At 60.2% G+C, this 55,228-nt stretch carries 57 protein-coding genes and 1 tRNA gene (2 of these 58 running past the window's edge); 31 read left to right on the top strand and 27 right to left on the bottom strand.

The window, feature by feature from the left end:
- Nucleotides 1-77, bottom strand: the 5' portion of a protein-coding gene (locus BUA94_RS08015; RefSeq protein WP_073011598.1) for a TetR/AcrR family transcriptional regulator. Its footprint begins 544 nt before the window's first position; 77 of the gene's 621 nt are visible here — the first part of the coding sequence; its start codon is at nt 75-77; its stop codon lies off the left edge, out of view.
- A gap of 161 nt (nt 78-238) precedes the next feature.
- Here BUA94_RS08015 and gatC point away from each other — a divergent pair, with 161 nt between their 5' ends.
- The 7 genes from gatC (at nt 239) to mdoH (ending at nt 7,868) form a co-directional block, all read left to right on the top strand.
- Complete coding sequence (gene gatC / locus BUA94_RS08010) at nt 239-526, top strand: Asp-tRNA(Asn)/Glu-tRNA(Gln) amidotransferase subunit GatC (RefSeq protein WP_073011595.1); 288 nt, start codon at nt 239-241, stop codon at nt 524-526.
- Between the two features lie 10 nt (nt 527-536).
- Complete coding sequence (locus tag BUA94_RS08005; protein ID WP_073011592.1) at nt 537-1,001, top strand: GNAT family N-acetyltransferase; 465 nt, start codon at nt 537-539, stop codon at nt 999-1,001.
- A gap of 13 nt (nt 1,002-1,014) precedes the next feature.
- Nucleotides 1,015-2,499, top strand: coding sequence for an Asp-tRNA(Asn)/Glu-tRNA(Gln) amidotransferase subunit GatA (gatA, locus tag BUA94_RS08000; protein WP_073011589.1), 1,485 nt, complete (start codon nt 1,015-1,017; stop codon nt 2,497-2,499).
- A gap of 22 nt (nt 2,500-2,521) precedes the next feature.
- Nucleotides 2,522-3,625: an NAD(P)/FAD-dependent oxidoreductase gene (locus BUA94_RS07995; protein WP_139251111.1), complete on the top strand. Its 1,104-nt coding sequence runs from the start codon at nt 2,522-2,524 to the stop codon at nt 3,623-3,625.
- Nucleotides 3,626-4,195: 570 nt separating this feature from the next.
- Entirely contained in the window at nt 4,196-5,695 is a 1,500-nt protein-coding gene (locus BUA94_RS07990; RefSeq protein ID WP_235860501.1) for an OpgD/OpgG family glucan biosynthesis protein, read from the top strand.
- Nucleotides 5,677-6,060 (top strand): hypothetical protein, encoded by a 384-nt coding sequence (locus tag BUA94_RS07985; protein WP_073011580.1) that lies wholly within the window; start codon nt 5,677-5,679, stop codon nt 6,058-6,060. Before BUA94_RS07990 ends, BUA94_RS07985 begins: the two co-directional genes overlap by 19 nt.
- Before the next feature lie 5 nt (nt 6,061-6,065).
- Nucleotides 6,066-7,868 (top strand): glucans biosynthesis glucosyltransferase MdoH, encoded by a 1,803-nt coding sequence (mdoH, locus tag BUA94_RS07980; RefSeq protein WP_073011577.1) that lies wholly within the window; start codon nt 6,066-6,068, stop codon nt 7,866-7,868.
- A 67-nt stretch (nt 7,869-7,935) separates the two neighbouring features.
- Here the strand turns inward: mdoH and BUA94_RS23565 are convergent, their stop codons facing one another.
- Entirely contained in the window at nt 7,936-8,082 is a 147-nt protein-coding gene (locus BUA94_RS23565; protein WP_175558018.1) for a hypothetical protein, read from the bottom strand.
- A 297-nt stretch (nt 8,083-8,379) separates the two neighbouring features.
- Here BUA94_RS23565 and BUA94_RS07975 point away from each other — a divergent pair, with 297 nt between their 5' ends.
- Nucleotides 8,380-8,673 carry a phosphatidylglycerophosphatase gene (locus BUA94_RS07975; RefSeq protein ID WP_073011574.1) on the top strand — a complete coding sequence of 98 codons (294 nt, stop codon included), beginning with the start codon at nt 8,380-8,382 and terminating at the stop codon, nt 8,671-8,673.
- A gap of 99 nt (nt 8,674-8,772) precedes the next feature.
- Here the strand turns inward: BUA94_RS07975 and BUA94_RS07970 are convergent, their stop codons facing one another.
- Nucleotides 8,773-9,030: a DUF6455 family protein gene (locus BUA94_RS07970; RefSeq protein ID WP_073011571.1), complete on the bottom strand. Its 258-nt coding sequence runs from the start codon at nt 9,028-9,030 to the stop codon at nt 8,773-8,775.
- 2,047 nt (nt 9,031-11,077) lie between these two features.
- On the opposite strand from BUA94_RS07970, the gene fliK reads away from it, so the two are divergent.
- The 3 genes from fliK (at nt 11,078) to gatB (ending at nt 14,327) form a co-directional block, all read left to right on the top strand.
- Nucleotides 11,078-12,235: a flagellar hook-length control protein FliK gene (gene fliK, locus BUA94_RS23280; protein ID WP_073011563.1), complete on the top strand. Its 1,158-nt coding sequence runs from the start codon at nt 11,078-11,080 to the stop codon at nt 12,233-12,235.
- Between the two features lie 10 nt (nt 12,236-12,245).
- Entirely contained in the window at nt 12,246-12,533 is a 288-nt protein-coding gene (locus BUA94_RS07950; protein ID WP_073011561.1) for an EscU/YscU/HrcU family type III secretion system export apparatus switch protein, read from the top strand.
- A gap of 312 nt (nt 12,534-12,845) precedes the next feature.
- Nucleotides 12,846-14,327, top strand: a complete 1,482-nt coding sequence (gene gatB, locus BUA94_RS07945; protein ID WP_073011558.1) for an Asp-tRNA(Asn)/Glu-tRNA(Gln) amidotransferase subunit GatB — start codon at nt 12,846-12,848, stop codon at nt 14,325-14,327.
- Between the two features lie 524 nt (nt 14,328-14,851).
- On the opposite strand, the gene map is transcribed toward gatB, so the two are convergent.
- Both map and BUA94_RS07935 read right to left on the bottom strand, forming a co-directional pair.
- The gene (gene map, locus BUA94_RS07940; RefSeq protein ID WP_073011556.1) at nt 14,852-15,619 is read right to left on the bottom strand and encodes a type I methionyl aminopeptidase; all 768 of its coding nucleotides are present in this window, start codon (nt 15,617-15,619) and stop codon (nt 14,852-14,854) included.
- A 1-nt stretch (nt 15,620) separates the two neighbouring features.
- Nucleotides 15,621-15,827, bottom strand: coding sequence for a ParD-like family protein (locus BUA94_RS07935; protein WP_073011553.1), 207 nt, complete (start codon nt 15,825-15,827; stop codon nt 15,621-15,623).
- 200 nt (nt 15,828-16,027) lie between these two features.
- Between BUA94_RS07935 and BUA94_RS07930 the strand changes: the two genes are divergently transcribed.
- Nucleotides 16,028-16,489, top strand: coding sequence for a GNAT family N-acetyltransferase (locus BUA94_RS07930; RefSeq protein ID WP_073011550.1), 462 nt, complete (start codon nt 16,028-16,030; stop codon nt 16,487-16,489).
- Between the two features lie 130 nt (nt 16,490-16,619).
- Nucleotides 16,620-17,333 carry a glutathione S-transferase N-terminal domain-containing protein gene (locus BUA94_RS07925; protein ID WP_073011547.1) on the top strand — a complete coding sequence of 238 codons (714 nt, stop codon included), beginning with the start codon at nt 16,620-16,622 and terminating at the stop codon, nt 17,331-17,333.
- 316 nt (nt 17,334-17,649) lie between these two features.
- On the opposite strand, the gene BUA94_RS07920 is transcribed toward BUA94_RS07925, so the two are convergent.
- Together BUA94_RS07920 and BUA94_RS07915 are read right to left on the bottom strand one after the other, a co-directional pair.
- Nucleotides 17,650-18,081: a DUF2147 domain-containing protein gene (locus tag BUA94_RS07920; RefSeq protein WP_073013736.1), complete on the bottom strand. Its 432-nt coding sequence runs from the start codon at nt 18,079-18,081 to the stop codon at nt 17,650-17,652.
- A 185-nt stretch (nt 18,082-18,266) separates the two neighbouring features.
- Nucleotides 18,267-18,689 carry a DUF2147 domain-containing protein gene (locus BUA94_RS07915; protein WP_073011544.1) on the bottom strand — a complete coding sequence of 141 codons (423 nt, stop codon included), beginning with the start codon at nt 18,687-18,689 and terminating at the stop codon, nt 18,267-18,269.
- Between the two features lie 421 nt (nt 18,690-19,110).
- Between BUA94_RS07915 and BUA94_RS07910 the strand changes: the two genes are divergently transcribed.
- Both BUA94_RS07910 and BUA94_RS07905 read left to right on the top strand, forming a co-directional pair.
- Entirely contained in the window at nt 19,111-19,380 is a 270-nt protein-coding gene (locus tag BUA94_RS07910; protein WP_208980024.1) for a sel1 repeat family protein, read from the top strand.
- Nucleotides 19,381-19,944: 564 nt separating this feature from the next.
- The gene (locus tag BUA94_RS07905; protein WP_073011541.1) at nt 19,945-20,658 is read left to right on the top strand and encodes a hypothetical protein; all 714 of its coding nucleotides are present in this window, start codon (nt 19,945-19,947) and stop codon (nt 20,656-20,658) included.
- Here the strand turns inward: BUA94_RS07905 and BUA94_RS07900 are convergent.
- The 3 genes from BUA94_RS07900 to BUA94_RS07890 are packed head-to-tail and all read right to left on the bottom strand — an operon-like array spanning nt 20,579 to nt 21,545.
- Nucleotides 20,579-21,088: a hypothetical protein gene (locus tag BUA94_RS07900; RefSeq protein ID WP_073011538.1), complete on the bottom strand. Its 510-nt coding sequence runs from the start codon at nt 21,086-21,088 to the stop codon at nt 20,579-20,581. The two genes, BUA94_RS07905 and BUA94_RS07900, sit on opposite strands and share 80 nt — an antisense overlap.
- Nucleotides 21,088-21,300: a hypothetical protein gene (locus tag BUA94_RS07895; protein WP_073011536.1), complete on the bottom strand. Its 213-nt coding sequence runs from the start codon at nt 21,298-21,300 to the stop codon at nt 21,088-21,090. Before BUA94_RS07895 ends, BUA94_RS07900 begins: the two co-directional genes overlap by 1 nt.
- Nucleotides 21,297-21,545: a hypothetical protein gene (locus tag BUA94_RS07890; protein ID WP_139251062.1), complete on the bottom strand. Its 249-nt coding sequence runs from the start codon at nt 21,543-21,545 to the stop codon at nt 21,297-21,299. The genes BUA94_RS07895 and BUA94_RS07890 overlap by 4 nt, the downstream gene beginning before the upstream one ends.
- 599 nt (nt 21,546-22,144) lie before the next feature.
- Between BUA94_RS07890 and BUA94_RS07880 the strand changes: the two genes are divergently transcribed.
- The 3 genes from BUA94_RS07880 (at nt 22,145) to BUA94_RS07870 (ending at nt 24,094) form a co-directional block, all read left to right on the top strand.
- Nucleotides 22,145-22,234 (top strand) — tRNA-Ser (locus tag BUA94_RS07880).
- Nucleotides 22,235-22,518: 284 nt separating this feature from the next.
- On the top strand, nt 22,519-23,355 hold the full coding sequence (locus tag BUA94_RS07875) for a protein NO VEIN domain-containing protein (RefSeq protein WP_073011528.1): 837 nt from the start codon (nt 22,519-22,521) through the stop codon (nt 23,353-23,355).
- Between the two features lie 241 nt (nt 23,356-23,596).
- Nucleotides 23,597-24,094 (top strand): DUF8051 family protein, encoded by a 498-nt coding sequence (locus BUA94_RS07870; protein WP_084082001.1) that lies wholly within the window; start codon nt 23,597-23,599, stop codon nt 24,092-24,094.
- A 33-nt stretch (nt 24,095-24,127) separates the two neighbouring features.
- Here BUA94_RS07870 and BUA94_RS07865 read toward each other — a convergent pair whose 3' ends face one another.
- The 3 genes from BUA94_RS07865 to tkt are packed head-to-tail and all read right to left on the bottom strand — an operon-like array spanning nt 24,128 to nt 28,330.
- Nucleotides 24,128-25,390, bottom strand: coding sequence for a glycerate kinase type-2 family protein (locus BUA94_RS07865; RefSeq protein WP_073011526.1), 1,263 nt, complete (start codon nt 25,388-25,390; stop codon nt 24,128-24,130).
- 4 nt (nt 25,391-25,394) lie between these two features.
- The gene (locus BUA94_RS07860) at nt 25,395-26,360 is read right to left on the bottom strand and encodes a D-2-hydroxyacid dehydrogenase (protein WP_073011524.1); all 966 of its coding nucleotides are present in this window, start codon (nt 26,358-26,360) and stop codon (nt 25,395-25,397) included.
- A gap of 2 nt (nt 26,361-26,362) precedes the next feature.
- Complete coding sequence (gene tkt / locus BUA94_RS07855) at nt 26,363-28,330, bottom strand: transketolase (protein ID WP_073011522.1); 1,968 nt, start codon at nt 28,328-28,330, stop codon at nt 26,363-26,365.
- A gap of 130 nt (nt 28,331-28,460) precedes the next feature.
- Here tkt and BUA94_RS07850 point away from each other — a divergent pair, with 130 nt between their 5' ends.
- The 7 genes from BUA94_RS07850 (at nt 28,461) to BUA94_RS07820 (ending at nt 35,103) form a co-directional block, all read left to right on the top strand.
- Entirely contained in the window at nt 28,461-29,351 is an 891-nt protein-coding gene (locus BUA94_RS07850) for a LysR substrate-binding domain-containing protein (protein ID WP_073011520.1), read from the top strand.
- 182 nt (nt 29,352-29,533) lie between these two features.
- The gene (locus tag BUA94_RS07845) at nt 29,534-30,388 is read left to right on the top strand and encodes a transketolase (protein WP_073011518.1); all 855 of its coding nucleotides are present in this window, start codon (nt 29,534-29,536) and stop codon (nt 30,386-30,388) included.
- Nucleotides 30,385-31,422, top strand: coding sequence for a transketolase family protein (locus BUA94_RS07840; protein ID WP_073011517.1), 1,038 nt, complete (start codon nt 30,385-30,387; stop codon nt 31,420-31,422). The genes BUA94_RS07845 and BUA94_RS07840 overlap by 4 nt, the downstream gene beginning before the upstream one ends.
- A 44-nt stretch (nt 31,423-31,466) precedes the next feature.
- Entirely contained in the window at nt 31,467-32,219 is a 753-nt protein-coding gene (locus BUA94_RS07835) for an SDR family NAD(P)-dependent oxidoreductase (RefSeq protein WP_073011515.1), read from the top strand.
- 77 nt (nt 32,220-32,296) lie between these two features.
- A complete protein-coding gene (locus BUA94_RS07830; protein ID WP_084081861.1) occupies nt 32,297-33,265 on the top strand; it encodes a TRAP transporter substrate-binding protein in 969 nt (322 codons plus the stop codon).
- Nucleotides 33,262-33,834, top strand: a complete 573-nt coding sequence (locus BUA94_RS07825; RefSeq protein ID WP_073011511.1) for a TRAP transporter small permease — start codon at nt 33,262-33,264, stop codon at nt 33,832-33,834. Before BUA94_RS07830 ends, BUA94_RS07825 begins: the two co-directional genes overlap by 4 nt.
- Before the next feature lie 12 nt (nt 33,835-33,846).
- Nucleotides 33,847-35,103 (top strand): TRAP transporter large permease, encoded by a 1,257-nt coding sequence (locus tag BUA94_RS07820; RefSeq protein ID WP_073011508.1) that lies wholly within the window; start codon nt 33,847-33,849, stop codon nt 35,101-35,103.
- Between the two features lie 84 nt (nt 35,104-35,187).
- On the opposite strand, the gene BUA94_RS07815 is transcribed toward BUA94_RS07820, so the two are convergent.
- From BUA94_RS07815 to BUA94_RS07795, 5 genes are all read right to left on the bottom strand, one after another.
- Nucleotides 35,188-36,174, bottom strand: a complete 987-nt coding sequence (locus BUA94_RS07815) for a LysR substrate-binding domain-containing protein (RefSeq protein ID WP_073011505.1) — start codon at nt 36,172-36,174, stop codon at nt 35,188-35,190.
- Nucleotides 36,175-36,320: 146 nt separating this feature from the next.
- A complete protein-coding gene (locus BUA94_RS07810; protein WP_139251061.1) occupies nt 36,321-37,865 on the bottom strand; it encodes a hypothetical protein in 1,545 nt (514 codons plus the stop codon).
- A gap of 368 nt (nt 37,866-38,233) precedes the next feature.
- A complete protein-coding gene (locus tag BUA94_RS07805; protein WP_073011498.1) occupies nt 38,234-39,244 on the bottom strand; it encodes a cytochrome d ubiquinol oxidase subunit II in 1,011 nt (336 codons plus the stop codon).
- 4 nt (nt 39,245-39,248) lie between these two features.
- A complete protein-coding gene (locus tag BUA94_RS07800; RefSeq protein WP_073013733.1) occupies nt 39,249-40,622 on the bottom strand; it encodes a cytochrome ubiquinol oxidase subunit I in 1,374 nt (457 codons plus the stop codon).
- A gap of 491 nt (nt 40,623-41,113) precedes the next feature.
- Nucleotides 41,114-41,920: an IclR family transcriptional regulator gene (locus BUA94_RS07795; RefSeq protein WP_073011495.1), complete on the bottom strand. Its 807-nt coding sequence runs from the start codon at nt 41,918-41,920 to the stop codon at nt 41,114-41,116.
- 234 nt (nt 41,921-42,154) lie between these two features.
- On the opposite strand from BUA94_RS07795, the gene BUA94_RS07790 reads away from it, so the two are divergent.
- From BUA94_RS07790 to BUA94_RS07770, 5 genes are read left to right on the top strand one after another with little or no spacing between them, the layout of a single operon-like run.
- On the top strand, nt 42,155-42,925 hold the full coding sequence (locus BUA94_RS07790) for an SDR family NAD(P)-dependent oxidoreductase (RefSeq protein WP_073011492.1): 771 nt from the start codon (nt 42,155-42,157) through the stop codon (nt 42,923-42,925).
- Nucleotides 42,922-43,854 carry a 2-dehydro-3-deoxygalactonokinase gene (locus BUA94_RS07785; RefSeq protein ID WP_073011489.1) on the top strand — a complete coding sequence of 311 codons (933 nt, stop codon included), beginning with the start codon at nt 42,922-42,924 and terminating at the stop codon, nt 43,852-43,854. Before BUA94_RS07790 ends, BUA94_RS07785 begins: the two co-directional genes overlap by 4 nt.
- Complete coding sequence (locus tag BUA94_RS07780) at nt 43,851-44,459, top strand: 2-dehydro-3-deoxy-6-phosphogalactonate aldolase (RefSeq protein ID WP_073011485.1); 609 nt, start codon at nt 43,851-43,853, stop codon at nt 44,457-44,459. The genes BUA94_RS07785 and BUA94_RS07780 overlap by 4 nt, the downstream gene beginning before the upstream one ends.
- A complete protein-coding gene (locus BUA94_RS07775; RefSeq protein ID WP_073011482.1) occupies nt 44,456-45,319 on the top strand; it encodes an SMP-30/gluconolactonase/LRE family protein in 864 nt (287 codons plus the stop codon). The genes BUA94_RS07780 and BUA94_RS07775 overlap by 4 nt, the downstream gene beginning before the upstream one ends.
- Entirely contained in the window at nt 45,319-47,250 is a 1,932-nt protein-coding gene (locus tag BUA94_RS07770; protein WP_073011479.1) for a beta-galactosidase, read from the top strand. The genes BUA94_RS07775 and BUA94_RS07770 overlap by 1 nt, the downstream gene beginning before the upstream one ends.
- 134 nt (nt 47,251-47,384) lie before the next feature.
- On the opposite strand, the gene BUA94_RS07765 is transcribed toward BUA94_RS07770, so the two are convergent.
- The 9 genes from BUA94_RS07765 to BUA94_RS07725 form a co-directional block, all read right to left on the bottom strand.
- Nucleotides 47,385-47,735, bottom strand: a complete 351-nt coding sequence (locus BUA94_RS07765) for a cupin domain-containing protein (RefSeq protein ID WP_073011476.1) — start codon at nt 47,733-47,735, stop codon at nt 47,385-47,387.
- Between the two features lie 165 nt (nt 47,736-47,900).
- Complete coding sequence (locus BUA94_RS07760; protein WP_073011473.1) at nt 47,901-48,596, bottom strand: c-type cytochrome; 696 nt, start codon at nt 48,594-48,596, stop codon at nt 47,901-47,903.
- Nucleotides 48,580-49,839 (bottom strand): sulfite dehydrogenase, encoded by a 1,260-nt coding sequence (soxC, locus tag BUA94_RS07755; protein WP_208980069.1) that lies wholly within the window; start codon nt 49,837-49,839, stop codon nt 48,580-48,582. The genes BUA94_RS07760 and soxC overlap by 17 nt, the downstream gene beginning before the upstream one ends.
- 109 nt (nt 49,840-49,948) lie before the next feature.
- Nucleotides 49,949-51,643: a thiosulfohydrolase SoxB gene (soxB, locus tag BUA94_RS07750; RefSeq protein ID WP_073011466.1), complete on the bottom strand. Its 1,695-nt coding sequence runs from the start codon at nt 51,641-51,643 to the stop codon at nt 49,949-49,951.
- Between the two features lie 243 nt (nt 51,644-51,886).
- Nucleotides 51,887-52,744 (bottom strand): sulfur oxidation c-type cytochrome SoxA, encoded by an 858-nt coding sequence (gene soxA, locus BUA94_RS07745; protein ID WP_073011463.1) that lies wholly within the window; start codon nt 52,742-52,744, stop codon nt 51,887-51,889.
- A gap of 63 nt (nt 52,745-52,807) precedes the next feature.
- The gene (gene soxZ / locus BUA94_RS07740) at nt 52,808-53,134 is read right to left on the bottom strand and encodes a thiosulfate oxidation carrier complex protein SoxZ (protein ID WP_073011460.1); all 327 of its coding nucleotides are present in this window, start codon (nt 53,132-53,134) and stop codon (nt 52,808-52,810) included.
- 26 nt (nt 53,135-53,160) lie between these two features.
- Entirely contained in the window at nt 53,161-53,610 is a 450-nt protein-coding gene (soxY, locus tag BUA94_RS07735) for a thiosulfate oxidation carrier protein SoxY (RefSeq protein WP_073011457.1), read from the bottom strand.
- A 28-nt stretch (nt 53,611-53,638) separates the two neighbouring features.
- Complete coding sequence (gene soxX, locus BUA94_RS07730; RefSeq protein WP_073011454.1) at nt 53,639-54,100, bottom strand: sulfur oxidation c-type cytochrome SoxX; 462 nt, start codon at nt 54,098-54,100, stop codon at nt 53,639-53,641.
- Between the two features lie 159 nt (nt 54,101-54,259).
- Nucleotides 54,260-54,847, bottom strand: coding sequence for a thioredoxin family protein (locus BUA94_RS07725; protein ID WP_073013732.1), 588 nt, complete (start codon nt 54,845-54,847; stop codon nt 54,260-54,262).
- Between the two features lie 235 nt (nt 54,848-55,082).
- Here BUA94_RS07725 and BUA94_RS07720 point away from each other — a divergent pair, with 235 nt between their 5' ends.
- Nucleotides 55,083-55,228: the beginning of a thioredoxin domain-containing protein gene (locus BUA94_RS07720; protein WP_139251060.1), read on the top strand. 154 nt of this gene lie beyond the right edge of the window; the window shows 146 of its 300 coding nt (coding positions 1-146); the start codon lies at nt 55,083-55,085; its stop codon lies off the right edge, out of view.

Raw genomic sequence — 55,228 nt, 5'->3', positions numbered from 1 at the left:
AGAGCCGCAGTGACACGGCTTTCCTTCGGGCGGCCGGAAGAGCGGTTCGGATCAGGCTTTGTCGAGGCGGGCATCATGAAAGGCCATCAATTCCGGTTACTATTGGTACCGGTATGTCATTCTTTTTGGGGGTGCTGCAAGGGGCGGGACTTGCCCAGTCCGCCGGATTGAGGAAAACAGGGGCATCCGTCCGGTGTTGCGCCGGACCTGACTTGGCTAGATCAAAGGAAGGGTATTCATGTCCGTCGACATTGAAACCGTCAAACGCGTGGCACGTCTTGCCCGCATCAAGGTGAGTGACGAGGGCGCCGAGCGCATGACCGGCCAGCTCAATGGCATTCTCGGCTTCGTCGAACAGCTTGATGAAGTGGATGTCACCGGCGTCGAGCCGCTGACTTCCGTTGTCGAGCAGACCATGAAGAAGCGCCAGGACGGTGTGACTGACGGCAACTACCCGGACGACGTGACCCGCAACGCTCCCATGACCGAAGACAACTTCTTCATGGTGCCGAAGGTGGTCGAGTAAGCCAGAGCAAATGTCCGCCACGATCGCTCCCGAAAGCCCTCTCAGCGATGACATGAGACAGATGATCCGCGAATTGAATGCGGTTCTTCTGGAACTGTCTCCTCCGGAGGCCTGCTATCACATGACGCCGGAAGAAATGGCCGGGCCGGAGACGACCGTCTTCGCCGCCCGCATCGGCGGTGAAATGGCAGCCTGCGGAGCCCTGCACCGGCATGGCGAAGGGATCGGCGAAGTGAAGCGCATGTACACCCGTCCCGCCTTTCAGGGGCAGGGACTGGGCAGCGCGATCCTGAACCGGATCGTGTCCCTCGCGCAGGAAGAAAGCTTGTCCTGTCTCGTTCTCGAGACCGGTGACAAGCATCCGGCGGCGTGGCGCATTTACGAGAACGCGGGGTTTTCCCGCTGCGGGCCTGTGCTGGATTATCCCGACAGCCCGTATTCGATATTCTATCAGCGGCCAGTCAACGCCGCCTAAAGAGGTCCCGACAATGACCGACTTGACCAAACTGACCATCGCCGAAGCGCGCGAAGCGCTGAAGCGCAAGGATTTCACCGCGACGGATCTGACCTCCGCGTTCCTGAAGAACATCGAGGCGGGCAATGGCGCGCTGAATGCCTATGTGGCTGTGACTGCCGACAAGGCGCTGGAGATGGCCAAGGCTTCCGATGAGCGCCTTGCCAAGGGCGAAGGCGGGGCGCTGGAAGGCATTCCGCTCGGCGTGAAGGACCTTTTTGCCACCAAGGGCATTCACACGCAGGCCTGCAGCCATGTCCTCGATGGCTTCAAGCCGACCTACGAATCCACCGTCACGTCCAATCTGTGGGCCGATGGGGCCGTGATGCTGGGCAAGCTCAACATGGATGAGTTCGCCATGGGCTCTTCCAACGAAAGCTCCTATTACGGCCCGGCGGTCAATCCGTGGAAGGCCAAGGGCTCTGACGAGAAGCTGGTTCCGGGCGGCTCTTCCGGCGGGTCTGCTGCTGCCGTCGCCGCCCGTCTGTGCATGGGCGCAACGGCAACCGACACGGGCGGCTCCATCCGCCAGCCTGCGGCGTTCACCGGCACGGTCGGTATCAAGCCGACCTATGGCCGCTGCTCGCGCTGGGGTGTCGTCGCCTATGCATCGTCCCTAGATCAGGCTGGTCCGATTGCCCATGACGTGCGCGATGCAGCCATTCTGCTGAAGTCTATGGCCAGCGTTGATGCGAAGGACACCACCTCCGTCGACATCGAAGTGCCGGATTACGAGGCTGCCATCGGGCAGTCCGTGAAGGGCCTCAAGATCGGCATTCCGGCGGAATACCGCATTGAAGGCCTGCCGGCGGAGATCGACGCCCTGTGGAAGCAGGGCATCCAGATGCTCAAGGACGCTGGCGCCGAGATCGTCGACATTTCCCTGCCGCATACCAAATATGCCCTTCCGGCCTATTACATCGTGGCACCGGCGGAAGCCTCCTCGAACCTCGCCCGTTATGACGGCGTGCGCTATGGCCTGCGCGTTCCGGGCAAGGACATCGTCGAGATGTACGAGAACAGCCGTGCAGCAGGCTTCGGCTCCGAAGTGCAGCGCCGTATCCTGGTCGGCACCTATGTGCTCTCCGCTGGTTACTATGATGCCTATTACCTGAAGGCCCAGAAGGTCCGCACCCTGATCAAGCGGGACTTCGAACAGGCTTTCCATGCTGGCGTCGATGCCATCCTGACCCCGATCACCCCGTCTTCCGCCTTCGCCATCGGCGATAAGGAATTGGCAGCCGATCCGGTCAAGATGTACCTGCAGGACGTCTTCTCGGTCACGCTCAACATGGCCGGCCTTCCGGGCATTTCGGTTCCGGCAGGGCTCGACTCCAAGGGTCTGCCGCTCGGGTTGCAGCTGATCGGCCGTCCGTTCGGGGAAAGCACCCTGTTCCAGACTGCTTCGGTGATTGAGCAGGCCGCTGGCCGGTTCACGCCGGAAGCCTGGTGGGCATAAGCTGGCTGAGGGGTGAATGGGCGTGTTTGACGTCGAAACCCTTGTGATTGGCGCCGGGGCGGTGGGACTTGCCACTGCCCGGGCGCTCAGCATGTCTGGCCGGGAGGTCATGGTGCTTGAGCGTCATGACCTCATCGGATCGGAAACAAGTGCCCGCAACAGTGAAGTCATTCACGCGGGCATTTACTATCCCAAGGACAGCCTCAAGGCCCGCACCTGCGTGGAGGGCAAGGAGCAGCTGTACCGGTTCTGCGCCGAGCATGGGGTGGCCCATGAGCGGATCGGCAAGCTGATCGTCGCCTCGGACAAGGGGCAGGTGGCGGAGCTCGAGAGCATCCGCGCCAAGGCGGCTGCCAATGGCGTGGAGGACCTCAAGGTTCTCTCCCGTGCCGATGTTGCTTCGCTGGAGCCTGAACTGAATTCCGAAGGTGCGTTGCTGTCGCCTTCGACCGGTATCATTGACAGTCATGGCTACATGCTGGCGCTTCAGGGCGAGCTGGAGGCCCTTGGCGGACAGGTCGTGCTGAACACGGATGTCGTGGCTCTGGCGGTTTTGCCGGGCGGCGGATTTGCCGTGACGGTGGCAGCCGAAGGCGAGGGCGGGGAACCTTATGTCCTCACCTGCCGCGAATTGATCCTGTCTGCGGGACATGACGCACCGCGTCTGGGAGCGGAACTTAGCGGAGCCAAGGCTCCGAAGTCCTATCTGGCCAAGGGCAGCTATTTCAAGCTGGCGGGCAGGGCGCCCTTTTCCCAGCTTGTCTACCCGGTGCCCGAACCAGGCGGTCTCGGCGTGCATCTGACATTCGATCTTCAGCATCAGGCCCGTTTCGGACCGGATGTGGAGTGGGTCGATCATGTCGACTACCGGGTGGATCCTGCGCGCGGCGAGAAATTTTATGCCGCCATCCGCCGCTACTGGCCGGGCCTGCCGGACAATTCCCTCGTGCCGGACTACTCAGGCATCAGACCTAAGATCTCGGGTCCGGGCGAGGCTGCTGCCGATTTTCATGTTGATAATTTTTCCAATCATGGAATCGCCGGATTTGTTGCGCTCTACGGCATCGAGTCACCGGGGCTGACGGCTTCGTTGTCGCTGGCACAGACTGTTTTGGCGCGTCTCTGATCAGCATTCAGACAGCTTTCAACCGAGGGTTTCCGGGGGCTCTGGAGCCTTCCTCAGTCATTCGTGAGAAATCGTGTTTGCCCTGCGCATGACAAAAATCACGGAACTGCCATAGTTATTTCCTTAAGTCTCGGGACGCGCTGCGCAATGCTCCGCCAAAATGGGCGAACTTGCGTGGCAATTTCAGGAATTGTGCTTAGCCGGCAATTCTTCTGATTTCTGGTCAGAAGACCTTCCAAAAAAGGGGGCAGAAAGCAAAATGAAACCATTTCCGTTGCATGGCAGCATTCTTGAATGGAACCAATTGCAGATTTTTGCATTTAGGTTCATATGCTCATTTGTTGAAGGCTCCGCGAGAAGCGCGCGGAACGTCTTCAGCAAACCCTGAAAATCGGAATTTGTGCAAATTTGCCATAAAAAACAGTGTCTTAATGATGCTAAACGGTAGAAGTGCGTGTGTGGGGCTGTGTTGACGTGACGTCGCAAATTGATCGTAGACGTGTTTTGATGGGGGCGGCGCTGACATTCTGTGCTGCGACGGCAGCTGGGACGATTTGCAGTCCGGCGGCTTTGGCGCAGACGGGTGAAGCTCCTGCTCCTGCTGCGCCGCCGCAATTTTCGTTTGATGACCTGGTCAACAACGCGCGGGAGCGGGCCAAAGGGTCCTATTCCGAGCCGGTGTCTAACCTTCCGGAGGCGATGAATGCCCTGGATTACGACCAGCTGCGCGCCATCCGCTTCCGTCCGGATCATTCCCTCTGGAAGGACACGGACAGTTCTTATGAAATGCAGGCCTTTCATCCGGGTGGTCTTTTCAAGCAGCCGGTAGAGGTCTTTGAGGTTGTTGATGGCGCGGTAACACCGCTGCACTTCAAATCCTCGGATTTCGAATATCGTGCGCCGCTCGATCCGGCTCAGTTCGATAGTGTGGAGTTGCCTGGCGTAGCCGGTTTCCGGCTCCACTATCCTTTGAACCGCCCTGACTACAAGGATGAGCTGATTGCCTTTCAGGGAGCGAGCTACTTCCGGGCGCTGGGCAAGGACAACATTTACGGCCTGTCCGCACGCGGACTGTCGGTGAACACAGCTGTAAGCGGCCCGGAAGAATTTCCGCGCTTCTCCCGCTTCTTCATCGAACGCCCTGCGGCCGGCCAGCAGGAAATCCGCCTGTGGGCGGATCTGGACAGCCCGAGCGTGACGGGGGCCTATGCCTTTGTGATCACGCCGGGAATCAACACCCAGATCCAGGTCACGGCCCGGCTTTTCGTCAGAGATGCGATCGAACGCCTTGGCATCGCGCCTTTGACCTCTATGTATCTTTTTGGTGAGAACGACCGAAACGGGTTCGATGACTACCGGCCCGAAGTGCATGACAGCGACGGCCTGATGATCCTGGAAAAATCCGGCGATCGTCTGTGGCGCCCGCTGCGCAACCCGGGGAAACTCGGACTGTCGTTCTTCTATGAGGAAGGCGTGAAAGGCTTCGGGCTGATCCAGCGCGACCGCAGCTTCACGAACTACCTCGACACGGAAGCGCAATACCAGCGCCGCCCGTCATTGTGGATCGAGACAATCGACGATTGGGGCGCAGGGCAGGTGATGCTCGCAGAGATCCCTTCCGCGAAGGAGATCCACGACAACGTCGCCGCCTTCTGGATCCCGAACCGCAGGGCGGAAGCGGGAGAAGAATTCAATTTCCGCTACCGGATGATCTGGGGGCGGGAGCCTGAACCGGGCACGGACCTTGCACTGGTCACCTCGACCCGGACCGGTCATGCAGGTTCTGCTGCATCCGATCCGGAAAAGGGCAAGCGCAAGTTCGTCGTGGTTTTTGCCGGCGGCGGACTTGAAACGCTGGGCGGTGACGATCCGTTGGAAGCGGATCTGGCCGTCTTTAACGGCAAGCCGGAGAACCAGTTTCTGCAGAAAGTGGAAAACGGCGCCTGGCGACTGATTTTTGATGTGGAACGGGAAGATGGTTCCCGCCCCGTCGAAATGAGCCTTCGGCTCAAGATTAATGGTAAGTACCTGACAGAAAAGTGGATCTATCAATGGAACTCCGAAGCCTGACCTCCCAGGACGGACATTCGCAGACCGGGGCCGCCGCCCTTTCCGGCGAAACAGCCTTTGATCTGCTGCGTGCATCGATCGGCCGTCCCGATCTTGATGATGCAAGCTTGCTCGCGTGCCTGACCGAAACTCTCGACGTTCTCGGCCTGGAGCTGAGCGCGGAAGATCTGGTTCTGTCGGAAGACAATGCACAGCTCTTGAGCACAGTGCTGCGTTGCACGGCATTCCCCCAGCCGCGTTTCCCCATGGCCATGCCGGATCATTCGCTGAATGTGTCGCTGACGCTGCCGTTTGCCGCCAAGCGCACCAGCACACTGGGCCGCATTGCCGGCGTTCCTGTCCGGGCCTTCCGGCGCAAGGGATAAGAACGATGTCTGGCGGGTCTGGCGGGTCCTTCAGGGCCGGTATCGGAGTTCAGTCGAGGCGCCTTGGCGCCTTGGTTCTGACTCTCACCCTGACGATTGGTGCCGTCAGCATGTTTGGCACCATAGCCCAGTCTGACGGCTATGACTGGCTCGACGTGGTTCGGGTCGGTCTGATTGCGATCTCCGCATTCTGGCTTGCCTGGGGCACCTGTACGGCGCTGCTCGGCGTGCTGTTTACCCCGGATACCCCGGACTCGATTTCCGGCCTGCCCGAAGGCCGGACAGCGATCCTCGTTCCCGTCTACAATGAATCCTGTGGTCCGGTCTTCGCCCGGATCGAGGCCATGTACCGTTCGCTTCAGGCTGAACCGGGCTGGGAAGCCATCGACTTCCACGTGCTGTCTGATTCCACCCGCGCCGATGCGGTCGAGGCAGAAAAAGCTGCCTATCGCGCCGCGCTGTTGAAGCTGGAAGCAGGCGGTCGCCTCTATTACCGTCACCGGTCGCCGAATGTCGGCCGCAAGGCTGGGAATATCGCTGATTTCGTCCGCACCTCCGGCGGGGCCTATGCCTATATGCTGGTGCTGGATGCGGACAGCCTGATGCGCGGCAAGACGATCATGGAAATGGTGCGCCGCATGGAAGCCGAGCCGCGGCTGGGTCTCTTGCAGAGCCTGCCCCAGACCATCGGTCTCAAGACGCTGTTCGGTCGCATGCTGCAATATTCCTCGGGGATCTACGCTCCGACCTTCACCCGCGGCGTGGCTGCTCTTCAGGGCGATGCCGGACCGTTCTGGGGTCACAATGCGCTGATCCGGGTCGCTGCGTTTGCCGGTTCCTGCGGCATGGCGCCCCTGACCGGCAAGCCGCCCTTTGGCGGGCACATCCTGAGCCACGATACGGTTGAAGCGGCGCTACTGGCCCGCGACGGCTGGATCGTGCGTCTGGACGCGGATCTGGAAGGCTCCTACGAGGAAGCCCCGCCCAACATGATCGAATTCGCCAAGCGTGACCGGCGCTGGTGTCAGGGCAACCTCCAGCACGCGAAGATCCTGCTGGCGCCGCGGTTCAGCCTTTGGAACCGGACCAACATCGTGCAGGGGATCTTTTCCTATCTGTCGTCTCCGGTCTGGCTGTTCTTCCTGGTGTCCAGTCTGGCTGCCCCGCTCGTTGCGCCGCCGCCGGTTTATTTCGATGGCCATTCCCCGTTCCCGGTGTTCCCGCATCCGGAAACCACCACTGCATTGGCACTTCTGTTCGGGGTAGGGGCTCTGTTGATCCTGCCCAAGGCGACGCTGCTGGTTCGGGCGATCCTGCGCCGCGAGGCCTGGCGCTACGGCGGCAAGATCCGGGCAACGATCAGCTCTTTCCTGGAGCTGCTGATTACCTCGATGCTGGCGCCCATCCATATGATGTTCCAGACCCGGTCGGTGATGCAGATCGTCCTGGGGGCAGATTCCGGCTGGCCGACAGCATCGCGCGATGATGGCACGATCAGCTTCTGGGAAAGCCTGTCCGCTTCATGGTGGATGAGCGTGACCGGTGTTGCCGGGCTCTTCTTTGCCCATCTGTTTGCGCCGGAACTCTGGTACTGGCTGCTGCCGGTGGCCCTGCCGCTGGTTCTTGCCCCGGTGCTGATTTCCTTCACCGCCTCCGTTTGGGTTGGCAATCTCTGCCACCGGCTCGGTCTGTTCCTGATCCCGAGTGATGTGGAAGGCGATCCGGTCATCGAGATGATGGAAGCGGCAGAAGAGGGCGGGGCGGATGACGTTTCGGCAGCGTCTCTTCAGGCCCGGGGCGTTGCCTGAACTTTCGTGAAAATTCTATCCTGTCGGGAAGCCTCGCCGGGGCTGCCGGTGAGGCTTTTCTCTTGTATCAGCTGCGTTCTGCCGGCCAGTAGCCGTGCTTTTCGGTGCGGGCGACAGCGAAAGTCTCAACATCATCCGACCCGCAGCGGGCACATGTCAGGGAACCGGCAATGCCCGCCACAACAGTCGAAGGTCTGTAGGAACTGTCGGCCATGTAGCGGAACCTTCCACAGTAATTGCAATTGATGCCCAAACGCTGATCCCGGGACTTGAGGTCACCGATTGTAATGGCTGTTTCTGCGGGGCCAGAGGCTGAACACATGGGCAAAAAAACTCCAAATATTAATAAATTGTATATTTTCTAAAATGCATCTCAAGCGCGAATTGTCGAAGCTGGAGATAAAAATGAAAAGCATGAAATAACTTTGTTTCAGATATTCGCAGCAATTGATAGAGGGCTGTGCCAAAAGGCCGCTCGCCTTTTTTCCCGCAACGGGATACACACTCGCCCATGATCTCTTCGACTTGGATTTCCCTGATCGGCCTTGCCGGTCTCTTCAACCCTCTGTCGCTCATAATCGGCGCATGGATGGGATGGCGTGCTGACCAGCGCAACAAGCTCCTTATTGCAGGGTTTGCTGCTGCAACGCTTTCGCTTTTCGTGGAGACCGGTCTGGGTCTGATCGGCTTGCCCCAGGTCATTCCGCATGACGCCGGAGCATTGGCTATGTTTCCCTTCCGCTTTGTCGGAGGCGCCCTGGCGGCCTTGATTGCCTTTGTGATTGCCGGACGCAAGAGCAGGTAACCGGCAAGGCAAAAAAGCCCCTCAACCGGCTCGGGTGAAGGGCTTTTGAGCAAGGCTCGCGCCGTGATCTGAAGGTCCCGTTTCAGAATACCGGCCGTTTCAGAACACCGGATTTAGCCACCGCCGGAACAGCTCGGAATTCGGACATTCGGCCATCGGTTCCGTTGCACCTGCCTTGTTTTTATCGAGCCAGGTTTTGCAGGCTTCGGTTGTCTCGCATTGGCTGCAACGGCTCACCGCTGTGCGCAGGTCATGGCCGAGGCATTGACCCGTTGGCATGCGCTCCATGGCGCCGATGGTTTCCAGCATGCGTCCCATCAGGTTCGCCCGCTCGTTCATCTTGTCGACCCAGTGCATCTTCTGCCTCTCCCGCTGCTGCTGCACGTCTCAGTTTTCCCAGAATGCAGGTGCGGGCGCCGCATGGCATTGATCCGCGTCAATCGGACGCGTTTGCATGGGCAATAGGTGGCGGGCGCAATCCCTGCTAGAGTGAACCCCTTGGTTCATCAGATGGCTTTGCCCGATCCGGGAGTTCCGCAAGATGGTCGGAGAAATCACCGCGACACAGTCTTCCGTACCGCAGACGTCTGCCGGTCCGCAGCTGCGTCTTGAGCCTGGAATGGAAGTGCCGGTCAAGGTCAGCGCCGTTCTGCCGGGCAATGTCGTGCGGCTGAGTTCCGGCAATGCCAGCGTTGAACTGCGCGTCAGCACGCCTTTGCCTCAGGGGGCGGAGGTGACCCTGAAAGTCGAAGGGGACGCTGCAAAGCCGCAGATCCAGCTTCTTGTTTCCTCGTCCCAGCAAGGAGGACAGGGAGCAAGTCCTGCGCCGGGATCTGCTGGGTCAGGGACTGCTACGCAACCGTCAGGACCATCCGCCGGACAGACTACGGCTCAGTCGGCCCCACAATCCGGCAGCCCGTCCTCCAGCGTGCCGCCTGTGTCTGCTCAGTCCTCCCCGCAGCCTGTGGCTCCTCAACCTTCCGGCTCCGCGCCTGTGCCTTCTTTCGCTGCTCAGCAGGCTGCCGCGATCAGCGCAGCCACTTCCGGCAGTCTGATCGAGGCCTTGACCGTAATTCAGGTTTCTCAATCTTCTCCTCCACCGCAGCAAGGGCCGGTGCAGGTAATCGTCACGCCGCAGGCACTGCCGTCCGGTGCATCCGTTCCTGCGCCGGCCGTAACTGATGCACCGGTGACGGGAACCCCGCAGACCAGTGTGACATCTTCCTCGGGCAGTCCTGTCTCGCAGGCAAGTGTTCCTGCCGCCGCCGCGATCGCTCAAGGTGTGGTTTCAGCTGTTCCGGAGGTGCCGCTTGCGGGGGCCGGATCTGCCGCCAATGCTGTCCCCCAGCCTTCCGCGGGTAGCAATACACCAGCGCCTGCTGGTGGGGTCTCATCAGCCGTGCCACCCGGTTCCAACTCTGCAACTGCCCCCTTGATCCAACCGGGTGCGTCCTCTCCTCCATCTGTATCCGGGGCGTCTCCGGTGTTGCCCGGTCAGGCTGGACCAGTATTGGGACAGCCGTCGCCCGCAGGCCAGACAGGTGTGGTCCAGCCCTCTGCAGGAGGAAACATTGCGCCTCCCGCTGTGCCGAACACTCCGGCAGGAAGCCCTGCGCCTCTTCAGGTTCAGGGCGGTGCTTTGGCCAGTCCGGCAGGGGGGGCTCAGCCAGTTCCAGCTCCTGCGCTTGGTACGGTCCAATCCCAGGGGGCAACGATGCTGCCTGGTGTTGCCGGTGGAGGCGCGCCGTTGCCAGCCCCGGCTGCTATGCCTGACGGGGTGATGCCAGGTGCGATTCCCAGTGCGGCCCCAAATGTGGTCCCCAACGTGGTCCCAGGTGCCTTGCCCCAATCGTCCACCCAGGTGCTTCCGTCTGGAACTTCGATTGCGGGAGCCACTGCGGGGCCTCCAGCGCAATCATCGCCTTCTCCGGCCGGTCAGGGCTCGCCGGTGGCATCAGGGCAGGGAGCCTTCCCACCTGCACAAGCTGGTGCTACTTCCGTTGTGCAAGGCGCAGCTTCTTCTCTGCAGGCTGCTTCTCTGTCACCCGCCGCACAGGCAGCACCTCCGGCGGGCGTTGTTGCAGGGGGAGCGGGCCAGGTTCTCCCGTCTGCCGGAGGTCTTGCCGGGCCGCTGGCCACTCAGGCCCCACCATCCAGCCCTGTCCTTCAGCCGGGTGCCGGGCCTGTTCCTCCGGTAAACCTGGCGGGCGCCCCAGTGACCCCAGCGACGAACGGGCCAGTTGCGCCAGTTGCACAGGGTGGTGTTTCTCCTGCACCCCAGGCAGCGCCGACCGCGCCGCTAGGCTCTGGTCTTCCGCAAGCTGCGCAAGCCTCTCCGACGGCTCCGGCAGCCGCGTCATCTCTCTCAGTGAACTCATCAGGTGCGTCTGCTCCGCAGATCCTGATGCCCGCATCGGCAGGCCTGAAAGGAGGGCAGACCTATCCGGTGATGTCTGATGGACCGGCGCAAAGCCCCTTCAGCGGCAAGCCGGTGCCGGATCAACTGCAGCAATTGGCAGCCAAGGTTCTGCCTGTTCTGGAAGAGCAGCAATCCTCCCTGACCACGTTGTTTGCCAATCTTCAGGCCGTCAGCACGCAAGCAGCCAACGGGCAGCTCGAGGTGCCCAAGCCCGTTCAGACTGCGATCGAGCAGATCCTCGGTTTGCGGCTCGGGAGCCAGTCAGCCAGTTCCACGCCTTCAGGGCAGACCACCCAGACAAGCCAAACAGGGGTTCCGGATGGTAGCGTTCTGGGGGCGGAAGATGTGCAGCGGGCGATGGAACTCTCCGGCCTCTTCCGGGAACTGACCTTGCGGACGGGAGGGGCCAAGGCGGCAGGGGGGGATGATCTGAAGTCACTCCTCATGAACCTGCGCAAATTGCTTCAGTCCATGGGTGGGGAAGAGCTGCCTGCGCGGCCTCTGACCCAGCCCCGTGTTCCTTCCCTGCGCGGGTCTCCGCAGGGACAGCTGCCAGCTCAAACCAATCTGCCTGCCCATGAAGATGGACCGGAGGCCTTGGCCTCCCGGCTTCTCAAGGACACGGATGGCGCCTTGTCCCGCATTCGTCTGGAGCAGCTCGCAAGCCGTGGCATCAACCGGGAGGCTGCGGGGCAGCAGCAAGGCGCATCGACGTCTCAATCTGGCGGCGGATCGTCTCCGGCCCATGCGTCTCATGCCGGCGGGGGCAGGGCGATGGATCTGGTGGTCGATTTGCCGCTCGTGGTTGGCGGTCAGACGGCTGTCGTGCAGATGCAGGTCGGCCGGGATCCGGACCAGAATGGCGATGCGGACAGCGATCAGCGGGCGTGGCGTCTGCGCTTTGCTCTGGATCTGACTGCGACAGGCCCGATGGAAGCCGCCGTCAGCTTGCGCGGGGGCGGTACTTTCGTCAGCCTGTGGGCGGACCGGGAAGAGATGCACAGGGCCTTGAACGAGAACAGGGAGACCCTGGAGGCCGCCTTTGCCCATGCAGGGCTGGATCTTCAGGAGCTCCGGTTCATCCGCGGGCTGCCCGCCCGGCGCCGCTTCGCGGCAGGGGCATCGGTGGACAGACAGTCATGAATGGGCCGTCATGAACAAGACAACCAGGAAGCCCGAGAAGAAGATCGCGGTCGCGCTGACCTATGACGGTGCGCATACGCCGATTGTGTCTGCCAAGGGCACCGGAAACGTGGCCGAGCGAATCGAGGAGATCGCGCGCGAAAGCGGTGTTCCCATCGAGAACAATCCGATGATGGCTGAAGCCTTGTCCCAGATCGAACTGGACGAGGCCATTCCCATGGAGCTTTATCAGGCCGTTGCCGTGCTGATCGGCTTCATCATGCGCACGGGCAAGGCGAAAAACCCGCCTGTGGCGTGACCCGTCCCTCGCCTAGCTGCTACAAGGATCGGGTCTCTCTTTTGATCCGGGACAAATCGCCAGCTGCAGGCGTCAGACTTCACGAAAGTCTTGCAGGACAGCGGTTTCCCCATTAGGCATCAGGACCAAGATTTCAGGTGACCGGTGTGCTTCGCTGCCAAGGTGGAAGCGGTCCGGCCCCATGCCACCAGAGCGATCCCCGCAAACGCGCAGACAGGCTTTGCTTGGGGCATTGCACAGATTGTCAGGTTAGAGCGCTGAACCGCCCGGCACGGGGCAGGTGAGGGCGCTGAAGAACAGGAAATTGAGCGAATGACGATTGTCGACGCACGCACCCCCGATCCGAAGAAGTTTCTCAAAGGGGCGACCGGCGACTGGGAAATCGTGATCGGCATGGAAGTCCATGCCCAGGTGACGTCCGAAGCCAAGCTCTTCTCCGGCGCCTCGACCGAGTTCGGCAAGGATCCCAATTCCAACGTCAGCCTCGTGGATGCGGCCATGCCCGGCATGCTGCCGGTGATCAACGAGGAATGTGTCCGCCAGGCGATCCGCACGGGTCTGGGCCTGAAGGCCGAGATCAACCTCAAGTCCGTCTTCGACCGGAAGAACTATTTCTATCCGGATTTGCCGCAGGGCTACCAGATTTCCCAGTTCAAGCAGCCGATCGTGGGCGAGGGCAAGATCATCCTCGACATGCCGGAAGAGCGGGTCGAGATCGGCGTCGAGCGTCTGCACCTGGAGCAGGACGCGGGCAAGTCCATGCATGACCAGCATCCGTCCATGTCCTTCGTCGACTTGAACCGCTCCGGCGTGGCCTTGATGGAAATCGTGTCCAAGCCGGATCTGCGTTCGGCAGACGAGGCCAAGGCCTATCTGACCAAGCTGCGCATCATCCTGCGCTATCTCGGCACCTGCGATGGCAACATGGACCAGGGCTCCATGCGCGCCGACGTGAACGTCTCCGTCCGCCGTCCGGGCGGTGAGTTCGGCACCCGCTGCGAGATCAAGAACGTCAACTCCATCCGCTTCGTCGGTCAGGCCATCGAATATGAAGCCCGCCGCCAGATGGCGATCCTGGAAGACGGTGGTTCCATCGATCAGGAAACCCGCCTGTTCGATGCAGTGAAGGGCGAAACCCGCTCCATGCGCTCCAAGGAAGAAGCGCATGACTACCGCTATTTCCCGGATCCGGATCTGCTGCCGCTTGAATTCACCCAGGCCTATGTTGACGATCTGGCCAAGGATCTGCCGGAGCTTCCGGATGAGAAGAAGGCCCGCTTCGTCAAGGATTGGGGCCTGACGCCCTATGACGCCGACATTCTGGTTGCCGAGAAGATCTCCGCCGACTTCTTCGAGCTGGTGGCCAAGGGCCGCGATGCCAAGCTCTCCGCCAACTGGGTGATCAACGAACTGTTCGGCCGCCTCAACAAGGAAGGTCTCGATGTCACCACCAGCCCGGTCTCTGCGGACCAGCTCGGTGCCATAATTGACCTGATCAAGAACGGCACCATCTCCGGCAAGATCGCCAAGGATCTGTTCGAGATCGTCTGGACCGAAGGCGGCGACCCGGCTAAAATCGTGGAAGAGCGCGGCATGGTTCAGGTGACTGACCTTGGCGCCATCGAAGCCATCGTCGACAGCATCATTGCCGCCAACCCGGAAAAGGCCGAGCAGGCCAAGGAAAAGCCGGGTCTTCTTGGATGGTTCGTCGGTCAGGTGATGAAGGAATCCAAGGGCAAGGCCAACCCGCAGGCGGTAAACGACCTGCTGAAGCAGAAGATCGGCCTGGAATAAGCCCGCCGCTCAGTCAAACGGATATCGAACGGGGACCTTCGGGTCCCCGTTTGAGTTTGAGGATAGAGCTATCCATTCGTCATTGGCTCTGTTTGAAAGAGTGCTGAAAAGGGAAAAGGGCCTATCCTCTTGCCGTCATTCCGGGCTTGACCCGGAATCCATGCCGTTCCGGCTCCAGAAAGCACAGCGTTACTATGGGGCGAGTTTACGGCATGGATGCCATGGTCAAGCCATGGCAGGACGAAGACGGAGAGGATTTCTCATGCCAAAGGGCTGACTTAGCCAGCTTTGCCGCCTGTAACCTTTGAATGTGTCATCCCGGCCAAGCGCAGCGCGAGCCGGGACCGGAGAGCCAAAAGACTTTTGATGTCAAATGGTTGAATTGCGAGAGACCTTGGCTCACCGGTCCCGCATCTGCGCTTCGCTGCGTGCGGGATGACGAATTGATAGGCTTGTCACTAATCTCACGGCTGACCCTCCGGCCCCCGTTTTGCAGTGAACTGCAACTCGTCTGACTGTTGAGACTAGCGGTACTGGGTCTCGCCCTGGCGCAAGGTCAGGATCTCGACCCCCTCTGCAGTCACTGCGACCGTATGTTCGAACTGGGCGGATAGCTTGCCGTCCCGGGTCACCACCGTCCAGCCGTCGTCTTCGGTCTCGACGTTGCGCGAGCCCTGATTGATCATCGGTTCTATGGTGAAGACCATGCCTTCGCGCAGCCTTGGGCCGGAACCGCGCCGGCCGTAATTCAGCACCTGCGGCTCTTCATGCATGTCCCGGCCTATGCCGTGTCCGCAATATTCCCGGACCACCGAACAGCCATTGGCCTTGGCGTGTTTGTCAATCGCATGGCCGATGTCACCCAGATGTGCACCGGGCTTGACCTGCCGGATGCCCTTCCACATGGCTTCCTGGGCAATGCGCACCAGCCGCCTTGCTGCCGGTGAGGCTTCGCCCACCACATAGGTCTTGCTGGAATCGGTAATGAAGCCGTTCTTTTCCAGGGTGATGTCCAGGTTGATGATGTCGCCGTTCCCGATGATGTCGCTGGAAGTGGGAACCCCATGGCAGACAACGTGATTGAGCGAGGCGTTCAGCACGTATTTATAGCCATACTGGCCCTTGCTGGCGGGGCGGGCAGCCAGATCACCGGTGATGAAGTCCTCGACCAGGTCATTGACCGCAAGGGTCGACAGACCTGCAAGATCCAGACGGTCGAGCAATTCAAAGACCGAGGCGAGCAGCCGCCCTGATATGCGCATCAATGCCAGTTCTTCCGGGGATTTCACCATCTCAGGCAGCCGCCACCGTGTCTGTCTGCACATCGGCTGCTTCCAGCTGCCGCCTGATGATCTCGTTGAACGGCACTGTCGGGTTGGCTTCGGCCAGCATACCGATCTTCATCCAGAACTCCGCCTGCGCATTAATGGAACGGCACATCACGGTGCTGGCCTTGCGGATCTCTTCGTGCAGTTCCTCGCCGATCTTCACGATACCCATGAATGCTCCTGATGTCTGGTGTGTAGGTGGTTTGTATATGATTCATATACGTTTCACAATGCGCTGTCGGAGTGACCTCGCGCAGGCCTTTGGGCGGTTTTTTGTTTTGCCAAAATCATTTGCCTTCCTGCTTGGCATGACGCAGTGAAGTGATAGGAGTTGAGACGGCTCACCAAACATCCTTCTCGAAAGCACTCTTCATGACCGCGATCCGCATCGAACCTGCCCAGTCCCATCATCTTGCCGAAGTGCTCGCGATTTCCATCGCGGGAGCCGTCGGGGGGCGGGCTGCCGAGGAAAGCACGGATCCGGAGGTCTATCGAAAGGCCTTTGAAGAGATCAGGGCCTGCCCGGACGTGACCATCTATGTGGCGTTGAACGAGGAAGGGCAGGTGATTGGCACCTATACCTATTTGCTCATCCGGGGCCTTGCTTTTCAGGGCAGGCCCCGGGTGGAACTGGAAAGCGTGCATGTGCGTTCCGACCAGCGCAGCAAGGGCATTGGCGCGCAGATGATGGCTCATGCGGAGGCAATCGCGCGGGAGGCCGGGGCTGCCCTGATCCAGCTCACTTCGAACAAGGTGCGGGTGGACGCGCATCGCTTCTACGACCGGCTGGGCTATGCCCAGAGCCATTTCGGCTTCAAGAAAAAGCTGATCTGAGGTCACCCGGAAGTACCATCAGACTTGTCTGTTGGGCCTCTTCTTGAAATCCGGACTGGGCAGTCCTAAATCCACTTGCATCGCCGGGGCACGTCCTGGCGCCCCTGCCATATTTCCGGGAGAGCTTCCGATGTCCGTGACGCAGACCAAACCGATTGAGCTTTACTACTGGCCGACGCCCAATGGCTGGAAGATTTCCATCATGCTCGAAGAGCTTGGTGTTCCCTATGAGGTGAAGCTGATCAACATCGGCAAGGGCGATCAGTTTGCCCCCGAGTTCCTGGCTTTCTCCCCCAACAACCGCATGCCGGCGATCATTGATCCGGAAGGGCCGGACGGCCAGCCGATCACCGTGTTCGAGTCCGGTGCGATCCTGCAGTATCTCGGCCGCAAGTTCGGCAAGTTCTATCCGGCGGATGAGCGCAAGCGCGTTGAAACCGAGGAATGGCTGATGTGGCAGATGGGCGGCTTTGGCCCGATGCTGGGCCAGAACCACCATTTCCGTATCTACGCGCCGGAAAAGATCCCTTACGCCATGGACCGCTATCTCAACGAGACCCATCGTCTCTATGGGGTGCTGAACAAGCGCCTCGAGGGCAGGGATTATGTAGCCGCCGGTGAATACACGATCGCCGACATGGCCATGATCGGCTGGGCACAGGGCTGGGAACGTCAGGGCATGGACCTTGAGGAATTCCCGAATGTGAAGGCCTGGAAGGCTCGGATCGAAGCCCGTCCTGCCTTTGCCCGTGGTCTCTCGGTTGGCAGCGAAGAGCGGGCCAAGAGCGCACTTCAGGACGACAAGGACGCCCAGAAGGTGCTCTTCGGCCAACGTGCCCGCTAACACCACCCGCCGATGAAGGCGGGAACACGTACAAAAAAGACCGGGTCCGGGCACAGTCTGAGATCCGGTCAGTTTGATACCAAACCCATCCTTTCGTCATCCCGCGCGCAGCGAAGCGAAGATGCGGGATCGGTGAGCCCAGACCTATCAGCTTTCAACGGCTTGAATTCGATGAGCTTTTGGCTCACCGGTCCCGGCTCGAGCTTCGCTTGGCCGGGATGACAATCGAGAGGCTGATGCCTTTGTCAGCAGTCTGGCCGGGTCTCAGCAAAGTCTGGGATCCGGTCTTTTGCTTCTGGGATTGAAAGCCCCTGGATCAGCGCAGGCGCTGCCAGGTTTCGTCTTCGCAGATGTTGAAGACCATCTTCACACAGCCTTTGACATTCATGCTGTTCTGGCTGGTGAGCTTGAGAGTTGCCGGTGCGCTGAAGCCCCGGCGGGGGTCATAGACCCGGCCGGCCCAAGTCTGTCCACTTTTTGTCACGCCCCAGACGACTTCAAGTCCGAGCAGTTTGCGGCCCCGCTTGGACACATCCTTGTGGTTCACGTCTGTCGCGCTTTCCCTGGTGTATCCGGGAAGCGGGGTGAAGTCGGTCAACTTGCCGCACAGGGTCTTGCCGCAGGATGTGATGTGCACCACCGCGCCTGCCGGGGTCTTCCAGTGACCGAGAATATCCGCAGCGCTGGCGGCCTGAGTTCCAGCCAGAGAGGCGGCCAGAGACGCAGCCAGAGCAAGGCCAGGGGCCATACAGGCCGCCGTGAGGTATGACCCCATACGAGAAGACGTTTTCTTGAACATGCCTGCTTTCCGCTGATGACAGAGGAGGTCATCTAACGCAGCGTTCAAGGCAAAGTCATGACCTTCCAGTCGTGAAAGAATTCTCCCGGACCTCTGCACTAGCCCGGGAGAAGGTATCGTCAGGGTTCACAGGGTCACTTGACCCGGGTCCAGGTCTCGCCCTTGCAGATCAGGCCGCCCATGACGCAGCCCTCCAGCTTGAGCTTGTCGTCGGAGGGCATGGAAATGAAGCCGGTGTAGGTCTTGCCATCTTCCGCGTTATAGACCTTGCCCTTCCACTGGGCGTCCTTGCCGGTCGGCACCATGGACTGGATGATCTGGGTTCCGAGCAGGGGCTTGGTCCGTTTTGCCGGATCCGGGTTCTCTGTGTCGTTGCGCGGCTCGCGCAGCCAGCTCAGGCTGCCGCACAGGGCCTTGCCGCAGCTGAGGATCTTGATCTTGGAGGCGCCGGACGGGCGGATCCATTCTCCCGTGGCATCCGCGGCTTGTGCAGAATGAACTCCCGCGGAGGCGAGGAATGCGGCGAGGGCGAGGAAAGGCAGTCGTGTTCTTGTCATTTTAAGCGACCTCTGAAAGGCGTTTCCGTTTACGGAAACGTAATCTAACTGCAAAGCAGGCCGCTTGGAAGCCTTCCCATCGGCGGGGAACTGACGCCGGGGTGGAATTGAAGAAGTCGCTGATCTTGAGAACAAAAGAGCCGCAGGCGAAAGGAATGCGAAACAGGGTAAGCAAATTCTTTAGATGGCGTTTGAGATTTGATTTGAAAGCAACTGAAAGAATTGAGATTTCGGAAAATCCATGCTTACCGATAGGTAAAATTAAACTCTCATTACGTCTTTGTTTGCTTGCTGTTCATTTTAAATTTTAACGGCACTTTTAACCGCTCATCCCAAGATCAACCTCAAGAAACGCAGCGTCATCCAGGGAAATTCGCGTTTCGGGATGAAGTTTCGCATCAAGGATAACAGGGAGAGCAAGATGGCTCGTTTTGACATTCAGCAGGCCGACATGGCCATTTTGGGCGGCCAGACCGCAACCGCAGACATTCTGTTTCAGATGGGTCTGGACTCGGCTTCCGGACGGTTTGGTGCCACCGATCTCGTCAGCGCGCACAAGTGGTTCAACATTGCCGCGCTCAAGGGCAACCGGGAAGCGGTTCTGCATCGCAAGGAAATCTCCGGCGAAATGACCCGCGAGGACATTGCCGAAGCACAGCGCAGCGCCCGCGAATGGCTGTCCACCCATTGAAGATGGGCGCAAGTGCGGCCGTTGGGGCCGCGTCCCGTTCCGGAGGAAAATTCAGATCTTCTTCCGGCCCCTTTGATTGAGCCGGCAGGCTTTTTGTCTGCGGCTCAAGACATTGATAAATTGATATTTTTTTACTCGGGTCTGGCGGATGATTTGCCGTGGCCAATTATCTTGTTACTGCTCGCGCTGTGCGCGGTCCATCTGCTGAAAAGTGCCTGGCCTTTTCGTGAGGTACACAATCGTGCCGCCTAATGGCTTTCTCCTGCTTACCAGATGGGTCTGATAGACTCTCTGCACAGTATTCAGCTTTCGGTCCTCCTTGACCACGATCGCCAGATTCAGCTGTCTGGATCTTGCTGTCGGAACGGGATCAGCCGGGATCTTGTTTTCCGGCCCTGTATGAAACTTGCTCTATGTTTGAAATTGCAGCCTGCAGCCAGAAGCTGCTGACTTTCCTGGGATCTTACCAATTCGGTAGGAGCATCCCTGTTAAAAACAACAGTCTAGCGGCAACGACCGGCAGGGAACCGGCAGCGGAAAAATTTGAGGAAGGTAGGGGGCACCGTGAACCTAGGGCCAAAGGAAATAGCAGATCTGTCCATTGCCTATGCGCGCTGCATGGCGCAGCTGGAGGGACAGGGATGCCGGGTTGGTGTGATTCACGACTTTTCACGTGTGGCGGAAATCCTGTCAGACCGGGGCAAGGAGGTCACGCCCTTCTTCCAAGCCAAGTTCTTTGATTTCACTGGCCACAATGGCTTCTGTCACATTGCCGAAATCGATGGCGATCCTGCTACCTTCTGCTGCAGCCAGGTGTTCGATACGGGTAATCTGTCTTATCTGGATTTTCACCGCGCCCAGCTGCGGCGGGTCTATGGCGAGGATTATCCCATCGACACCAGCTGGACCTGTCCTCCGATGACAACCATCAAGGGGCGGGTGATTTACAATGGCGATGCGTTCAACTCGCTGACCTATCGCGGGCGCAATTCCCTGCGGCGGATGACGCTTCTGGCCAGGATGAATCTCTATCTGTCGCTGTTGTCCTGGCCGGATCTTCAGGCATCTGTTGCCCTTGCCAAGGCCGACCATGTCTCCAAGGGGCTTGGCTGGTGCTATTCCATGGCGCACATCTATCCCTTCGCGACCAAGTGGATCAACATTCCCCCGGGCCGCCGTCAGGACGATGTGTTCCTGTTCAATTCAGCACAAGATATCCTTTATCACGCTCAGGTTGACGTGATATCGGGCAATACGGTGTCGGAAGAGACAGATTGATCAGCAGGCGCTTGCCGGCAAAATTCATCGGACAGATGAGCCGGTAATAGCTGATGGCGATCCGGTTGCGGAAGCCGGGCAGGGAGACTTCCGTTTCCACCAGTTCACAGACCGGATGCCCTTCTGCTGCAATGGCAAAGCCTGCTGCGGCGGCCCGGTCGAACTCGCTGTCCTGAGCCCGGACCTTGCTGGCAAAATCCACGTTGCTGTTGCCTTCGAGCAGCTTTTTCACATAGCTCTGCGCGCCGACATAGCCAATGTCAGGGATCCGGTCTCCATTGGCATTGGCAGACAGGAGGACTGCGGAGGCAAAGTCAGGAATATCGGCCCGGAACAGGCCGCTGCTGTGGTCCAGAAACCTGGACAGGTCTTCGATGCGCCGCCCGGCCAAACCTTTCATGTTTGCCGGATCGATAGGGCGGATGAGCATTACACGGCCACTTCCATCATCTGCATCATGCGAAGGGCATTCAGCAGGATTTCGTCCCGCTCGTCATCCGTAAAATCACTTACGTGAATCTTGTCCTCATAGCCGGACAGAACCGCATCCAGGAAGGATGAGAAAACGAGCGATCCGCCTTCGGCGAAATAATCCGCGTAGAACTCGGTCTCGCGGCTGATGAAGGCCTGAAGTTCGGTCATGCTGCCTTGCCTCGCAAGATCCAGAAGGCACGCAGGGCAACTGCCGTGAAAGCCTTGATATGAAAATTCGCGGCCTGCTGGCGTACGATCAAATCGAGTTCCTTGCGCAGGTCGCCGATCAGGCTGTCATCGCTGCTGAAATCAGCCGCACTCTTCCCGCCAGGCTTGTTGTACCGCCCGACCAGCTGTGAAACGTAATGGTCCAATGTCCCGGATTCCGTAAGTAGAGGTTGAATTGCATCCATCTTACGATTCTCGCAAAGCTTGTGCACATTAAATTTTCATTTGGAACCGGATCTTGGACCGGTTCTGCTCGGCGTGGTTCCATGTGATCCTGTGCAAGAAACACAGAATGCAAGCGATCGTCCGGATGACTTTCAAAGGCAGGGCCTCTTCTTCCGGACTTTGAATACCACGACGGAACCTGTTGTCCGGCGGGGTGATACTCTTTCCCGACAACAGCTTAATCATATACCAAAACCGTTAGGATTGCCGAGATTTCTGCGCCCCTGCGACGATATTGCGAGTTGAAGGGAAGCCATGAGATCAGCTGGAGAGGTGCAAGGTGGGGCCGGCTGACGTGTTGGTTTCAGGGAGGGGGCTTTCATTGTCCACAGTTCGGGAAAGCTCATGCGGGGGAGCTCCGGTCATTGCCAAGCGATGAACGGTATGCTGCTCGGCGCCCTGTATTCAGCCAACTCTCAATTTCTGGTTTCAGGGCGAGCCGTGATCGTTGAGGGAAGGGGCGAGGCCGTATGGGTTCCCGGGAAAACCCGGGCAGGCCAAGACCGCTGGCGAAAAAACGTTTGATTCACAGTCCTTTGCCGCGTAAACGAAAGCCACCGGAGAGGTGGCCGAGTGGTCGAAGGCGCTCCCCTGCTAAGGGAGTAGACGGGGAACCGTCTCGAGGGTTCGAATCCCTTCCTCTCCGCCACTTGCACATTGCAAACCCGAAAACAGGTCCCTCGCGGGGCCTTTTTTTATGTGCCAAAAGTGGTTTGCAGGGACCACCCGTCCCTCGCTCCCTGCGAGACGGACTCAAAATCCCCATATAATTCAGTGAGCTGGCGGGATCGCGTTGCGCCTGCGTTTCGCTGGTTTCGGTTTGTTTCGATGCAGACGGAGACGCGACACGGGCGGCGTGGTCGTTGGTATGTCTTGGGCGTCTTGCGCGAAGTCTCTGATGACAAACGCAGTTTCCGCCCTTAGCCTGGCGTGATGTCAAACGGGGCCTGGACAGATGAAGAGAACGACCTGATCGTCGCGGATTACTTCGCGATGCTGGCCGACGACGTCTCTGGTCGCCCCTACAACAAGGCCGAGCATCGGCGCGGGCTTCTGCCTCTGTTGAATGATCGGTCCGAGGGATCGGTCGAGTTCAAGCACCAGAACATCAGCGCCGTGCTGAAAGGGCTCGGCGAGGACTGGATCCCGGGCTACAAGCCCGCGTTCAATTTCCAGATGACGCTGGTGGATGCTGTGGCACGCTGGGTGGCACTAAACCCGGCGTGGCTCGGTCGCCATTCTGTTGCGGGATCGTTGACAGGCCTGGCGGAGCCTCAGCCGATCTGGATCGGGCCGCCGCCCACGTTGTCGAACCACACTCCGCCGCAGGAGTTGGAGCAGATGCTGCACATCGCCCGAAAGTTTGATGTCGCCGCAAGAGACGAGCGAAACCGCTCCCTCGGTCAGGCAGGCGAGGAACTTGTCCTAGTTCATGAACGCGCTTCGCTGATTGCAGCTGGTCGCGCTGATCTTGCGCGCAAGATTCAATGGGTTTCGGAGGAAGAGGGAGATGGTGCCGGCTACGATATTGCCAGCTTCTCGTCGGATGGCCGTCCGCGCCTGATCGAGGTGAAGACGACGAATGGCTGGGAGCGCACGCCCTTCCACATTAGCCGAAACGAACTGGCCGTGGCCGAGGAGCGGCGTTCGGAGTGGAGCCTTTTCCGGCTTTGGAACTTCGCACGTGAGCCGAAGGCCTTTGAGTTATTTCCGCCGCTGGACGCGCATGTATCCCTCGTGGCAACATCCTTTCAGGCTAGTTTTCATTAATGGCAGATGAAATTGCTTTGCAGCCAGTTTTTTTCTGCTTCTCACTGTCTTGAATTGGCAGATTGGAGAAAAGCACCTTACGGATGCGGCGCATTGCCTAGCTGCTTTTCATCTTTCCTCTCCTAAGGCGAAGTACACGCCCATACCGTGTTATTGTTCATTCTACTCGGTTTGGTTTATCAAGAATTGAGTGGAGTTACCGTAACAAATGACTGAACCGGACAGGAAAGCGATGTTCCTCATGCGGCAAATTTTGACAGTGCTGCTGGCGCTCTCAGCCATCAATCTTGCCCTGATGATCCCGGGTGGTCTGGTTGAGACACGGGACTTCAGTGACTACACGGTGCTGGTTCTGGGAGCTTTCAACCTGTTTCTGACCGTGCTCGGTCTTGGCAGTCTGGTGCTTTCGTACCGGACCTGGGCCAGGGGGCAGGGCTTTTTCCTGGCGGCATTGGCTGGGCTTGGATATCTGGCCGTTTATCAGGCGGATCTGCAGGGGATCTTTCCGGTTGCCCCGGTGCCCATGTCCGTCTTGCTTTATCTTCTGGAATGGCTGGGGACGCTGCTTGGAGCGCTGCTTTTCCTGGCAGCGCTCATTGGTCTGCGAAGCTCAGGGGCCAGTCAGGCGGCTGTCGATGCCGGGGGGCGGAGCCTGCCAAGAGCTGTCCTGTTCGCGCTGGTTCTGGCCGGGGCCGCGATCATCCTGTTTGCGACGCTGTCGGCCATGGGGGCGGCCTGAAGACGTGGGGCAGGCCGCCCTTTAGCCCCGATTTCAGCGGATCAGGATCGCCCGGAAATCATTGACGTTGGTGTTGGTCGGGCCGGTGATGATCTGGTCGCCCAGTCTTTCGAAAAACCCGTGGCCGTCATAGGCCGCCATGGCATCGTCCAGCTTGTATCCGGCAGCGCGGGCCCGGCCGGCGGTTGAACTGTCCGCATAGGCCCCGGCGACTTCGGCTGCGCCATCCACCCCGTCCGTGTCTCCTGCGACAGCCGCAATTCCCTCAATTCCGGCAACGCCTTCGGCAAAGCCCATCAGCCATTCCACATTGCGGCCGCCCCGGCCGCTGGCGCCTTTCGGCAAGGTCACGGTCGTCTCGCCGCCCGACAGCAGAAGGCAGGGGGCGGTGAACGCGGACTTTCCTTCCCTGACCGCACGGGCGAGACCGGCAAAGGCACGGCCGACTTCGCGAGCTTCTCCCTCTATGGCGTCTCCAAGAAGATGGCAAGGCAGAGTGGCTGCGGCCTTTGCAGCTTCCAGCGCCATTTGCGGCGTGGCGATCATGTGAAATTCGGTGCGCGACAGCTTTTCATCGCCGGGCTTTGGGCTTTCGAAGGCGGGGTCATTGAGAGCCGCCTGAATGCTGGCCGGTACGTCGATGCCATATTTGGCGAGGATCGCCTTGGCGTCCGCCTGGGTGGTCGGATCGGCGACCGTGGGGCCGGAGCCGATGATTTCCGGTTTGTCACCGGGCACGTCCGAAATGGCGAAGGTCAGGCAGCGGGCAGGATAGGCGCTTGCAGCGAGGCGTCCGCCCTTGATTGCGGAAATGTGCCGGCGCACCGTGTTCATTTCGCCAATGTCTGCGCCAGAGGCGAGCAGCGCGCGTGTCAGTTCGGCCTTTTCCTCAAGGCTGATGTTGCCTGCCCCTCGGGACAGAAGCGCGGATGCGCCACCGGACATGAGTGTGATCAGCGTGTCGCCGTCTTGCAGGCTGGACGCCAGATCGAGGATCCTGCCGGCGGCGATCCGGCCTGCTTCATCCGGGACCGGGTGGGCTGCCTCGATTACTTCGATGGTGCGGGTCGGCACCGCGTGGCCATAGCGGGTCAGGGCAAGGCCCTCGCAGGGCCCCCAAACGTCTTCAAGAGCTGCGGCCATGGCAGCGGCTGCCTTGCCTGCGGCAATCACGACCACACGGCCGGAGGCAGGCTTTTGGGGCAGGAATTTCGCCAGTACGGCATCCGGCTTGGCTGAGGTCACGGCAACGTCAAAGAGCGAGCAGAGCAGGGACTTGTCGGTGTCGTGTGCCATGAATTTATCCGCGTTGGGGGTTCAGGAGATTGATCGGATCTCCGGCAGAAAACCGTTCTAGCACGCTGGTCAATTGATCTGCCAGGGTCTGCTGGGCCTCGCTGGAGGCCCAGGCCACATGGGGGGTGACGAGCACACGCGGATGGTTGGCCAGACGCATCAGGATGTCATCCGGCGCCGGCGGTTCCTTGTCGGCAACGTCAATCCCGGCACCGCTGACAAGTCCTTGCTCAAGCGCACGTTCAAGGGCAGGCAGATCGATCAGGGCGCCGCGGGCGGTGTTGAGAATGACCGGTTGACGCTTCATGGCCGCAAATGCCGCATCGTTCATCAGGCCGCGGGTCTGGGGTGTCAGCGGGCAATGGAGGGAAATCACGTCGGCACTGGCGCAGAAGTCTTCAAAGGCAACGCGGCCGTCTTCTGCCGGGGCGCCGGGTCTGGCGGCATAGATCACCTTCATGCCGAAGGCGCTGCCGATGGCGGCCACCCGCGATCCGATTCCCCCCTTGCCGATGATGCCGAGGGTGGACCCGGACAGGTCCCGGATCGGGCCGGAGAAGAAACAGAACTGACCGGCCTGTTGCCAGGCCCCTTCTTGCACCTCGCGCACATAGGAGACGAGGCTGCGGCGCAGGGCCAGCAGCAGGGTGAAGACATGCTCGGGAACGGTGTTCACCGAATAGCCCCGGATGTTGCAGACGGCAACGCCCCGGGCCTCGCAGGCGGCAATGTCGACGCAGTCATAACCGGTGGCGGCAACGGCAATCAGGCGCAGGCCGGGGGCCGCGTCTAATTCGTCCGCTCCAATGCGCACCTTGTTTGTGATGGCGATTGTCGCGTCTTTCAGACGCCCGGCCGTTTCGGAGGGACCGGTGCGCTGATGCTCGGTCCAGTCGTGGGCAAAGCTTGGGCGCGAAAGGGAAATTTCCGGTGCGATGGTCGCCCTGTCGAGAAAGACGATGTGTTCCATTCTCAGTTCTTTCCTGTCAGGTCCCGGGCCACATCCGCAATCCGCCCGGCTGTGATGCCGAAATGCTCATAAAGCACCTCTGCACGTGCGGAAGCGCCAAAGCCGCTCATGCCTATAAACCGGTCTTCCGGGCGAAGGAAGCGTTCCCAGCCGAAGTCGAGGGCTGCCTCGATGCCGATACGCGGGGCGGTGCCGAGAACCTCTGCCCGGTAGTCCGCTCTCTGATCGCGGAAGAGTTCCCACGAGGGCATCGAGACGACCGCCGCGCGAATGTTGTCCTTTGCGAGCAGGCTTGCGGCCTCGACGGCGAGCGCAACTTCCGTTCCGGTGGCAAGCAGGGTGATGTCGCGCTGCCCCTCGGGTTCGCTCAGGACATAGGCCCCCTTGCGGCTGAGGTTTTCGCCGGTTTCGTTGCGCAAGGTGGGCGTTGCCTGACGGGACAAGGCCAGCAGGCTCGGGCCGGTGCGGTGTTCCTGGGCGATCTGCCAGACTTCGGCTGTTTCCACTGCGTCGGCAGGGCGGAAAACGAGCATGTTCGGCATGGCGCGGAAACTTGCCAGGATTTCCACCGGCTGGTGGGTCGGGCCGTTGGAGCCGACGCCGATGGAATCATGACTGAAGACAAATAGGCCGGGCAGGTTCATCAGCGCGGCCATGCGCATGGCCGGGCGTTCGTAATCGGCAAAGGCAAGATAGGTGACGTTGACCGGGCGCAGGCCGCCATGGGCGGCGATACCGTCGGTCATGGCGCCCATCAAGTGTTCCCGCACGCCGCAATGGACATAGCTGCCGCTGCGGTCGCTGGCGGTGAAGGCATGGCGGGAGCGTTTGTGATTGGTCGGTGCTTCCAGATCCGCGCACAGGACCATCAGTTCGGGCAGGGCTTCAGCCAGGGCGTCGCAGACATCGCCGGAAGCGGTGATGGTGGGAAGGCTTGCTGCCTTGTCAGCAGCGCTTATTGAAATGGAGCGGACGGTGTCACTCCAGCCGTCCGGCAAGGTGCCTGTTGTCCAGCGCCGGAATTCTGCAGCCTCTCCATGGTTTGCAAGAGCCGTCTGCCATTGGGAATGGGTCTCATTGCCGCGCGGTACAATCGAGCGCCAGTCGGCGAGCACAGATTCTGGAACCGTGAAGGAAGGGTGCGGCCAGTTCAGGAGGCTGCGCGCTTCCTCTGAATCCTTCTGGGTCAGAGGGGCGCTGTGGCCACCGCGCTGGCCCTGAAGGCGCGGGATGCCTTTGGCGATGGTCGTGCGGCAGGCAATCAGGGACGGGCGGGGATCGGCCTTGGCAGCATTGATCGCGGCATCGATGGCGCCAATGTCATGGCCATCGATTTCCTGAACATGCCAGTTGGCTGCACGGAAACGGGCGGGAACATCCTCGCTGATGGACAGGTCCGTGTCGCCATCGTCGGTGATGTGATTGTCATCCCAAAGGAACGTCAGCTTGCCGAGCTTGAGATGGCCTGCAAGGGAAATGGCTTCCTGGCCGATGCCTTCCTGAAAACAGCCGTCGCCGACAAAGGCCCAGGTGCGGTGATCGACAAGGCTGGGGCCGAACCGGGCCGAAAGCCGTGCTTCGGCCACCGCCATGCCGACGGCGCAGGCGATGCCCTGACCAAGCAGGCCCGAGGTGATCTCGATCCCTGCGTGCTGTTCGATCTCCGGGTGTCCGGCGCAGACCGAGCCCAGCTTGCGGAAGGATTTCAGGGCATCGAGGGAGACATGTTCATACCCGGCCAGATGCAACAGCGCATAGAGCAGCATGGAGCCATGGCCGTTGGAAAGGACCACCCGGTCCCGGTCTGGCCACTGGGGATCAGCTGGGTCGGCCTTGAGGTGATTGGCGTAAAGTGTCGCCGCGATTTCGGCCATGCCGAGGGGAACGCCCTGATGACCTTCGCCTGCGTTCAGGATGCTGTCGAGCGCGAGAAAGCGGATCGCATGCGCCATCTGCTGGATGTCGGCCATATCTGATTTCCTCCCTGCAGGGCCTTTCCGGCCGTCTGCTTCTTGACCCTAATGCGTAATCCGGCAGCCAAGGAGCGACAAACGACGATATTTCATTGATTGATGAATCAGATTCATCCATGACTGGGGCATGATCGGTGGTGCCACTCTCTCCATGCTGCGCAGCTTCGAGGCCGCAGCCCGTCACGGCAGCTTCAAGGCGGCGGCCGATGAGCTGGGCCTGTCCCCTAGCGCTATCAGCCATTCCGTCCGCCAGCTGGAGGATGTCCTGGGCGCGCGCCTGTTCGAACGGGCAGGGCGCGGGGTGCATCCCACTCTTGAGGGCATGGCGCTTCTGTCGCGGCTGACCCTGGCCTTCGACGAAATCCGTCAGGGCGTGGAAGATGTGGTGCAGCGCGGCTCCAAGTTGCTTCGGGTGCATGCCGCGCCAAGCTTTGCCGCACTCTGGCTGGTTCCGCGCCTGAAGGAGTTCACCCAGGCCCATCCGGAAGTGGAACTGCGGCTCGCGGCCGACACGGAATATGCCCGCTTCATCGCCGATGATTTCGATGTCGATATTGTTTACGGGCCGGTGCGTGCCGAGGGGGTGACGACTATTCCTCTCGGGAACGAGATGGTCACGCCGCTTTGTTCCCCGGAGATTGCCGAAGAGATCCGGGGCGTTGAGGACCTTTCCCGGTTTCCGTTGATTCAGAGCGATCAGAAGCAGGTGCGCTGGGGGGATTGGCTGCAGAAAAACGGGGTGGCCAGGCCGCTCAATCGTCCCTTGCGCTTCGACCGGAGTTTTCTGGCGCTATCCGCCGCCGTCAATGGTTTGGGGGTAGCCCTGGAATCAACCCGCCTTGCGGAGCGGGACCTTCAGGCTGGCCGCTTGTGTGCCCCGCTTTCCGGAGAGGGACGGGATGTGAGTTATGCCGGACACAGTCTGGTTCTGCCCCGGTCGCGCCCAGTGCGCAGTCCCGTCCGGGCCTTCGTGCGCTGGCTTTTGACGGGCCTTGGGGCCGACAGCGCCGGGTTTTAACGGCCTTCGTCTTTTTTTACATGGCTTCGGAATAGAGATCGGTGAGTTGAAATCAGCTCAAATCCTTGCCTTTTTCGATATTGTTAAGCTCAACTAACAAGCGCGTGCAAATTTCTTAAAATCAATCCTCCGATCCGGGTGCTAGCGTCTGGTCAAACGAGAAAATGTCTCGGGAGGACACCATGACATCGCTTAGCCGCTCTGCGGCGCGGTCCAACACGTCGTTGGAACTGCGCGCGTGGAACATCCGCCGCAAGGCACTCCTGATGGGCGAAGTCCAGGGCCAGGGCTATATCGGCCAGGCTCTTGGCATCGCCGATGTTCTGGCGGCGGCCTATTTCCATGCCCTCGATTACCGCGCCGAAGAGCCCGAATGGGAAGGCCGCGACCGGTTTCTGCTCTCCATCGGCCACTATGCCATCGCCCTTTATGCGGTTCTGATGGAAGCCGGTATCCTGCCGGAAGAAGAGCTTGAAACCTACGGCATGGACGACAGCCGCATGCCCATGTCGGGCATGGCTTCCTATACGCCCGGAATGGAAATCACCGGCGGTTCTCTTGGTCACGGCCTTGGCATCGCGGTTGGCATGGCCATGGGCCTGAAGCGCAAGAAAAGCCCGGCCTTCATCTACAATCTGATGTCCGACGGCGAGCTGGGCGAAGGCTCGACCTGGGAAGCGGCCATGTCCGGCGCCCATCACAAGCTCGACAATCTCATTTGCCTTGTCGATTTCAACGACCAGCAGGCGGACGGAAAGTCGACCGAAATGCTGTGTTCCGAGCCGCTGACGGAAAAGTGGGAAGCCTTCGGCTGGCACGCCCAGCGGGTCAACGGCAATGACCTTGCCGCCGTCGTCAAGGCCTTCGACACGGCCCGCTCCGCCACGGATGCAAAGCCGCGCGTCATCATCTTCGACACCACCATGTGCAAGGGCGTTCCGTTTCTCGAAGCCCGTGAGATCACCCATTTTGTCCGCGTGGAAGCGGATGAATGGGGCAAGGCTCTCGCCGTTCTGGAAGAAGGAAAGCCAGCATGACCCTCGCATCCATGGCCCGCAAATACGAGCCGCGCAGATTGCCGGATGGCGAGCGCCAGGCAACCTCCGCAATGATCGCCTCATTGGCTGCGGAAGGCTATGACACCGTTGCCGCGCCTTTCGGTCACGCTCTGGTGGAAGCTGCCCGCAAGGACGAGCGGATCGTCGGTTTGACCGCCGATCTCGGCAAATACACGGACCTTCACATCTTCGGTCAGGAAATGCCCGACCGCTATTACCAGATGGGTATGGCGGAGCAGATCCTGATGTCGGCTGCCGCCGGTCTGGCCCGTGAAGGCTTCATTCCCTTTGCTACCACCTATGCTGTGTTCGCCTCCCGCCGCGCCTATGATTTCATTGCAATGGCGATTGCGGAAGAGAACCTGCCGGTCAAGATCGTCTGCGCCCTGCCGGGTCTGACGACGGGCTATGGCCCGAGCCATCAGGCGACCGAGGATCTGGCGATCTTCCGTGGCCTTCCGAACATGACGCTGATCGATCCCTGCGATGCGGATGATATCGCGGGCATGGTTCCGCAGATCATTGCCCACGAGGGACCGGTCTATTCGCGTCTTCTGCGCGGCAAGGTGCCGTCGGTTCTGACCCGCCACAAGCCGGACTACAAGTTCCTGCTTGGCAAGGCCCAGATGATCCGCGAGGGCAAGGATGTCCTCGTCATCTCCACCGGCTTCATGACCATGCGCGCCCTCGATGCAGCAGAGCAGTTGGCCAGAGACAATGTGGACGTTGCCGTCCTTCACTGCCCGACCATCAAGCCGCTGGACGTCGAGACCATTGCTGCGGAAGCGGCAAAGGGCGGACGGCTCGTGGTCACGGCAGAAAACCACACGGTCGTTGGCGGTCTGGGCGAAGCGGTTGCGGGAACATTGCTGACCCGCGGTGTCTCGATTGGCGGCTTCCGCATGATCGGCCTTCCCGACGAATTCCTGGAGGCCGGTGCCTTGCCGACCCTTCACGACATGTACGGCCTGTCCGTTGCCAAGGTCGCCGAACAGATCAAGAGCTGGCTCTGAAAGCCCGCCGAAACATTTCAATGTCTTATGGAGGAAAAGGGCTCATGGGCCTTCTCGACAACAAGTTCGCAATCATCACCGGGGCAGCATCTGCCCGTGGCCTGGGCAAGGCGACTGCCAAGCTCTTTGCCGAACACGGTGCAACGGTTGCCATTCTCGATCTGGATGAAGCAGCGGCCAAGGCGGCTGCGGCCGATATCGGCGAACGCCATGTCGGCCTTGCCTGCAACGTGACCGACAAGGCCGCCTGCGATGCCGTCGCTGCCGAGTTGAAGGCCAAGTGGGGCCGGATCGATATCCTGGTCAACAATGCGGGCATCACCCAGCCGCTGAAGATCATGGATATTGCCGCAGCGAACTATGACGCGGTTCTGGATGTGAACCTGCGCGGCACGCTCTACATGAGCCAGGCCGTCATTCCGGCGATGCGCGAGCAGAAGTCCGGATCGATCGTGAACCTCAGCTCCGTGTCCGCGCAGCGCGGCGGCGGCATCTTTGGCGGCCCGCATTACTCGGCAGCCAAGGCGGGTGTTCTTGGCCTCTCCAAGGCCATGGCCCGCGAGCTGGCTCCGGCCAATGTGCGCGTCAACGCGATCTGCCCGGGTTTCATCGCCACGGACATCACCGGCGGCAAGCTGACCCCGGACATGCTGACCAGCATTGTCGAGGGCATTCCGATGGGCCGGGCAGGGGAAGCATCCGATGTTGCTGGTTGCGCCCTGTTCCTGGCTTCCGACCTGTCGGCCTATTGCACCGGCACCGAGGTCGACGTGAACGGCGGATCCTTGATCCACTGATCATTTGAGGCCGCACGCCAGTGGAGGTTGGCGTGCGGTCTCCGTAAAACTATCAGTTAAACAGGAGGAATGGACTGATGAAAAAGCACGTGCTGGCCGTCCTGGCCGCAACGACGATGATCGCCGGAACAGCCCAGGCTGATGAAGTGATCTTTGCCCATGGCGCAAACCCCGGAAACCCGCGGTTCATCGCAGCCGAAAAGTGGGCCGAGGAATTTTCCAAGTGCACCGGTGGCAAGGACACCGTGAACGTTGCCCCATCCGCGACCATGGGCAATGACGTCGAAATGCTGACGTCGGTGAATGCGGGCATCATCCAGGTGACGGCCAACAGCCAGGGCGCCATGAGCCAGATCGTTCCGGAAATCGGACTTCTGGGTCTGCCGTTCCTGTTCAAGGACCTTCCGGCTGCCTGGGAAGTCATGGATGGCGAAGTCGGCCAGATGCTGGATGAGCGGGCGCAGAATGCCGGACTCAAGATCCTTGGTTTCTGGGACAATGGCATCCGCAACGTGACCCATGTCGGCAAGTTCGTTTCCGAGCCGGCTGACCTGAAGGGCATGAAGATCCGGACTCCGCCGGACGAGATGACCGTCGATATCTTCAAGGCGCTGGGCGCTTCTCCTGCTCCACTTGCCTGGTCCGAGTTGCCGACCGCGCTTCAGTCCGGCGTCTTTGACGGACAGGAAAACCCGCTGACCAACATCTATTCCGCCAAGCTGCATGAGATCACGCCTTACGTGACCATGACCGGCCACAAGTACGAGTCCACACCAGTGGTCACGGGTCTGGCCTGGTGGAGCAGCATTGACGATGCGACCAAGGCCTGCGCGGTGGAAGCCACCAAGGAAGCCGGCAAGCTGCAGCGTCAGCTGTCTCAGGAAGGCGATGACACCCTGCGGCCTAAGATGGAAGCGGAAGGCGCGAAATTCGCCGACGCCGACAAGGCCGCCTATCAGGCTGCAACCGCATCGGTCTATGACAAATATGCTCAGACCTATCCGGACCTGGTTGCTGCCCTGAAGAAAGCAACGGGGATGAAATGACAGACTGGGGCCCCCTTAGTCCTGCTCCGGACGGAAGGGGGCGCTCGCGCCCCCTTCTGGTCCTGACCTCACGGATCATTGAAACCATTGCCTTCACCGGCAAGCTGATCGCCGTGGTTACTTTGAGCTTCATGTTCGTCGCTCTGCTTGCCAATGTGATTTTGCGCTATTGGTTCGATGGCGGCATCGCCTGGGCCTATGAGGTCCACGCGGTTCTGCTCCCCTGGCTGGTGGCGGCCGGCATTCTGGTTGCCGCGTCCCGTGGCACCAACATCGCCATCACCATTCTTCCCGATGCGCTGCCTGCCGGGGCAAGGCGGATCCTGCTTGTGGCCATCGAGGCCGTTATCATCCTGATTTCCGTTTCGGTTCTTCTGTCCAGTCAGCCGATCCTGAAGGCGTCCCAGTTCCAGACCCTGTCCACCCTCGGCATCAAGCAGATCTGGGGCTATGCAAGCCTGGTCTATGCCTTTGCCGGCATGGCGGTGATCTCTGCACTGGAAATCCTGCGCATTCTGGCGGGCGCCTCTGTCTTCGAAGCCGATTACGAAAACCGCAGCCTGAGCTAAAGGACGCAAGTCATGACCATGCCAATGATCTGGATCTTCATGATCCTTCTGGCCTGCGCCGTGCCGATCGGCCATGCCATGCTGGGCGGCGTAGCTGCAGCCCTCTGGCTCGACGGCAAGCCGCTGGCGGTGATCGTGCAACGGCTATATTCGCCGACCCAGAGCTTCCCGATGCTCGCGATCCCGTTCTTCATTCTCGCCGGCAACCTGATGATGTCCGGCCGGTTCGGCATCTATCTGGTCAACATCGCCCGCCTGATCGTCGGCAACATGAAGGGTGGCATGGGCCAGGTGTCGATCATCGGCTCGGTCATGTTCGGTGGAGTTTCCGGCTCGGCCGTGGCGGATGCGACCGCCATCGGCAATGCGCTGATCCCTGTTCAGAAACAGCAGGGCTATCCCCGGGCCATGGCGGCTGCGATCAATTCGGCGTCTTCGACTGTCTCGGTCCTGATCCCGCCGTCGATCCCCCTGATGCTCTTCGGCCTTGTTTCCAACGTCTCGATCGTCAACCTGTTCGTCGCGGGCATTCTTCCCGGCCTGCTTCTGGGTCTTGGTATGTTCGCTTCGGTCTGGATTGTCGCTCACCGGCGCAACCTGCCGCGCTCGCCGCTGGAAGGGGGCTTCTATGCCTTCCGCAGCCAGCTGGTCGCAGCGGTCCCGGCCTTGCTGATGCCTGTCTTCGTCATCGGCACTCTTCGCTTCGGCGTGGCAACGCCGACGGAAGTCTCCGTCATGGCGGTTGCCTATGCGCTGATTGTTTCGGGCATTCTCTACCGTGACCTGACCATGACCGGTATCTGGAAGGCCCTGGTGGACACGGCTACGATGACCGGTGCTGTCATGTTCATCATCATGGCCTCATCCACGCTGCAATGGATCATGACCGCCGAGCGGGTGCCGCAGGAACTGGCCCAGTGGGTGGCCGCGACCTTTGCAGAGCAATGGATGGTCATTCTGGCGATGAACATCGTGATGCTGATCGTCGGTGCCTTCATTGATCTGCCGGCAGCTGTTCTGCTGCTGGGGCCGCTGTTCGTGACGATTGCCAACTCGATGGGCATCGATCTGGTGCAGCTCGGCCTGATGATGGTGGTGAACCTCGCAATCGGTCTCTACACGCCGCCGGTGGGCACGACATTGTTCATCTCCATGAGCATTGCCCGTTCCGGGTTGCTGGAAACGGTGAAGGCGCTGTTGCCTTTCTATGCGGTGGCGATCGGGGTGCTGTTGCTGATTTCCTACGTGCCTTTCCTGACAATCTATTAGGCTGGCCGCCACGCGGAAGTCTGAATCAAATCAAGTGAGTGCTGCGGCCTGCTGAGAGATTGAATCGGCAGGCCGTTTCCGTTTTCAAAGGTCCCAGGGCCTCACGTCGATCAGTTCCGTGTGGGCGCTCGGGCGGAAGCGGCAGCCGTTTGCCGTCAGATGTGCGCGGGCCGCATTGTCATGGGCGCCGCACGCCTCCGTCAGCCAGTCCGAGAAGCGCTTGACGATGCGCCGGTTGAGATGGCGCGGCGGGCAGACGAACCAGTAGGCGGGAAATTCGATCACCTCGAAGGCCGTGGAGAAGGGCACCAGTTCGCCGCGCTCCAGTTCGCCAAGGCACAGGGTCACGCTGTCGAGTGCGATGCCTCCTCCTTGTTTGGCCATCTCGATGGACATGGACGAACGGTCGAAGCGGAACGGATAGGTGAGGTCCGGCAGGACGACCCGGTTGGCCGCGAGCCAGAGGTCCCAGCGGAACAGGGTCTTGACGCTGTCGATCAGCCTTGCGCCTGCCAGTTGCTCGACCGGATCGGGTGACATTGCCTGCAACTGTTCCAGATAGGCGGGGCTGCAAAGAGGCAGCACCAGATCGTGCATCACCGGATTGACGGTCAGACCGCTCCAGGTGCCAAGGCCATAGCGCAGGTCCAGATCGACGGTCTCTGTCTCGAAGGAGGAGAAGTCGGGCGAGGCGTCGATGCGGATGTTCCAGTCCGGGTTCTGGCTGGCGAAGCCGCCGACCCGCGGCCCAAGCCAGCGGACGCCGAAACTGGGGCTGACCCGGATGATGAGATTGCGAAGGTCCCGCTGCCGGGTGATGGCCGAGCGGGCGTTGCGGATCGCGCCGAACGCCTGTGTGGTGGTCTGAAAGAGACGGTCGCCGTCGATAGTCAGGTTCAGCCGGCGCTTTTCCCGCCGGAACAGTTTCACCCCCAGCTGGGTTTCCAGAAGGGTGAGCTGCTGGGATACGGCCGAAGGGGTGACCCCCAGTTCGGCCGCAGCCTTGGTCACGCTGCCCAGACGGGCAACCGCCTCGAAATACTCCGTCGCCTTCAAATTCAGATCACGCATAACCCCTTGATAGCAAATGCCATCAAGGGGTCCTAGCGCTAACACTTGAAGAAGAGGCTCGGATTCGACCGAAAACCAAACCGGAGAGGGGCTCAGGAGGTCTCACCAGGTGGTGAGCCCCAACTCCCTGTTCGAGCTTTTTGGGTTCAAGCTTGGACCTTGCGCTTGAAGAACACGGCAGTCTCTCCGCTTTCCGGTGGCATTGAGATCTTGTCGAAGTTCTCTTCGAGATAGTTCCAGACAATTTCGCATCTGGAGGAGAACCGTCTGCTCTCCTTATTGTCGAGTGCGAAGTTGTTGATGAAGGCCGCCGCGACCTGGTTCTCCTTGAGCCGGTCAACGATTTCATTCTGTTCTTCTGCCGTGGAGACTGTGAAAAGGCAGTCATTCCGCACCGGGGAGAGTTTCCCGACAACTTCGTAAAGAAGCGGCTCATAGGGAGCCACGAAGATTCTCTGATCTTCATCGACATTTTTGGAGATGAAATCGCGAATTGACGCAATCCGAGTGACCGCATCGCTTTGCAGATTGAATGTCTCTCCGTTGATGTCGATCTTCCGGTAGTGGTCCTGGAGGAGCAGCGGCGCCAGGATTGGTGAGTGTGTGCTGACCGTCAAAAGGGCGAGAACAAGCAGGGCTGCGGAACCAAGGCCGATATAAAGATCGTTCCCCTCTGTGGCAATGTAGAGGACCGAGCTGATTGCCAGCAGAAAGGGAGCGATGGATTGGCTCAGGTGGGCAATGTCAGCACGCTTGTAAGCGTGATGAAGATAAGGCAGCCCGATGAAGGTCGAAGCTGCAAGAAGCGGATGCTCCGAAAGGCTTGTGATCGACACAACAAAGATCGTCGTCAGGTAGAATAGCGGGAGCACCAGGAAATGAAGCCCCACAAGCCGCTGAGACAGTCTCTGAATAGGGAATGCATGAGGGTTGGGTGTATGCCACGGCATGGGGACGGGCAGGGAGATATTCAGCTCCTTTGCACTGTCCTTGCTCTTTGTGCCGCTTGTGGAGCCCGCTCCAAACCGTCCCAGAAGTTGCTTGCTGATCGAGCCAAGCTTCAAAAGAAGAGGGCAGAGCCCGATCGCAATGCCGCCAATGAATAGTCCTAGATTTTTCACAAGAACCAGAAGAGTATCGGTAGTTCCTGTCTGAAGGGTGCTTGCGGTGATCAGTCCGAAAATCCCAATCGCAGCATAAATTCCGTGCATCAATCCTATCGTGCAGGCGAGGACGACCCAGACTCCAGAGATCAGAAACACTTCTGTTGTGGGATGATTGATCACGGCGGCTCCGACTGCGACCGAGATCAGTGAGGCCGAGATATCAAAGCTTTTGAAGAGCTGGAACGCCCAGATCAGAATGAGTGCGGCGAGTGGAACGAGTGGCCAGCCTTTTCCGGCTGCCTGATGTGCCGGTATGAGTGCCAGACAAAGGGCAATTGCAAGGAATGCTGCAGATGCCCGACGTATTGCTATCAAGCCTCTGCCAAATGCAAATGAAGTGACGTAGCACCAATAGTATCTGAAAGGGTCGTAAGACTTGAAGTCCCGGATGGGGATCTGTCCCATATGCATACGGGTTATTCCATGGGCAAGGTAACCCTCGTCCCCTGGATTCAGATCAACGTTTCCCTGTCTAGCAAAGAAAAGGGAAGTGATGAGGACTGCGATGAGAAATTCGACTATCAATTGAATAACCTTGCTAACGTTTGAAGTATGTTAGCAGATGTTATTTTCCGTAAAATAGTGCTGTATTTCCTGTCGGAGCTTTGGGGGTTTAATCCACACAAAGTTGTTAGGCGGCGCTTTTCTCGAACACGTTGAGCAAGGTCCGGCGGTTCAGTGCTTTAGCAAAGTCGTTGCGCTTCCAGAAATAGTTGCCCGAGTTTTCTGCTGGTACGGTGAGTGTTATTTGTTCCGGGCATGTCTCTCGTGCGAATGTGATCATTCGTTTCTTGCGTTGGCTGGAGAACCAGAACCCACTTCGGTTCTCGTCACGGCGACTAGCTGGGTCCTGGATGAAGTCTTCTTGATGTTGTCCCAAGCCCGCGCGACCCTCAATCGTAGGTCAGATCCGTTGCCTTGCCGCGGAAGACCACATAGGCGAGCACGGTGTAGGCGATGATCGTGGGCAGGACGACGAGGGCGCCGATCAGGATGATGAACAGGCTTTCCGGCGCACTGGCCGCATCGTAGATGGTCAGCCTTTCCGGAACCACATAGGGGTAGAAGGAATAGGCAAGACCAATGAAGGCCAGGATGAAGAGGGCGGCGGTTCCGGCAAAGGGAACCCAGGCCCAGTGATCATCGCGCGCCGGCAGGTGATGCAGTGCCTTCCAGACAATGGCCACCATTAGTGCCGAGAGAACGGGCAGGGGAGCGAGCAGGAACATGTCCGGAAAGGAGAACCACTTGTCGAACAGGCGCGGGCTGACGAAGGGAGTTGCGACCGAGATCGCGGCAAAGCCGATGACCAGACCCCAGAGCCGGGTGCGCGCCCAGCGGATTGCCTTCAGTTGCAAAGTGTCTTCGGTCTTGATGATCAGCCAGTTCGCTCCGACGAAACCATAGGCGGCCGTGAGGCAGACCGCAGTCAGGAAGCCGAAGGCAATGGTCAGCGGTTGCTGCTTCAGGCCCATGATGTAGATGCCGAGCATGTAGCCCTGCGCAAGGGTGGCAGCCAGGGAGCCTGCGAAGAAGGCCTGGTTCCAGTGATGCTTGGTTTTGCCGGTGGTCTTGGCCCGGAATTCGAAGGCAACGCCGCGCAGGATCAGCCCGATGAGCATGACGGCGACAGGCAGGTAAAGGGCCGTCAGGATGATGCCATGGGCCATGGGAAAGGCCACAAGCAGCAGCCCGACCGCCAGCACCAGCCAGGTCTCGTTGGCATCCCAGAAGGGGCCGACTGCCGAAATCATCCGGTCCTTTTCCTCATCTGTTGCCAGGGGGAAGAGCAGGCCGACGCCAAGGTCGAACCCGTCCAGAACCACATAGATCAGGATCGACAGGCCCATGAGGCCTGCGAAGGCGAGGGGGAGCCAGACGGCGGGATCTCCAAACCAGTTCATGTTCTCACTCTCCCGGAACGACTTCTACCTGGGCAGCACCCGAATGGATGCGCTCTTCCAGGAACGAGGATTTATGTGCCAGCCGGAAGACCACGGTGACATAGGCGACCAGCAGCACCGCATAGACGACGAGATAGGCAATCAGGGTGCTCAGAACCATGCCCGAAGGTACGTCCGCCACCGCATCCTTGGTGCTCAAGATGCCGGTGACGAGCCAGGGCTGGCGGCCGATTTCCGTCGTGTACCAGCCTGCAAGGGTGGCAACCCAGCCGGAGAAGGTCATGACGACCAGTCCACGCAGGAGCCAGGGATTGAGCCCGTCCACTCCGTGCTTGCGGCGGATGGCATAGGCGGTGCCCCAGCTGACCAGCAGCATCAGGACGCCAACGCCGACCATGATGCGGAAGGAGAAGAACAGCGGGGCGACAGGCGGATGCTCGACTGTGCCGTCCGCGGCAATGAAGTCCTTCAGGCCGGGAACCACTCCATCGGGATCATGGCGCAGGATCAGCGAGGCGCCATCGGGAATGCCGATTTCGAAATGGTTTTCCTGGGCCTTTTCATCGGGGATGGCGAAGAGGATCAGCGGCACATTGGGGCCGGTGTTCCAGTTGGCCTCCATGGCGGCGATCTTCTGGGGTTGATGCTCCAGTGTGTTCAGGCCGTGGGCATCGCCGACATAGATCTGGATCGGGATCAGAACGGCGGCCATGTAGATGCCGGTCTGCAAGGTCAGGCGCACGCCCTTCGACTTGTCGCCGATCAGCCGCCGGTAGGCGGACACGCCTGAAATCAGGAAGGCGACCGTCAGCCCGCTGGCCAGGAGCATGTGCAGGACGCGGTAGGGCATGGAGGGGTTGAAGATGATCGCCAGCCAGTCGGTCGCATGCACGACGCCGTCGCGAATTTCATAGCCGGCCGGGGTCTGCATCCAGGAGTTCAAAGCCAGGATCCAGAAGGCGCTGAGGGCCGTGCCGACAGCAACAAGCACGGTTGCAAGCGTGTGCAGCCAGCCGGGAACGCGCTTGGCCCCAAAGAGCATGATGCCGAGGAAGGCCGCTTCCAGGAAGAAGGCGGTCATCACCTCGTAGGCCAGCAGGGGACCTGCCACATTGCCGACCTTCTCCATGAAGCCCGGCCAATTGGTGCCGAACTGAAAGCTCATGGTGACACCGCTGACCACGCCCACCCCGAAGGAGAGCGCGAAGATCTTCACCCAGAAATGATAGGCAGCCATCCAGCGGTCATCACCGGTGGCGTTGAAACGCAGCCGGAAGAACAGCAGGACCCAGCCAAGGGCGATGGTGATGGTCGGAAAGAGAATGTGAAACGATATGTTGGCGCCGAACTGGATCCGGCTCAAAATCAGTCCGTCCATGCCGACGTCCTCGTTCATGTCTTTGATCTGGATCATACAATGGACCACAGACTGCCGTTGGGCAATGCACCGGATTGCCGCGCGGCAGGTTGTCCTGCGGCGCCGGGTCACAGTTCTGTGGCGGCTTGAAAGCGCTGGATTGCTCTGTCGGGCCTGAGATGGATGACAAACCTTTCGCGTGGTCATCCCGACGGAGCGACGCGAAGATTCGGGATGACAAACGGATGGGTTTCGGGCGGAAATACTGGCTAAGTCAGCTTTTCCGCGAGAGAAATCCCCTCCGTCTTCGTCCTGCCATGGCTTGACCATGGCATCCATGCCGTAACCTTACCCCGCAGAAAAGCTGTGGTTTCAGGAGGCGTAACGGCATGGATTCCGGGTCAAGCCCGGAATGATGGCGAGAGGAAAGGCCGGTTTCCCTTATTCTGCACTCTTGAGAACAGAGTTGATGACTATCGAAAGGTTCATCCCTTTGTCAGAAATCCGGGTTTTTACTCAGCCGATCTTTCCGCTGTCTGCTGACCTGGAAAACGCCAGCTTTCCGCATCCTGGGCGATCGCTCGTGCCGTTTGCAGCAGGAGGGGGGCGAAGCTTTCCAGTTCCGTGAGTGTGGTTCTTAAAAGTGTGCCGGTGATGGAGAGCGCGCCGAGCACCCGGCCGCCAGCCGACAGGATCGGCGCAGCGATGCAGACGATCCCGGCCTCATGTTCTTCCCGGTCAAAGGCGTAGCCGCGTGTTCGGATCGCTTCGAGTTCCTTGAGCAGCGTCTCACGGGTGGTGAGGGTCGAGGGGGTGAAGCGGTGGAAGCTCTGGCGGGCAAGGGCTGCATCCAGCTCCGCCTCGGTCAAAAAGGCGAGCATGGCCTTACCAACGCCGGTGCAATAGCCCGGGCCGACCTTGCCGGCTTGCGAGAACATTTCCACCGGTTCGCGGGCATTGCGCTTGTCGACATAAAGCACCTGGCCGCCATCAAGCTGGGCCAGATGGATCGTCTGACCTGCCATGCGGGACAATTCGTCGATATGGGTCCGGGCGATCGGGGCAAGGGAGCTTTGCTGCCAGGCCGCGTGGGCGAGGCGGACAAGGCGGATACCTGGCGCATAGGCGCCGGTGTCCGGATCTTGCGCCAGCATGCCCTGATGGGTCAGGGCTTGGATCAGGCGGTAGAGCGTTGCCTTGGGAAAGGGGCTTTTCCCCTGAAGCTCGGCAAAGCGGACAGGCCGGTTAAACGAGGCGATGAGATCCAGAACCTCAAGCGCCTTGCCGACTGTGCCATCGCCACCCTTGCTCTCTGTCATACATACCCTGCTTGTTTCCGTTCGGTTATGCCCGGGGCTCCTTGACAGAAATACCGTGCATGGCCTTAGATATCATTATTCGAGATTAAGTTTCAAATAATGAAACTTCAAGCGCGTTGTGTGTCAGCGACCCTGATTGACGGGCAAAGCGGTTGTCCGGATCGTGGCTCGGGCTGCCCGGACAATGCAAGTGGCTGAGGACCCTGGTGTCCTGCCGGTTTATGGAGGAAGGACGTGGCCTTGGATGCAACTTTTCATGACTTGAAGGGCAAGAGCGTCTTCATAACCGGTGGCGGATCCGGCATTGGCGCCAGTATCACCGAAGGGTTTCTGGCCCAGGGCGCGAAGGTTGCCTTTGTTGGCCGGTCGGATGCGACCGCCTTCTGTGATGAAATGGAAGCAAGACATGGCGCGCGTCCGCTCTTCATCCAGTGCGATATCACTGACACGGCTGCCCTCAAGGCCGCAGTTGAGCAGGCGACCCAGGCCCATGGCGCTCCGACGGTTCTGGTGAACAACGCCGCCAACGACCAGCGGCACAACACGCTGGATGTCACGGAAGAGTTCTGGGACTGGGCGATCGCGATCAACCTGAAGGCCTATTTCTTCGCGGCTCAGGCGGTCATTCCGGGCATGAAAGCTGCGGGCGGCGGAGCGATCATCAATTTCAGTTCCATTTCCTACATGATGGGCGGCAGCGAATATCCGGTCTATGTCACGGCCAATTCCGGCATCAACGGCATGACCCGTGGGCTTGCACGTGAATTCGGCCCGGACAGGATCCGTGTCAACGCACTGGCACCGGGCTGGGTGCTGACCCAGAAGCAGAAAGAGCTCTGGGTAACGCCGGAAGGCTTGTCCGCCCACGTTGCCCGCCAATGCCTCAAGGATACGCTTGATCCGGAAGATGTGGTCGGCGGAGTTCTGTTCCTGGCCTCGAACGTCAGCAAGATGATGACTGGTCAGGCTCTCGTGATCGATGGTGGTGTGGTGGTGACAGGATGAGCAAATCAGCAAACGAAACCGGCCAAGCCGCGGCATGGTTCGCAGTGGATTGGGGAACGTCGCACCTGCGGGTCTGGGCGATGGATGCAGAGGATCGGGTGTTGACCCAGATCCATTCCGACAAGGGCATGGCAGGCATGGCGCCTGACGCCTATGCGCCGGAGCTTCTCGCTCTCGCCGAGCCCTGGCTGCCGTCCAGCGGCAGCGTTGATGCGGTGATCTGCGGCATGGCCGGATCGCGGCAGGGCTGGATCGAAGCGCCTTATCTCGAGGTGCCCGTTGCCCCGTCCTCCAGCGGCATGGTCCGGGCAGAGACAGGGGATCAGCGGCTGAAGGCCCAGATCGTTCCGGGCCTGTGCCAGAAGACACCCGCAGACGTGATGCGCGGTGAAGAGACCCAGATTGCAGGCTATCTGCGCAAGAACCCGGGTTTTGACGGTTACCTCTGCCTGCCGGGCACCCATTCCAAATGGGTGAACGTATCGGGTGGCAAGGTCCAGTCCTTCGTGACGGTCATGACCGGCGAGATCTTTGCCCTTCTCGGCAAGACGAGCGTGCTGCGCCATTCGGTTGCCGAAAGCGGCTGGAACGAGGCGGAATTCGAAAAGGGCGTCCGACAAAGCCTGGATCAGCCCGACCGGTTCATTGCCTCCCTCTTTGCCATTCGTGCCGAAGGGCTGCTCGCAAATCTGGGTGGGGAAGCTGCCCGCGCCCGTCTGTCGGGCATGATCATCGGCGCAGAACTTGCCGCCTCCCGCTCTGCCTGGTCGGACCGTCCGGTCGTGGTGATCGGTGAGGGGGCTCTGATCTCCATCTATCAGGCGGCCCTGACGGTAGCAGGAGCTTCCGCGGAAGCCTTCAGCGGCGACGAAGCCACCTTGTCCGGCCTTTGCGCCGCCTACCACTTCATGAAAGGCACACCGTCGTGAGCAGACCTCTGATTGCCATCTTGCGCGGGATCACTCCGGATGAGGCCCTGCCTGTCGGCGAGGCATTGATCCGGGCCGGGATCACACGGATCGAAGTGCCGTTGAATTCGCCCGAGCCGCTCGAAAGCATCCGCCGCATGGCCGAGGCCTTCTCGGAAAAGGCTCTGATCGGGGCCGGTACGGTGCTGACGCCAGAGGATGTCGAGGCCGTTGCTGCCGCAGGCGGCAAGCTGATCGTCTCGCCCAATATGGATCCGGATGTCATCAAGGCCACCAAGGCGCGTGGCTTGCAGAGCTTCCCCGGTGTGCTGACACCGAGCGAGTGCTTTGGAGCGCTGAAGGCGGGCGCGGATGGTCTGAAGGTCTTCCCGGCGTTCCAGATGGGCATCGAGGGACTCAAGGCGATCCGGGCGGTTCTGCCGAAGACCACGGAAGTCTACATGGTCGGCGGGGTGGACGCCGGCAACTTTGCCGAATGGCTGAAGGCCGGAGCGAACGGGTTCGGGATCGGATCCGCACTCTACAAGCCGGGCCGTTCTGCGGAAGACGTTGAGAAGATCGCTGCGGGAATGGTGGCGGCCTATGAGGGGGGAAAGACCGTATGACCAGTCAGATTTTTGACGACCGCCGCTGCGAGCTTGGCGAAGGCCCGCTCTGGCATCCGCTCCGCCAGGAGCTCTTCTGGTTCGACATTCTGGGCAAGCGCCTGTTGTGGCGCGGGGAGAAGGGCGCTGGGGAGCGCTCGTTCGACACCTATGTTTCTGCGGCCGGATGGGTGGATGAAAACCGCCTTCTGATTGCCTCTGCGCGCGAACTCTTCGTGCATGACCTTCGGGACGGATCGAGCGAAACGCTCTGCCCGCTCGAAGCAGACAACGAGGTCACCCGTTCCAACGATGGCCGGGCGGATCCATGGGGTGGATTCTGGATCGGCACCATGGGTGTGAAGTCTGAGGAAAAGGCCGGCGCGATCTATCGTTTCTACAAGGGCGAACTGCGCAAGATCGTGCCCGATGTCACCATTTCCAATTCCATCTGCTTTTCGCCGGACCGGGCACTTGCCTATTTCACGGATACCCGCGCTGCGCAGATCATGAAGGTGCGTCTCGACGCGGAAACCGGCTGGTTCGCCGGTGAGCCCGAGGTGTTCCTGGATGCGCGCGGTGAAGGCTGGGGCATCGATGGATCTGTGGTGGATGCCAAGGGCAATCTCTGGAACGCCCAGTGGGGCGCCTCGCGCGTTTCCTGCTATGCGCCGGACGGCAAGTTGCTGGCCTCTCATCCAGTCGCGGGCCTTCAGGCAAGCTGCCCCGCCTTTGGCGGTCCCGATTTCTCCCGGCTGTTCGTCACCACAGCTGCGACCAACATCGCCCCAGAGGTTCTTGCTGAAGAGCCGGGCAACGGTCTCACCCATGTGATTGAAGGCGCGGGCCAGGGGCTTGCCGAGTATCAGGTCATTCTTTGATGATGCAGAAGCTTGGGGTTTGCTACTACCCCGAACACTGGCCGGAAGCTCAGTGGTCCGATGACGCGCGCCGCATGAAGGAAGCCGGTCTGTCCCTGGTGCGGATCGGTGAATTTGCCTGGTCGCGTCTGGAGGCAAAGCCTGGCATTCTGACCTTTTACTGGCTGGACCGGGCCATTGAGGTTCTGGGTCAGGCGGGACTGGGCGTTGTGCTGGGCACACCGACCGCAACGCCGCCGCGCTGGATGATCACCAAGCATCCGGACATGCTGCCCGTGTCAAAGGATGAACAGGTGCGTGGCTTCGGCTCCCGCCGCCACTATTGCTTCAGCCACGAAGGCTATCTGGAGGAATGCCGCCGGATCACCCGTCTTCTGGCAGAGCGCTACGGCGCGAATGAGCATGTGGTGGCCTGGCAGACGGATAATGAATATTCCTGCCACAACACCACTCTGTCCTGGTCGCCTGCAGCGCTAACCGGGTTCCGCCGCTGGCTGAAAGAGCGCTATGGCTCCATCGAGGCGTTGAATGCCGCCTGGGGCAATGTGTTCTGGTCCATGGACTATGAGGATTTCGGCGAGATCGAGCTGCCGAACCTGACGGTGACTGAGCCGAACCCGGCACATTCCATGGATTTCCGCCGCTTCAGCTCAGACCAGGTGGTGCGGTTCAACAAGGCGCAAACGGATATCCTGCGGGAACACACCAAAGCGCCTCTGCTCCACAATTACATGGGCCGGACGATCGATTTCGATCATTTCGCGTTGGGCAAGGATCTGGATATCGCCACCTGGGACAGTTATCCGATCGGCTTTCTGACCGACCGGGCCTGGGCCAGCGAGGAGCACAAGGCCAAGTTCCTCCGGCAAGGCGATCCGGACTTCCAGGCCTTTCATCACGACCTTTACCGTGCCGTCGGACGCGGGCGCTGGTGGGTGATCGAACAGCAGCCCGGGCCGGTCAACTGGGCGCCATGGAACCCGGCACCGTTGCCGGGCATGGTCCGTCTGTGGACCTGGGAAGCCATCGCCCACGGGGCGGAGGCAGTCTGCTATTTCCGCTGGCGGCAAGCACCCTTTGCCCAGGAGCAGATGCATGCGGGCCTGCTGCGTCCGGACAGTGAAGCAGCACCTGCTCTCGGTGAGGCAGCACAAGTTGCCTTGGAAATCGCCAATGCCGGGCTGATGGCACCATCTGATGCAGGCCCGGCCCCGGTGGCTCTGGTGTTCGACTATGAGGCAGCCTGGGCCTGCGAGGTTCAGCCTCAGGGGCGGGACTTCAGCTATTTCCGCCTAGTATTCGAGACCTACCGCGCCCTGCGCAAACTGGGTCTCTCGGTTGATATCCTGCCGCCGGACACGGAGGACCTGTCGGGCTACAAGCTGGTTCTCGCGCCCGGCCTGGTGTTCATGAGAGAGGGGCTGAAACAGGCCTTTGGTGCCTTCCGGGGCAAGGCTATCCTTGGTCCGCGCACCAATGCCAAGACCGGAACCTTCGATACGCCGGTCCCGCTGCCGCCTGCCATGGACGGTCTGGATGCGGTGGTTGCTCTGGCCGAAAGCCTGCCGCCGGGAACGGAAGTTCCGGTTGAGGGCGGAGGTGCCTTCCGGCACTGGTTCGAGCATCTGGTTCAGGAGAGCGATACGGTGGTGCTTGCGACCACCGACGGCCGCCCCGCGCTGGTGGGTGGCAAGGCCAACGAGGCGCCCCAGCTCAACTATCTGGCCGGCTGGCCGGATGCAGAACTGCTTGACCGGATCCTGCGCGAGGCTTGCGTGGAACTCCGGATCGAGACCGAGGACATGCCCGAAGGCCTGCGCCGCCGTGATCATGGCGGGCGGACAATCTATCTCAACTACGCAGCCGAAACGATTGACCACAATGGCGTTTCCATTCCCGGCGCAGGCGTTCATGTCGCCGACCCGGTTTAGGGAAGCAGCGGGAGACTGGTGTGTTTGACGCCATGAGGCAAGGTCTGGATGAATGATCCCGGCCTTGCCTCATGGCTGTCATCACATGGCGAAGAGGGACATGCCTCTCTTAGCCGATCATGCCACTCTGCGGCTCAGAGCCGGATGACGAAGATCTTCCGTGTCGTCTCGACCACCTCCCAGGTGCCCTTGAAGCCCGGCTGGATGATGAAACTGTCGCCGGTGCGCAAGGTCTGCTCTTTGCCGGTTTCATCGGTCAGGATGGAGGTGCCTGAGAGCAGCGTGCAGAATTCCCATTCGTCATAGGAAACGGTCCACTTGCCCGGCGTGGACTGCCAGATGCCGGTAAAGTGGGTTTCGTTCTCGCGGGTCTCGCACAGCCAGGTCATGAACTGCGGATCTCCGGACAGCACCTTTTCGGGCGCGGGCGTCTCATGCTCCGGTTCGATGCCTTCGATATCGACGGGCTGAAAGAAAGACAGCATTTGAAGCTCCACTCCGGATGATCCTGGTGGGACCTTAGACCAGCTTTCTCTGTTCAGGGAAACGGGTTTCGATGGGTAAAAGAGGGGCCGAATCCATTGAGGCAGAAGGCCCCGGCGCAAGGCCGGGGCGGCGCTGTGTGAGGCGAAACCGGAAGAGGTGCCCGATCAGTCGACGCTGCCACCGCTGGTCTCGTCATCTCCTGCGCCTGGCGTGACGTCCAGAACACGGGCATGCATGGTGATCCTGGCTGGCTCTGCCATGCAATTCGTCATGCAGGGATCGCCCTTGTTGGCATTATGGGCTTCTGCCATCCGGTCGTCGGCGATGAAATTGGCTTCATTCGGCAGATGGATGCCGGTGAAATTCTCCTTGGAGAGCTTGAACTCCTCGTCGGTGACAACGTCGTTCAGATAGAGAAGATAGGCGGTGAGGGCATAGACCTCGTCATCGCTCAAAGAGCGGGCGTTGCCATAGGGCATGGCCCGGCGGACGTAGTCATAGACTGTCGACAGATATGGCCAGTAGGAGCCAATGGTCTTTTCCGGACGGTCTTCCTTCAACGTGTCCTGGCCACCTGCCAGAACGGGCCAGCGGCCAGCCCCTTCGCCGAAGTCACCGTGGCAGGTGGCGCAATTGTCTGTGAAGAGAACTTCACCTTCTGCCACCGTTCCGGAGCCTTCCGGCAGACCGGTGCCGTCCGGGCGCACGTCAATGTCCCAGGCGGCGATTTCATCGGCTTCCGCAGGCCGGCCAAGGCCGAAAGTCTTTGCGGTGTCTGCGGAGCCAGCAGCAACGGCTGCAAAGGGGAGGGTCAGAGTGATCCCCAAGGTGAGGGCAAGGAGCTTAGGCGACTTCGACATTTTCAACCGTCCCGTCCGCTTTGACATGCCAGGTCTGGATGCCGTTGTTGTGGTAGATGGAGTTGTCCCCGCGGGCGAGGCGCAACTCGTTCTTGGTCGGCTGGACAAAGCCTTGCTCGTCCATGGCGCGGGACTGAAGAAGAAGCGGAGAGCCGTCCCAGTCGATGTCCAGATAGAAGCGGTGCATGGCCTTGGAGAGACTGGGCCCGTCGATGCGCGCCGTTTTCCAGTTGCGGCCACCGTCAATGGACACATCAACCCTCTGGACGGTGCCATTGCCCGACCATGCGACGCCCGAGATGACCAGCGGTCCCTTGCCGTGGGCAACGGGAGCCTGCGGACTTGGGCTGGTGATCACGGATTTGACGTCCATCACCCAGGTGAAGCGGCGGGCCTTTCCGTTGGCCAGAAGGTCCGTGTATTTCGAGGTTTCCTCGCGCTGTTCCCAGGGCTGGTCACCGACTTCCAGCCGGCGCAGCCACTTGACCCACATATTGCCTTCCCAGCCCGGAACCACCAGCCGCACCGGATAGCCCTGTTCGGGGCGCAGCGCTTCGCCGTTCATCTTGAAGGCGACCAGGCAATCATCAAGCGCCTTTTCCATCGGGATCGAGCGGGTCATGGCAGAAGCATCCGCGCCTTCTGCCAGCAACCATTTGCCACTTGTCTTCACGCCCGCCTCATTGAGCAGGTACTTCAGCGGCACGCCCGTGTAGACCACGCAGTGGATCATGCCATGGGTGTATTGGCAGCCATTGAGCTGCGCTCCGCGCCATTCCATGCCCGAATTGGCGGCGCATTCCAGGAAGTAGACCCGGTTTTCGCGCGGAAAGCGCTTCAGGTCTTCCATGGTGAAGACGAGAGGCTTGTCGACGAGGCCGTGGATCATCAGCCGGTGATCGGCCGGATTGATCTGGGCAACGCCGCCGTGATGGCGCTCGAAGCACAGGCCATTGGGGGTGATGATGCCGTCCAGTTCGTGCAGCGGCGTGAAGTTGACCGAGCTCTCCGGCGAGGCGGTCAGCCATTCCACGTCCCGGCGCACCACATGGGCCTCGAATTCGGAGGGCTTGCCATAGGGTGCGGCCTGCACGCTGTCGCCCAGATACCGGTTCCAGTCCTGGACCTCGGTGATGAGCGGATCCCCGGCAAGGGCCGAGCGGGAGACCAGACCGGCACCGGCTGCGGCTCCTCCTGTCAGCAGTCCAGCCCGGAGCAGGGATCTGCGGCTGAGACCGGCCATATCGCCGGTCCCCGGCTGTGCCGGTGCCTGTGTGTCAGTCATGTCTCCTCCTCCAAGTCTCAGTCCTCTGCCGGCGTTTCAAGGCTGACCGGCAGGCATTGCGTCCGCCTCAGAGCTTCACGGTGACGCTCTGGTTCTCCGGCAGGGTGATTGTGGGTGTCTTGGTGATATGGCTTTCCACCACATCCCAGATGGCGGGGCCTTCCGTGCCCTCGTTGACCGAGGCCCAGCCGGCGACGACATAGTCCCTGGCCGGATCGATGGTCTCTCCCGTGGCCAGAAGGGTCATGCCGGAAATGCGTTCGCCAATGTCCTTGCCCGGCTCGATGACGTAGCCCATGCCGCCGACGCGGACCATGTCCCCGCCCTGCTGGTAATAGGGGTCCTTGTTGAAGAGGTTGTCCGCCACGTCCTCCAGGATGTCCTTCAGCATCTGGCCGCTCATGGAGTTGCGGTAGACGGCCGGATAGGTCATGGCGCAGGCGTTGTGAACGTCCTCGACGGTGATGTCCTGACCCGGCAGAAGACTTGTCCCCCAGCGGAACCCGGGCGACAGGGCGATCTGCGCATCCCGTTCTTCCAGGAGAGCCCGGCAGATCAGATCGTCAAACGTGCCGTTGAAATTGCCGCGGCGGTAAAGCAGGCTTTCCGTGGTGCCGAGCTTGCGGGCAAGCTCTTCGGAATAGGGCGCGCGCACTTCATCGATGAGGGCTGCCATGTCTGCGTCCGGCGTGATCACGTCGGAAAAGACCGGGATCAGGCGGAAGGCATAGCCTGCAACCTTGCCGTCCTTCACATCCAGATCCACCCGGGAGACGAACTTGCCGTTGGAGCCGGAGGCGATCACCAGCGTGCCGCCCACGTTCACCGGTTCCGGCAAGGCGTCATGGGTGTGGCCGGTCAGGATCACATCGATGCCTTCGACTCGGGAGGCCAGCTTGCGGTCGACGTCAAAGCCGTTGTGGGACAGGAGCACCACCACGTCCGCGCCCTCCGCGCGCGCTTCCTCCACATGCTTTGCGATGTCTTCCTCGCGGATGCCGAAAGACCAGCCGGGCATCATCCAGCGCGGGTTGGCAATCGGCGTATAGGGGAAGGCCTGGCCAATGACGGCAACCTTCGATCCGCCGCGCTCGAACATCTTCCAGGGTTCGAAGGCCGGTTCGTCCCATTCGTTGTCATAGATGTTGGAGCCGAGGAAGGCGAAAGGCAGGCTGTCGATCGCTTCCTTCACCCGGTCGGTGCCATAGGTGAATTCCCAGTGCCCGGTCATGGCATCTGGTTCGAGCGCGTTCATGACCGCGATCATGTCCTGACCGAGGGTCTTGTTGGCCGTGTAGCTGCCCTGCCAGGTGTCGCCGCCGTCCAGAAGCAGCACGTTGTCCGCGCCGCGTTCTGCCCGGATACGCTTTATGATGGTCGCTACCCGGTCCATGCCGCCCATGCGCCCATAGGTGCCGGCGAGCGCGGTAAAGTCTTCCGACGTCAGCGCATAGGCATCCGGAGATCCGGCCGCGATGTTGTAGAGCTTGAGGAAATCGGCCCCGGTGACATGGGGCGGCAAGCCCGCAACCTCGCCCAGACCCAGATTGATCGAGGGTTCGCGGAAATAGAGAGGCTTCAGCTGGGCATGAATGTCGGTGATGTGGATCAGGGTGACATTGCCCTTGGCTTCCATCGACAGAAGGGTGTCCTCCGTCAGGCCCTGCTGCGCCATCAGACGGGACCAGCTTCCTGCCATGCCAGAGCCGAGGAGGGCGCTTGTGGCAGTCGCAGCCATCAGGAATTCGCGTCGAGAAAACATATAAGCCTCCAGATCATCGGTGAGCGGTTTACGCCAGATGCAGACCCTTTATCAGACTTGGCGCCAGGCAAACCTCTCCCGTTGGCGCAGACAGAGCCTGCACCGGGGAGATCCACCGATGGAGTTGAGTTTGCTTTGGAACGGACCGCCGTTCCCTGTGGTCAAGATGCGGCAGCACTCCGCCGCATCTTCTGATCTTCAATCCCTCTGTCCGGATGTCCGGAGCCGGGGTCTTGCTAGCTCTTACTGGCGGACGGACGGTGTCTCGATGCCGAGGCCCGTGCCACGCCAGGTGACATAGACTTCCAGTGCCATCAGCTCATCTGAGAAGGCGGCCGGAAACTCGGCGCGGGTGTCCCGGATACAGCCGCGGAAGCGGTTATGCAGGGAAACCATGTCGGCCTGTTTCAGGCGGTAGGTCGGGAAACCGTTCACATTGCCCTGGCTGAGATGGTCGGCACGGATGTAGTTGCCGTTGTTCTCTTCGTGGCAGTTCGAACAGGACAGATTGAGCTGTCCCATGCGCGTGTAATAGGTTTCCTTGCCCCTGTCCCACCAGGACTGCATGTCGCCCTGGGCCAGGTCCACATGCATCGGCATCCCCAGAGACTGGTTCTTGATGTAGGTGGTCAGAGCCTTCTGGTCCGCGCTGTCGAACTTGTAGGGCTTGGCCTGCATGTTGTCTTCGCGGCACTGGTTGATCTGCAGCTCGATGTTGAAGGGCTTGCCAGCCTTGGCATTCCACTTCGGGTAAGCTGCACCCACGCCTTTCAGGAATTCCTGGCCATCGCCGTGACAGGAGGCGCAGGACTTGCCTGCCTCGCCATCGACGGTGTTCCAGATTTCCTCGCCCCGCTCGACGTAGAGCATGCCCGGGTTCTGGAAGCTGTCGGCTTCGAGTGCGCGGGTTTCCTCGGTGCGATAGAGCCAGCCGGACGTGACTTCCTCGAAGGGAACCCCTTCGGCTGCCTTGGTTCTTGTGGTGATTTGGGTTTCGCCATCAATGACGAGTTCCTCATCAACCGGTCCTCCCGCGAGGGCGAAGCTGCTCAGTCCCGATAGGATGACACCTGCCAGCGCGGCGCTCTTGAGTGAAAGCATTGTCAAATCGTCTCCTCCCGATTTGCAGGGCGACCTGTGCCGCTGAAATGCTGCGACATCCGGTTACTCGACCTTCAGCTCGTTTTCTGCGGTGTAGATGCTGCCGTCATCGTCCACCCAGGTGAACTTGAACGTGCCGCTTTCCTCGACCTTGGCCGTGAACTCCAGGTAGGGGTTCGCGGACACGGCCGGATCCAGATCACAGGAGAACACGGGCTGGCCGTTGTACTCGCAGGTGAACTTGTTGATGATCTGGCGCGGGATCGTCTTGCCTTCCTTGTCCTTGCGCTGACCGGATTCCATCTGGTGGCTGATCAACGTTTTCAGCGTGATCACTTCCCCCTTGGCGGCGGTCTTCGGGACTTTTACGCGCGGTTTGGCGTCTGCCATCTTGGTGTTCCTTCCTAAGCCTGTCCTCAGCCGCCGCAGCCACCGATGGTGACCTTGACTTCCTTCTTGTCGATGTAGGTGCTGCCGTCGCTCATCTTGGCGATGGCCACCACGTTCTGGGTCTTGGCCAGACGGATACGGGTCTTGGCTTCTGCGGTGCCGCTCATCAGCGTGAAGTTGAACGTCGCCACCTGCGGGTTCGGATTGCCTTCAGCCAGGATCATCACCGAGACCACATGGTCATCGGCGGTCATCGGGCTTTCGACGGTTACGCCGACCGGAACGGTGTTGCCGTTTTCAGCGATTTCCGGGGCATCAAGCGTGATCTTGCCAGTGGCCGGTTCCTTGCCGCCGGTAAAGGCGGAGATGGCGGCTGCGGTTTCTTCAGCCGCAGCGAAGGCAAGCTTGCCTCCAAAGGTCAGGAAAGCGACAGTCCCGGCGGCCAGGCCAAGTGCATCGCGTCGTGTCAGGGTCATCCCTTGCTCCTTGAATCTCTTGTCTTGCTCAATCGGTGAGGGTGGTCAGATAGGCGACCACATCCTCGACCTCCTGGGCGGAGAGAATGGTTTTTCCCTCGAATTCCTTGGCGATGTCCTTGCCGACAACCAGGCTGTAGAAGCCGGGCATGACGGTCTGGTCACCGAAGACCTGCTTCGAGTTGGCAACGATGGCGCGCAGCTGCTCGGGCGACCAGCGGCTGCCGGCACCATCGAGCGACGGTCCGACGTCTCCATGGAACAGTTCGTTCTTGAGATCGGTGTTTGCGTGGCAGGCCAGGCAATTGCCCTTCTTGCGGTCGGCAAAGACCTTGCGGCCGTTTGCCGGATCACCGGTTTCGCCGGTCATGGACGTGGCGACTGACATGTCGGCAAAGACCACGTCGCCCGGAGCCACCGTGCCGGCCATCGCCGGTGCAGACAGCGCCAGGGTTGCCGCGGCAATGGAATAGATGAAGCCTCTGGTCATTGGCTTGGCTTTCCTCCTCTCCTCGGGACTCGCTGGCCCCGTAAACCGGTGCGCGCAAGGCGATCCGGTTTCCTCCTCGGAATGAAACATATGATTATTTGAATGTGTTGCCAAGAGGATTTTGGACATTCGTGCGGGAAGGGGCGTTACACCCGTTCCTCACTCTTCTGTCAACTTGCCTGCGGCGCGGAGTTCCTCGATTTTCCGGGCGTGGTATTTCTGGAAGTGCTCGCCGCTGTCATAGCCCTTTTCCTCGACCCACTTGAACATGTTGAGGAAGGTCCATTTGCCGAAGGCGCCGGGCATCACGGCGACGGCCGCATCGGCAACGCTTTTGCCCTCTGGAACCTCGTCGGGCAGGAACACGATTGTCGGGGTAAAGAGATAGCCCCATTTGCGGGCCGCGGTCTTTTCCGTAAGGGATTCCCCATCCAGATCAGTCACATCCTCATCGCCGAACATGTTGTACTGGACCACCATGAAGTGCTCCTTGATGTAGTCGGAGACCTCTGGATCCGTCAGAAGTTTCTCGTGCATGGCCCGGCAATAGATGCAGCCGCGCTGTTCATAGATCATCACCAGACGCTTGCCGTCTGCCTTGGCAGCGCGGATATCCTCGGCGATGTCGCGGAACGTGATGGTGAACCAGTCTTCCTTGTGCAAACCGTCATCGCCCACGGTCGCTGCCAGGGCTGTTGAGGCGAAAAACGCAAAAGAGAGAATCAAAGCGGCGAAAGAACGGATCATCTGGACCTCCCGGAGCCTGGCTCTCTTCTTCGCAAGGCCCAATCGGATGGATGCCGCGCGCACTTTCCATCTTCCGGGAAAGATCACTGCCAGGTGACTTTAAAATATTCAAATCCGTCTATATATTGCAATCAAACATTTCGAGAGGTGTGGCGTGCGTGCGGTCTTTTTACGGCTGGTCTTCGCAGTTGCTTTGCTTGGCCCGGTCGGGGCCGTGCAGGCGGCGGAGCTCTTGATGCTGGAGCAACCCGGTTGCGTCTGGTGCAAGCGCTGGAACGAGGAAATCGGCACTGCCTATCCGAAGACGGAGGAGGGGCAGCAGGCGCCCCTGCGCCGTATCGACATTTCAGGTGACTGGCCCGAGGATCTGTCGGGCGTGCG

It is taken from the genome of Roseibium suaedae (assembly GCF_900142725.1).
GTDB lineage: Bacteria > Pseudomonadota > Alphaproteobacteria > Rhizobiales > Stappiaceae > Roseibium > Roseibium suaedae.
The sequence above is the reverse complement of the archived record's forward strand: the minus strand, read 5'-3'. Positions and strand labels throughout refer to the sequence as shown.

Bases quoted from the DNA above. Each gene is read 5' to 3' on its own strand.
- BUA94_RS07825 (WP_073011511.1), top strand. From the start codon at position 33,262: ATGACAGACTGGGGCCCCCTTAGTCCTGCTCCGGACGGAAGGGGGCGC.
- soxB (WP_073011466.1), bottom strand. From the start codon at position 51,643: ATGTTTTCTCGACGCGAATTCCTGATGGCTGCGACTGCCACAAGCGCC.
- BUA94_RS07930 (WP_073011550.1), top strand. From the start codon at position 16,028: ATGACCGCGATCCGCATCGAACCTGCCCAGTCCCATCATCTTGCCGAA.
- BUA94_RS07805 (WP_073011498.1), bottom strand. From the start codon at position 39,244: ATGAACTGGTTTGGAGATCCCGCCGTCTGGCTCCCCCTCGCCTTCGCA.
- BUA94_RS07815 (WP_073011505.1), bottom strand. From the start codon at position 36,174: ATGCGTGATCTGAATTTGAAGGCGACGGAGTATTTCGAGGCGGTTGCC.
- BUA94_RS07800 (WP_073013733.1), bottom strand. From the start codon at position 40,622: ATGGACGGACTGATTTTGAGCCGGATCCAGTTCGGCGCCAACATATCG.
- soxX (WP_073011454.1), bottom strand. From the start codon at position 54,100: ATGACCAGAGGCTTCATCTATTCCATTGCCGCGGCAACCCTGGCGCTG.
- BUA94_RS07830 (WP_084081861.1), top strand. From the start codon at position 32,297: ATGAAAAAGCACGTGCTGGCCGTCCTGGCCGCAACGACGATGATCGCC.
- BUA94_RS07950 (WP_073011561.1), top strand. From the start codon at position 12,246: ATGAACAAGACAACCAGGAAGCCCGAGAAGAAGATCGCGGTCGCGCTG.
- BUA94_RS07820 (WP_073011508.1), top strand. From the start codon at position 33,847: ATGACCATGCCAATGATCTGGATCTTCATGATCCTTCTGGCCTGCGCC.
- soxZ (WP_073011460.1), bottom strand. From the start codon at position 53,134: ATGGCAGACGCCAAACCGCGCGTAAAAGTCCCGAAGACCGCCGCCAAG.
- BUA94_RS07915 (WP_073011544.1), bottom strand. From the start codon at position 18,689: ATGACAAGAACACGACTGCCTTTCCTCGCCCTCGCCGCATTCCTCGCC.
- BUA94_RS07870 (WP_084082001.1), top strand. From the start codon at position 23,597: ATGCGGCAAATTTTGACAGTGCTGCTGGCGCTCTCAGCCATCAATCTT.
- mdoH (WP_073011577.1), top strand. From the start codon at position 6,066: ATGTCTGGCGGGTCTGGCGGGTCCTTCAGGGCCGGTATCGGAGTTCAG.
- gatB (WP_073011558.1), top strand. From the start codon at position 12,846: ATGACGATTGTCGACGCACGCACCCCCGATCCGAAGAAGTTTCTCAAA.
- BUA94_RS07770 (WP_073011479.1), top strand. From the start codon at position 45,319: ATGATGCAGAAGCTTGGGGTTTGCTACTACCCCGAACACTGGCCGGAA.
- BUA94_RS07860 (WP_073011524.1), bottom strand. From the start codon at position 26,360: ATGGAACACATCGTCTTTCTCGACAGGGCGACCATCGCACCGGAAATT.
- BUA94_RS07865 (WP_073011526.1), bottom strand. From the start codon at position 25,390: ATGGCACACGACACCGACAAGTCCCTGCTCTGCTCGCTCTTTGACGTT.
- BUA94_RS07920 (WP_073013736.1), bottom strand. From the start codon at position 18,081: ATGGCCCCTGGCCTTGCTCTGGCTGCGTCTCTGGCCGCCTCTCTGGCT.
- BUA94_RS07975 (WP_073011574.1), top strand. From the start codon at position 8,380: ATGATCTCTTCGACTTGGATTTCCCTGATCGGCCTTGCCGGTCTCTTC.
- BUA94_RS07875 (WP_073011528.1), top strand. From the start codon at position 22,519: ATGTCAAACGGGGCCTGGACAGATGAAGAGAACGACCTGATCGTCGCG.
- BUA94_RS07970 (WP_073011571.1), bottom strand. From the start codon at position 9,030: ATGCACTGGGTCGACAAGATGAACGAGCGGGCGAACCTGATGGGACGC.
- BUA94_RS23565 (WP_175558018.1), bottom strand. From the start codon at position 8,082: ATGGCCGACAGTTCCTACAGACCTTCGACTGTTGTGGCGGGCATTGCC.
- map (WP_073011556.1), bottom strand. From the start codon at position 15,619: ATGGTGAAATCCCCGGAAGAACTGGCATTGATGCGCATATCAGGGCGG.
- gatC (WP_073011595.1), top strand. From the start codon at position 239: ATGTCCGTCGACATTGAAACCGTCAAACGCGTGGCACGTCTTGCCCGC.
- BUA94_RS07910 (WP_208980024.1), top strand. From the start codon at position 19,111: ATGGCTCGTTTTGACATTCAGCAGGCCGACATGGCCATTTTGGGCGGC.
- BUA94_RS07895 (WP_073011536.1), bottom strand. From the start codon at position 21,300: ATGACCGAACTTCAGGCCTTCATCAGCCGCGAGACCGAGTTCTACGCG.
- fliK (WP_073011563.1), top strand. From the start codon at position 11,078: ATGCCCGCATCGGCAGGCCTGAAAGGAGGGCAGACCTATCCGGTGATG.
- BUA94_RS08005 (WP_073011592.1), top strand. From the start codon at position 537: ATGTCCGCCACGATCGCTCCCGAAAGCCCTCTCAGCGATGACATGAGA.
- soxY (WP_073011457.1), bottom strand. From the start codon at position 53,610: ATGACCCTGACACGACGCGATGCACTTGGCCTGGCCGCCGGGACTGTC.
- BUA94_RS07900 (WP_073011538.1), bottom strand. From the start codon at position 21,088: ATGCTCATCCGCCCTATCGATCCGGCAAACATGAAAGGTTTGGCCGGG.
- BUA94_RS07775 (WP_073011482.1), top strand. From the start codon at position 44,456: ATGACCAGTCAGATTTTTGACGACCGCCGCTGCGAGCTTGGCGAAGGC.
- soxA (WP_073011463.1), bottom strand. From the start codon at position 52,744: ATGCTTTCACTCAAGAGCGCCGCGCTGGCAGGTGTCATCCTATCGGGA.
- BUA94_RS07765 (WP_073011476.1), bottom strand. From the start codon at position 47,735: ATGCTGTCTTTCTTTCAGCCCGTCGATATCGAAGGCATCGAACCGGAG.
- BUA94_RS07935 (WP_073011553.1), bottom strand. From the start codon at position 15,827: ATGGGTATCGTGAAGATCGGCGAGGAACTGCACGAAGAGATCCGCAAG.
- BUA94_RS07925 (WP_073011547.1), top strand. From the start codon at position 16,620: ATGTCCGTGACGCAGACCAAACCGATTGAGCTTTACTACTGGCCGACG.
- soxC (WP_208980069.1), bottom strand. From the start codon at position 49,839: ATGGCCGGTCTCAGCCGCAGATCCCTGCTCCGGGCTGGACTGCTGACA.
- BUA94_RS07845 (WP_073011518.1), top strand. From the start codon at position 29,534: ATGACATCGCTTAGCCGCTCTGCGGCGCGGTCCAACACGTCGTTGGAA.
- BUA94_RS07725 (WP_073013732.1), bottom strand. From the start codon at position 54,847: ATGATCCGTTCTTTCGCCGCTTTGATTCTCTCTTTTGCGTTTTTCGCC.
- BUA94_RS07835 (WP_073011515.1), top strand. From the start codon at position 31,467: ATGGGCCTTCTCGACAACAAGTTCGCAATCATCACCGGGGCAGCATCT.
- BUA94_RS07785 (WP_073011489.1), top strand. From the start codon at position 42,922: ATGAGCAAATCAGCAAACGAAACCGGCCAAGCCGCGGCATGGTTCGCA.
- BUA94_RS07760 (WP_073011473.1), bottom strand. From the start codon at position 48,596: ATGTCGAAGTCGCCTAAGCTCCTTGCCCTCACCTTGGGGATCACTCTG.
- BUA94_RS07985 (WP_073011580.1), top strand. From the start codon at position 5,677: ATGGAACTCCGAAGCCTGACCTCCCAGGACGGACATTCGCAGACCGGG.
- gatA (WP_073011589.1), top strand. From the start codon at position 1,015: ATGACCGACTTGACCAAACTGACCATCGCCGAAGCGCGCGAAGCGCTG.
- BUA94_RS07890 (WP_139251062.1), bottom strand. From the start codon at position 21,545: ATGGATGCAATTCAACCTCTACTTACGGAATCCGGGACATTGGACCAT.
- BUA94_RS07850 (WP_073011520.1), top strand. From the start codon at position 28,461: ATGATCGGTGGTGCCACTCTCTCCATGCTGCGCAGCTTCGAGGCCGCA.
- BUA94_RS07840 (WP_073011517.1), top strand. From the start codon at position 30,385: ATGACCCTCGCATCCATGGCCCGCAAATACGAGCCGCGCAGATTGCCG.
- tkt (WP_073011522.1), bottom strand. From the start codon at position 28,330: ATGGCCGACATCCAGCAGATGGCGCATGCGATCCGCTTTCTCGCGCTC.
- BUA94_RS07795 (WP_073011495.1), bottom strand. From the start codon at position 41,920: ATGACAGAGAGCAAGGGTGGCGATGGCACAGTCGGCAAGGCGCTTGAG.